The organism is Kitasatospora sp. NPDC004240 (genome assembly GCF_053603215.1).
The window spans coordinates 1-43,910 of record NZ_JBSGFD010000062.1 but is presented as its reverse complement, the minus strand read 5'-3'; the positions used below and the strand labels follow the sequence as shown (position 1 = coordinate 43,910).

The 43,910-nt window shown below is 72.7% G+C and carries 38 protein-coding genes and 1 tRNA gene; 24 read left to right on the top strand and 15 right to left on the bottom strand.

What is annotated here, in order from left to right; all coding sequences use genetic code 11:
• The 3 genes from ACWEQL_RS18850 to ACWEQL_RS18840 all read right to left on the bottom strand — a co-directional run.
• On the bottom strand, positions 1 to 1,244 hold a 1,244-nt coding region (locus tag ACWEQL_RS18850; RefSeq protein ID WP_452151379.1), incomplete at its 3' end, for a peptidoglycan-binding protein.
• Between the two features lie 85 nt (positions 1,245 to 1,329).
• A complete protein-coding gene (locus ACWEQL_RS18845; protein ID WP_452151378.1) occupies positions 1,330 to 2,259 on the bottom strand; it encodes a hypothetical protein in 930 nt (309 codons plus the stop codon).
• Positions 2,260 to 2,378: 119 nt separating this feature from the next.
• Entirely contained in the window at positions 2,379 to 2,738 is a 360-nt protein-coding gene (locus ACWEQL_RS18840; protein ID WP_452151377.1) for a beta/gamma crystallin domain-containing protein, read from the bottom strand.
• 369 nt (positions 2,739 to 3,107) lie between these two features.
• Here ACWEQL_RS18840 and ACWEQL_RS18835 point away from each other — a divergent pair, with 369 nt between their 5' ends.
• Positions 3,108 to 3,611 (top strand): helix-turn-helix domain-containing protein, encoded by a 504-nt coding sequence (locus ACWEQL_RS18835; RefSeq protein ID WP_452151376.1) that lies wholly within the window; start codon positions 3,108 to 3,110, stop codon positions 3,609 to 3,611.
• Between the two features lie 212 nt (positions 3,612 to 3,823).
• Positions 3,824 to 5,119 carry a M18 family aminopeptidase gene (locus ACWEQL_RS18830; RefSeq protein ID WP_452151375.1) on the top strand — a complete coding sequence of 432 codons (1,296 nt, stop codon included), beginning with the start codon at positions 3,824 to 3,826 and terminating at the stop codon, positions 5,117 to 5,119.
• A gap of 98 nt (positions 5,120 to 5,217) precedes the next feature.
• Here the strand turns inward: ACWEQL_RS18830 and ACWEQL_RS18825 are convergent, their stop codons facing one another.
• Genes ACWEQL_RS18825 through ACWEQL_RS18815 form a run of 3 tightly spaced genes read right to left on the bottom strand, consistent with a single transcriptional unit; the run spans position 5,218 to position 8,654 of the window.
• Positions 5,218 to 7,032 (bottom strand): NHL domain-containing thioredoxin family protein, encoded by a 1,815-nt coding sequence (locus ACWEQL_RS18825; RefSeq protein WP_452151374.1) that lies wholly within the window; start codon positions 7,030 to 7,032, stop codon positions 5,218 to 5,220.
• Between the two features lie 56 nt (positions 7,033 to 7,088).
• Complete coding sequence (locus ACWEQL_RS18820; protein WP_452151373.1) at positions 7,089 to 8,318, bottom strand: glutathionylspermidine synthase family protein; 1,230 nt, start codon at positions 8,316 to 8,318, stop codon at positions 7,089 to 7,091.
• Positions 8,319 to 8,324: 6 nt separating this feature from the next.
• Positions 8,325 to 8,654 (bottom strand): hypothetical protein, encoded by a 330-nt coding sequence (locus ACWEQL_RS18815; RefSeq protein WP_452151372.1) that lies wholly within the window; start codon positions 8,652 to 8,654, stop codon positions 8,325 to 8,327.
• A 124-nt stretch (positions 8,655 to 8,778) separates the two neighbouring features.
• Here ACWEQL_RS18815 and ACWEQL_RS18810 point away from each other — a divergent pair, with 124 nt between their 5' ends.
• Positions 8,779 to 9,201, top strand: coding sequence for a DUF350 domain-containing protein (locus ACWEQL_RS18810; protein WP_452151371.1), 423 nt, complete (start codon positions 8,779 to 8,781; stop codon positions 9,199 to 9,201).
• 109 nt (positions 9,202 to 9,310) lie between these two features.
• Here the strand turns inward: ACWEQL_RS18810 and ACWEQL_RS18805 are convergent, their stop codons facing one another.
• Positions 9,311 to 10,360 carry an aldo/keto reductase gene (locus tag ACWEQL_RS18805; RefSeq protein WP_452151370.1) on the bottom strand — a complete coding sequence of 350 codons (1,050 nt, stop codon included), beginning with the start codon at positions 10,358 to 10,360 and terminating at the stop codon, positions 9,311 to 9,313.
• 182 nt (positions 10,361 to 10,542) lie between these two features.
• On the opposite strand from ACWEQL_RS18805, the gene ACWEQL_RS18800 reads away from it, so the two are divergent.
• Positions 10,543 to 11,559, top strand: a complete 1,017-nt coding sequence (locus ACWEQL_RS18800) for a hypothetical protein (protein WP_452151369.1) — start codon at positions 10,543 to 10,545, stop codon at positions 11,557 to 11,559.
• Positions 11,560 to 11,695: 136 nt separating this feature from the next.
• Positions 11,696 to 13,417 (top strand): methionine--tRNA ligase, encoded by a 1,722-nt coding sequence (gene metG, locus ACWEQL_RS18795; protein ID WP_452151368.1) that lies wholly within the window; start codon positions 11,696 to 11,698, stop codon positions 13,415 to 13,417.
• Positions 13,418 to 13,496: 79 nt separating this feature from the next.
• Here the strand turns inward: metG and ACWEQL_RS18790 are convergent, their stop codons facing one another.
• Positions 13,497 to 13,838, bottom strand: a complete 342-nt coding sequence (locus ACWEQL_RS18790; protein ID WP_452151367.1) for a DoxX family protein — start codon at positions 13,836 to 13,838, stop codon at positions 13,497 to 13,499.
• 172 nt (positions 13,839 to 14,010) lie between these two features.
• Between ACWEQL_RS18790 and ACWEQL_RS18785 the strand changes: the two genes are divergently transcribed.
• On the top strand, positions 14,011 to 14,922 hold the full coding sequence (locus ACWEQL_RS18785; RefSeq protein ID WP_452151366.1) for an aldo/keto reductase: 912 nt from the start codon (positions 14,011 to 14,013) through the stop codon (positions 14,920 to 14,922).
• 42 nt (positions 14,923 to 14,964) lie between these two features.
• Here the strand turns inward: ACWEQL_RS18785 and ACWEQL_RS18780 are convergent, their stop codons facing one another.
• On the bottom strand, positions 14,965 to 15,567 hold the full coding sequence (locus ACWEQL_RS18780) for a GNAT family N-acetyltransferase (RefSeq protein WP_452151365.1): 603 nt from the start codon (positions 15,565 to 15,567) through the stop codon (positions 14,965 to 14,967).
• A gap of 205 nt (positions 15,568 to 15,772) precedes the next feature.
• The gene (locus tag ACWEQL_RS18775; protein WP_452151364.1) at positions 15,773 to 17,056 is read right to left on the bottom strand and encodes an adenylosuccinate synthase; all 1,284 of its coding nucleotides are present in this window, start codon (positions 17,054 to 17,056) and stop codon (positions 15,773 to 15,775) included.
• Positions 17,057 to 17,386: 330 nt separating this feature from the next.
• Here ACWEQL_RS18775 and ACWEQL_RS18770 point away from each other — a divergent pair, with 330 nt between their 5' ends.
• The 3 genes from ACWEQL_RS18770 (at position 17,387) to purM (ending at position 21,114) form a co-directional block, all read left to right on the top strand.
• Entirely contained in the window at positions 17,387 to 18,031 is a 645-nt protein-coding gene (locus ACWEQL_RS18770; protein ID WP_452151363.1) for a diacylglycerol kinase, read from the top strand.
• A 348-nt stretch (positions 18,032 to 18,379) separates the two neighbouring features.
• Positions 18,380 to 19,957 carry an amidophosphoribosyltransferase gene (gene purF / locus ACWEQL_RS18765; protein WP_452151362.1) on the top strand — a complete coding sequence of 526 codons (1,578 nt, stop codon included), beginning with the start codon at positions 18,380 to 18,382 and terminating at the stop codon, positions 19,955 to 19,957.
• Positions 19,958 to 20,028: 71 nt separating this feature from the next.
• The gene (gene purM, locus ACWEQL_RS18760; protein WP_452151361.1) at positions 20,029 to 21,114 is read left to right on the top strand and encodes a phosphoribosylformylglycinamidine cyclo-ligase; all 1,086 of its coding nucleotides are present in this window, start codon (positions 20,029 to 20,031) and stop codon (positions 21,112 to 21,114) included.
• Positions 21,115 to 21,306: 192 nt separating this feature from the next.
• Here purM and ACWEQL_RS18755 read toward each other — a convergent pair whose 3' ends face one another.
• Both ACWEQL_RS18755 and ACWEQL_RS18750 read right to left on the bottom strand, forming a co-directional pair.
• Complete coding sequence (locus ACWEQL_RS18755; RefSeq protein ID WP_452151360.1) at positions 21,307 to 21,570, bottom strand: DUF3073 domain-containing protein; 264 nt, start codon at positions 21,568 to 21,570, stop codon at positions 21,307 to 21,309.
• A 395-nt stretch (positions 21,571 to 21,965) separates the two neighbouring features.
• The gene (locus ACWEQL_RS18750; RefSeq protein ID WP_452151359.1) at positions 21,966 to 23,126 is read right to left on the bottom strand and encodes a Glu/Leu/Phe/Val dehydrogenase dimerization domain-containing protein; all 1,161 of its coding nucleotides are present in this window, start codon (positions 23,124 to 23,126) and stop codon (positions 21,966 to 21,968) included.
• A 163-nt stretch (positions 23,127 to 23,289) separates the two neighbouring features.
• On the opposite strand from ACWEQL_RS18750, the gene ACWEQL_RS18745 reads away from it, so the two are divergent.
• Both ACWEQL_RS18745 and bldC read left to right on the top strand, forming a co-directional pair.
• The gene (locus tag ACWEQL_RS18745) at positions 23,290 to 24,237 is read left to right on the top strand and encodes a hypothetical protein (protein ID WP_452151358.1); all 948 of its coding nucleotides are present in this window, start codon (positions 23,290 to 23,292) and stop codon (positions 24,235 to 24,237) included.
• A gap of 541 nt (positions 24,238 to 24,778) precedes the next feature.
• Positions 24,779 to 24,985: a developmental transcriptional regulator BldC gene (gene bldC, locus ACWEQL_RS18740; RefSeq protein WP_014137253.1), complete on the top strand. Its 207-nt coding sequence runs from the start codon at positions 24,779 to 24,781 to the stop codon at positions 24,983 to 24,985.
• 421 nt (positions 24,986 to 25,406) lie between these two features.
• Here bldC and ACWEQL_RS18735 read toward each other — a convergent pair.
• From ACWEQL_RS18735 to ACWEQL_RS18725, 3 genes are all read right to left on the bottom strand, one after another.
• Positions 25,407 to 25,480: transfer RNA gene (locus tag ACWEQL_RS18735), tRNA-Asp, on the bottom strand.
• Between the two features lie 119 nt (positions 25,481 to 25,599).
• Positions 25,600 to 29,580, bottom strand: a complete 3,981-nt coding sequence (gene hrpA, locus ACWEQL_RS18730) for an ATP-dependent RNA helicase HrpA (protein ID WP_452151357.1) — start codon at positions 29,578 to 29,580, stop codon at positions 25,600 to 25,602.
• Between the two features lie 250 nt (positions 29,581 to 29,830).
• A complete protein-coding gene (locus ACWEQL_RS18725) occupies positions 29,831 to 30,844 on the bottom strand; it encodes a LuxR C-terminal-related transcriptional regulator (RefSeq protein ID WP_452151356.1) in 1,014 nt (337 codons plus the stop codon).
• Positions 30,845 to 31,066: 222 nt separating this feature from the next.
• On the opposite strand from ACWEQL_RS18725, the gene ACWEQL_RS18720 reads away from it, so the two are divergent.
• From ACWEQL_RS18720 to ACWEQL_RS18660, 13 genes are all read left to right on the top strand, one after another.
• On the top strand, positions 31,067 to 31,231 hold the full coding sequence (locus tag ACWEQL_RS18720; RefSeq protein ID WP_452151355.1) for a hypothetical protein: 165 nt from the start codon (positions 31,067 to 31,069) through the stop codon (positions 31,229 to 31,231).
• Positions 31,232 to 31,339: 108 nt separating this feature from the next.
• Entirely contained in the window at positions 31,340 to 33,874 is a 2,535-nt protein-coding gene (locus ACWEQL_RS18715; protein ID WP_452151354.1) for a dCTP deaminase domain-containing protein, read from the top strand.
• Complete coding sequence (locus ACWEQL_RS18710; RefSeq protein ID WP_452151353.1) at positions 33,871 to 35,121, top strand: hypothetical protein; 1,251 nt, start codon at positions 33,871 to 33,873, stop codon at positions 35,119 to 35,121. The genes ACWEQL_RS18715 and ACWEQL_RS18710 overlap by 4 nt, the downstream gene beginning before the upstream one ends.
• Positions 35,121 to 35,951, top strand: a complete 831-nt coding sequence (locus ACWEQL_RS18705) for an HAD-IIA family hydrolase (RefSeq protein WP_452151352.1) — start codon at positions 35,121 to 35,123, stop codon at positions 35,949 to 35,951. The genes ACWEQL_RS18710 and ACWEQL_RS18705 overlap by 1 nt, the downstream gene beginning before the upstream one ends.
• The gene (locus tag ACWEQL_RS18700) at positions 35,948 to 37,597 is read left to right on the top strand and encodes an alkaline phosphatase family protein (protein ID WP_452151351.1); all 1,650 of its coding nucleotides are present in this window, start codon (positions 35,948 to 35,950) and stop codon (positions 37,595 to 37,597) included. Before ACWEQL_RS18705 ends, ACWEQL_RS18700 begins: the two co-directional genes overlap by 4 nt.
• 38 nt (positions 37,598 to 37,635) lie before the next feature.
• On the top strand, positions 37,636 to 38,754 hold the full coding sequence (locus ACWEQL_RS18695) for a DUF6001 family protein (protein ID WP_452151350.1): 1,119 nt from the start codon (positions 37,636 to 37,638) through the stop codon (positions 38,752 to 38,754).
• Positions 38,751 to 39,338 carry a DUF6031 family protein gene (locus ACWEQL_RS18690; RefSeq protein WP_452151349.1) on the top strand — a complete coding sequence of 196 codons (588 nt, stop codon included), beginning with the start codon at positions 38,751 to 38,753 and terminating at the stop codon, positions 39,336 to 39,338. The genes ACWEQL_RS18695 and ACWEQL_RS18690 overlap by 4 nt, the downstream gene beginning before the upstream one ends.
• A gap of 10 nt (positions 39,339 to 39,348) precedes the next feature.
• Positions 39,349 to 39,816: an SRPBCC family protein gene (locus ACWEQL_RS18685; protein WP_452151348.1), complete on the top strand. Its 468-nt coding sequence runs from the start codon at positions 39,349 to 39,351 to the stop codon at positions 39,814 to 39,816.
• Positions 39,813 to 40,901 (top strand): hypothetical protein, encoded by a 1,089-nt coding sequence (locus ACWEQL_RS18680; RefSeq protein ID WP_452151347.1) that lies wholly within the window; start codon positions 39,813 to 39,815, stop codon positions 40,899 to 40,901. Before ACWEQL_RS18685 ends, ACWEQL_RS18680 begins: the two co-directional genes overlap by 4 nt.
• The gene (locus ACWEQL_RS18675) at positions 40,898 to 41,458 is read left to right on the top strand and encodes an AAA family ATPase (protein WP_452151346.1); all 561 of its coding nucleotides are present in this window, start codon (positions 40,898 to 40,900) and stop codon (positions 41,456 to 41,458) included. Before ACWEQL_RS18680 ends, ACWEQL_RS18675 begins: the two co-directional genes overlap by 4 nt.
• Entirely contained in the window at positions 41,455 to 41,982 is a 528-nt protein-coding gene (locus ACWEQL_RS18670) for a dCTP deaminase (RefSeq protein ID WP_452151345.1), read from the top strand. Before ACWEQL_RS18675 ends, ACWEQL_RS18670 begins: the two co-directional genes overlap by 4 nt.
• The gene (locus ACWEQL_RS18665) at positions 41,969 to 43,309 is read left to right on the top strand and encodes a cation:proton antiporter (RefSeq protein ID WP_452151344.1); all 1,341 of its coding nucleotides are present in this window, start codon (positions 41,969 to 41,971) and stop codon (positions 43,307 to 43,309) included. The genes ACWEQL_RS18670 and ACWEQL_RS18665 overlap by 14 nt, the downstream gene beginning before the upstream one ends.
• A gap of 47 nt (positions 43,310 to 43,356) precedes the next feature.
• Positions 43,357 to 43,910 (top strand): CTP synthase (locus ACWEQL_RS18660; RefSeq protein ID WP_452151343.1); only part of this gene is annotated, 554 nt, incomplete at its 3' end.

Sequence of the window (43,910 nt, the reverse complement as noted above, 5' to 3'; positions counted from 1 at the left end):
GCGCCGCCGGTGCCGCCCGCGCCGGTGCCCGCCTGCCCGCCGCCCGCACCCCCCAGGGTGATGACCTTGCCGGCCGGCGGGGTGGTTGTGGGGGCGCCGAGCTCGCCGACGACGCCCTTCAGGGTCGCGCCGGTCTCCTCGACCAGGATCTCCACGGCCATGCCGGGCTTGACCCCGGCGGCCTGGGCCGGGGTCAGCCGGCCGGTGACGCTCAGGTCCCCGCTGGTGATCGACAGCAGGGTGCCGGTGGCGGCGGAGCCGACCTCGCCGTTGACCGCGGTCACCGTGGCGGGAAGTGTCGGCAGGAACACCACGTGGGCGGCCGGCACCATCGGGCCGTTCACCGCCTGGGCCTTGGCCAGGGCCGTCTGGTCGGCGGCCAGTTGCTTCCGGGCGGCGGCGAGCTGCTGGTCGAGGTCACCGGCGGGCGGCTGCTGGGCGGCGGGCCCGGCCGGTGTGGTGGGCCCGGCCGGTGTGGTGGGTCCGGCCGGTGTCGCGGGAGCCGGGCCGGCGGGGGCCGGGGTGCGGCCGGCGGCCTTCTTCTGGGCCGTCAGGGTGTCCACCGACTGCCGGGAGGCGTCCACCGCCTTCTGCGCGGCGTCGACGGCCTGCTGGGTGGCGGCGCCGGTGGTGGGCACCGGATGGCCGAGCCGGCGGTAGAACGCGGAGACGGCCTGCCCGGTGCCCGGGCCGAACGTCCCCTTCTCGTCGGACCCGTGGGAGTGCCCGAGCGCGGCCAGCGCCTCTTGGAGCTCGGCGACATCGGTCCCGGTGCTGCCCGGCTTGATGTCCCGGTAGGCGGGCACCGACCCGCGCAGCGCGAAGACCGGCTGCCCGGACACCTCGGCGAGCAGCTTGCCGCTGGTCACGGCCTCCCCCGTGCGGACGTGCAGCCCGGAGACGTAGAGCCGTGTGACGTCGGGGGAGACCGCGGCGGGAACGACGTCGTACTGGGCCGGCGGGTAGACCACCGCCCGCGCCGACACCGACCGGTTCAGCACCTGGCTGGTGACCGGTGCGGTGATCAGACTCCGGGGCGGGGGCGCCGTCCGGGCCGCCCGCTCCGCCGGCGACTTCACCAGTGTCGCGGCGCCGAGCCCCCCGGCCGAGACCAGCGCGGCCGCCAGCGCCACCGCCACCAGCACCCGCTTGCGCCGCCCCGTCCGGGACCGTCCGCCCGCCGGCGCGGCCCCGGCCCCGCTCCCGGAGGCGTCGTCCCCCGTCGTGTGATCGATCGTCAGCAATGCTTACTCCCAGGCGACTTCACTGTGCACCAGTGTGGCCGCCCGACTGTTTGCCGGGCGTAAGAGGAGGCGGGCCGGGACGCTCTCAGCCGCCGGAGACGAGCGCGGCGGCCTTGCGGACCTGCTCGTCGAGCTGCTGCCGGTAGGCGGCCAGCTTGCCCGCGTTCGCCTCCACGTACCTGCTCCCGTACGCGCTCTGCACCGCCACGATCACGCCGACGGTGTTGCCCGCGAGCTTGCAATCGACATCGGCGGTGGCGGCGGCGACCTGCTCCGGGCTCGCCGTCGGCACCTCGGACGGCTGGCGCCACCGGGCGTCCAGGTTGGCCTGCACCGGGTCCTGGTACCCGAAGCCCTTGCCCTTCATGCACGCCGACCACTTCGCGTGGGCCTCGACCACCCGGGGGTCGTTGACCGGCACCTTGGGTCCGCCCTCGGGCAGCGCCGCCTCGTCGATGACGGGCGTTTCGCCGACCTTGTCGCGCCCGACCTTCAGGCAGCCGCCTTCCGGCACGTCCCTGCCGTTGACCTTCCCGGCCGGCTGCCCCTCCACCGGGCGCGATCCGGTGAGTGCGGTCTGCTCGTCGGCCGAGGGCGGGGTGTTCCGGGTGCCCGGCGCCGTCTGGTCCGGGGACGCGGCCAGGTTGTCGTACCCCTTCGCCTGCCGCCCCGCCGTGTCGAAGTAGCCGTACAACGGGCTGTGCGTCAGCCGGCGCCGCGGGGCGTCGTCGAGGCCGACCAGGACGGTCGGGCGCGCGGTGAACCCGAAGTCGCGCATGCACGCCGCCGTCACCGCGTCCTGAGCCTGCACGATCTGACGGACCTGTGCGACGGTGGCCAGGTACCCGTCCGTGGGCAGGGTGATCTGGGCCGGGTCGGTGACGGTGGCCACCGGGCCGAGCGCGGGCGGTGGCGCCGACGCCGCCGGCCCGTCGTCACCGCAGGCCGACAGGGTGACGGACGCGACGGCCAGGACGGCGGCCGGCAGCAGGCGGAGCCTTCGGTGTGATGCCACGGTGGTTTCCTCGCGCTGGGTTCTCTGCGGGGGCCCGTCGGGGGTGGACGACGGACCCGGAGGTCCGCCGTCCACCCCCGACGGGGTGCCCGGCGCGGCCGCGCCGGGGTGTGGCCGGGTCAGCGGCCGATGATGCTGACCCAGGTCACCTTGACCTTGGGGTTGTAGGAGGACCAGCCGCCGTTGCCCAGGTAGGTCTGGTAGCTGCTGCCGGTCGCAGAGCTGTACCAGTTGTGGTACGAGCGGTTGTTGCCGGAGTCGACCTCGTAGACGTCGTAGATCGACACGCCGGTCGAGCCGTTGTCGGCGAAGCAGACCTTCGGCGGGTAGTTCCAGATGGTGAGGAAGTCGGACCGGCTGTTGCAGGTCGACTGGTCGACGCGGTGGATCGCGGCGGCCGGTCCGGCGGTCGCGACGGTGGCGGTGACGGCGGCGGCGCCGGCCAGGGCCAGGGCCGTCATGCGCTTGCGAAGTGCCATGATGGATGGAGCTCCTCTGTTCGTTCCACTGGGTGGCTGATGACTGCGCGGTGGTGCGACGGAGCGGGTACGCGGTGGCCCTGCCCGGCATGGCCGGGTCACCGCGGGCGGACACCGACGGAGCGGATTCGCTGAACTGATCCTCGGTCATGAACCCTTGCGGCAACAGGAAGTTGGGCCGGAATCTTCGCCCTCCCCGGCCCGTCGTCCGGCGCGCGTCTCACCCGGTGAGACATGAGCGGCCTGCTGTGTCCGCATTCGGGCCGGATGCGGACGTGATCCGCGCCACATCGATGGTGGGTACCCGCACCTCTCCCTATCGTGAGCGGAAACGGGGACGCATCCGGGGGGATGGGGATGTCTGTGGGGATGCCTGTACGGGGGAGACCGTTCGCGCACCTGCTGCGCAGTTGCCGGGAGGCCGCCGGGCTGACGCAGGAGGAACTGGCCGTCCGTTCGGGTCTCAGCGCCCGTGCCATCGGCAATCTGGAACGCGGCCGGGCCCAGCCGCGGACGGACTCGCTGCGCCGGATCGTCGAGGCGCTCGGTGCCCGGGGCCGGGACGGCGCGGAACTGGTCGAGGCGGCCCGCGTGCCGCAGCCCGGGCCCTGGGCGCCCGAGGCGCCGGGGGAGTGGACGGCGGGGCCCGCCGTGCCGGCCCGGCTGGCCGACGCCGAGGCGCTGCTGCTGTTCGAGGTGCTGACCGGGGTCGATCCGGCGGACTGGGAGCCGGACGTCAGGCTGGTGCTGCTGCGGGCCTGGTCGGGCTCGCCGGAGGCGGTCCGGCTGGCCGGGGTGGTGCTCGCCGCGCTGCCCGAACTCCCGGTCGACGAACTCGCGCGACGACTGGAGGTACTTCAGGCGGCGAACTGACGGAAGGCCTCCTGCGCCGCAGGTGAGGGCCGGGTGCGAACGGCGGGGCGGGCCGGGTGTCCGGCTTTCCGTCCATGCGTCAGTTCACGTTTCTGTCTGCGTTCTGCATCCGTTGGGACGTTCCGAGTGTCCTGTCCGTGTACGGGCATATGCTCAAGGTGCGAAGTCGACCCCCCATTCCGGCTTCGACCCTCCCTCTACTCAGGAGCAGCATGTCGACCGCCGCCCGTCAGGCCTTCTTCGACCGGACGCACACCGATGACCTCATCGCGTTCCTCGGTACCTCACCGTCGCCGTACCACGCGGTGGCCAGTGCCGCCGAGCGCCTGGAGAAGGTGGGCTTCCGGCAGGTCGCCGAGACGGACGCCTGGGACGCGACGGCGGGCGGGCGCTACGTCGTCCGGGGCGGTGCCCTGATCGCCTGGTACGTGCCGAAGGGCGCCGGCCCGGAGACGCCGTTCCGGGTGGTCGGCACCCACACCGACTCGCCGAACCTGAGGGTCAAGCCGGTGCCGGACACCGGCTCGGCGGGCTGGCGGCAGGTCGCGGTGGAGATCTACGGCGGCGTCCCGCTGAACACCTGGCTGGACCGCGACCTGGGCCTGTCCGGCCGGCTGGCGCTGCGCGACGGGAGCTCCCGCCTGGTCCAGCTCGACGAGGCGCTGCTGCGCGTGCCGCAGCTGGCCATCCACCTGGACCGCCAGGTCAACGACGGCCTCAAGCTCGACAAGCAGCGCCACCTCACCCCGATCTGGGGCCTCGGCCCGGTCGACGAGGGCTCGCTGATCTCGTACGTGGCGCAGCGGGCCGGCGTCGACGCCGCCGACGTGGCCGGCTGGGACCTGATGACCCACGACGTCCAGCCGGCCGCCTACCTGGGCCGCGACCGCGAGCTGCTGGCCGGCCCGCGCCTGGACAACCTGCTCTCGGTGCACGCCGCGACCGCCGCGCTGGCCGCCGTGGCCGGCGCCGACCTGCCGTACATCCCGGTGCTGGCCGCCTTCGACCACGAGGAGACCGGCAGCGAGTCGGACACCGGCGCGCAGAGCCCGCTGCTCGGCAATGTGCTGGAGCGCACGGTCTACGCGCGTGGGGGCGGCGCCGAGGACCGCGCCCGGGCGCTGGCCGGCACCATCTGCCTCTCCTCGGACATGGGCCACGCCGTCCACCCGAACTACAGCGAGCGGCACGAGCCCGGCCACCACCCGATGCCCAACGGCGGCCCGATCCTCAAGGTCAACGTCAACAACCGCTACGCGACCGACGGCGTCGGCCGGGCGGTCTTCGCGGCGGCCTGCGAGAAGGCCGGCGTGCCGTGGCAGACCTTCGTCTCCAACAACGCGATGCCCTGCGGCACCACGATCGGCCCGATCACCGCGGCCCGGCTCGGCATCACCACGGTGGACTGCGGCATCGCGGCCCTGTCCATGCACTCGGCGCGCGAGCTGTGCGGGGCGGAGGACCCGTACCTGCTGGCGAGCGCCATCAAGGCCTTCCTGGAGGGCTGACCCTCCGCGGTGCGGGGCCCGGCGACCATGGGGACCGCCGGGCCCCGCCGTGCTTCCGGGGCCCGGCGGGGCCGTCGGGAGGCGTGCCGCGCCGGCGGCTACTCCAGGCCGGCCAGGACCAGCGGCAGCCGGCTCGCGCCGCCCGCGACCAGCGTCACCGGCACCCCCCAGTCCTGCTGGTGGACGTGGCAGGCCGGGAACTCGATCTCCGGGTCGTCGTCGCAGGAGGCGGCCATCGCGGAGACGTGCAGCACCCCCTCGGTGACGTCCGCCGAGAGCACCAGCTCCCTGGAGAGCGCGGTGTCCGCGCCCGCGCCGGAGACCAGCAGCTCAGGCGGGGTCGAGCTGACCAGCAGCCGGGTGGACGGGCCGTAGCGCTCGTCCAGCTTCTGGCCGCTCGGCGCGGAGAACACCACGTCCAGCCGGAACGCGCCCGGCGCGACCTCGGTGGCCGCCCGCTGGGTGCGGTGCGCGACCGACTCCACCCGGACGGCCTCCTCGGGCAGCCGCAGCCGGGTCAGCCGGTGCCGGGCGGACTCGACCACCACGATGTCCCCGTCCACCAGGACGGCCCCGGAGGGCTCGCGCAGATCGGTGGCCAGCGTGCTGACCTCGCCGGTCGCCGGGTCGTAGCGGCGCAGCGCGTGGTTGTAGGTGTCGCTCACCGCGACCGAGCCGTCGGGCAGCACGGTGACGCCCAGCGGGTGCTGGAGGAGGGCCTGCGAGGCCTCGCCGTCGCGGTGGCCGAAGTCGAACAGGCCGGTGCCGACGGCGGATTCGACCCGCTTCGTTTCACGTGAAACCCACCGCAGCGCCGAGGTCTCCGAGTCGGCGACCCAGAGCCGCTCGCCGTCCGCCGAGACGGCGAGGCCGGACGGCTGGGCGAACCAGGCCTCCTCGGCGGGCCCGTCCACCAGGCCCTCGTTGGTGGTGCCGGCCGCGACCCCGACCGTCCCGGCGGCCGGGTCGTACGCCCAGAGCTGGTGCACGCCCGCCATCGCGATCCAGACCCGGCCGTCGAACCAGGCGACGTCCCACGGCGAGGAGAGGTCCACCTCGTGGGCCGGGCCCGAGGTGGCCGACCCCTGCCACCACTGCCGGCCCGTGCCGGCCAGCGTGGTGACGCTGCCGTCCGCCAGCCGTACGCCGCGCAGCGCGTGGTTGACCGTGTCGGCCACGACCACGTCGTACGGGTGGCCCTCCGGCAGCAGCGCGAGCCCCTGCGGCTCGCTGAACCGCGGCGCGGTGCCGTCCACCAGGCCGCGCACGCCGTCGCCGATCCTGCGGACCACGCGCTCGCCGTCCTCGGCCAGCTCGACCAGCGAGTGGTGGCCGGAGTCGGCGACCAGGAAGTGGCCGTTCGCCAGCCGCACCGCCTTGCCGGGGAACCTCAGGTCGCCCGCAGCCGGCTCCGGCGCCACGTACGGGCCGTCGCCGCGCCGCAGCGTGCCCTTGGCCTCGTGCTCGGCCTCCAGCTCCTCGACCAGCCGGGCGATCGCGTGCGCGTGTCCCTCGCCGGCGTGCTGGGCGACCACGTAGCCCTCGGGGTCGATCACCACCAGCGTCGGCCAGGCCCGCACCGCGTACTGCTTCCAGGTGGCCAGCGCCGGGTCGTCCAGCACCGGGTGGTGCACCTCGTACCGCTCGACCGCGTCCACCACGGCCCGGTGGTCGGCCTCGTGCACGAACTTGGGCGAGTGCACCCCGACGATCACCACGGTGTCGCGGTGCTTCTCCTCCAGCTCGCGCAGCTCGTCCAGGACGTGCAGGCAGTTGATGCAGCAGAAGGTCCAGAAGTCCAGGATGGTGATCTTGCCGCGGAAGTCCGCGAGGGTGAGTTCCTTGCCGCCGGTGTTCAGCCAGCCGCCTGCCCCGACCAGCTCGGGGGCGCGTACACGTGCACGGGTTGCCATGGGTCAATCAAACCCCACACCCGCCGCCCGCATTCCGGGCGCGGGACGTCACGCGGCTAGACGATCACGTGGGGGAGGAAGCGGGCGCCCTGGTGGGTGATGGGGCTGTCGTCGGTCTCGCGGATGCCCAGGCCCGCGGCCTCGCCGTCGACGACCCAGGTGCCGAGGACCGGGCGGTTGCCGTCGAAGTCGGGCAGCGGGTGCAGCTGCTGGTAGCAGTGGCCCTCGGCGCCGTAGCGGTCCGGGTCGCCGGCCCACGCGGCGAGCCGGGTCTCGGCGCCGCCCGGTTCGACGATCCGCACGCCGGCGCCCTCGCGGCCGAGCAGCGGTTTGGCGGCGTAGCCGGGGCCGTCCGGGGCGGCGAGTTCGCGCGGGCCGTCGAGGTAGGCGGGCAGCAGGTTGGGGTGGCCGGGGTACAGCTCCCAGAGCACGGCGAGCAGCGCCTTGTTGGAGAGCAGCATCTTCCAGGCCGGCTCGATCCACAGGGTGCTGCCGGTGGAGCCGCCGTGGTCGATGACGTCCAGCAGCTGCCCGCCGAACTCGTCGGAGGCCAGCCACTCCCAGGGGTAGAGCTTGAAGGCGGAGCGGATGAAGCGGTGCTCCAGGTCGACGAAGCGGCCGGAGAGGGGGTCCCAGCCGATGTCCTCCATCGCGAGGCCGACGGTCTCGATGCCGGCCTGCTCGGCGCACTCCTGGAGGTAGAGGGTGGTCATCCAGTCCTCGCCCTCGGTGTCGCCGCGGGAGTGGGCGAAGTGCACCGGGCCGGGCGGCAGCAGGTGCTTCTGCCGGGCCCAGGAGGCGACCAGGCGCTCGTGCAGGGAGTTCCACTGGTCGGCGCCGGGGAACCGCTCCTCCATCCAGAACCACTGCGGGCCGGCCGCCTCGATCAGCGAGGTCGGGGTGTCGGCGTTGTACTCGAAGAGCTTCGCCGGGCCCGTCCCGTCGTACGCGAGGTCGAAGCGCCCGTACAGGCTGGGCTGCTCCTCGCGCCGCCGCCAGGACTCGGCGACCGCGGCGGCCAGCCGGGGGTCGGTGATGCCGTAGTCGGCGAACCGGCCGGTGCGCACCACGTGGTCGGCGGCGGCCAGGCACATCCCGTGCAGCTCCTCGACGACCTCCTCCAGCGCCTCGACCTCGGGCAGCGAGAACTCGTAGTAGGCGCTCTCGTCCCAGTAGGCGTGCGGCCCGCCCTGGTTGCAGGGGTCGGAGCACATGGCGTAGATCAGGCCCTGGCCCTCCACGGTGGCCAGCCAGTCGGCGCGCGGGGTGATGGTGCGGCGGCGCACGGCGGATCAGCCCCCGCCCGAGCCGCTGGAGCCGGAGGGGCAGCCGAAGCCGCCGCGCTTGGTGGCGGCCTTGTCGAAGGTGCCGCCGCTCACGACGGCGGAGCCCGAGCCGCAGTAGTACCAGCGGCCGGCGCTCGCCCCGGCGGCGCCGCTGCAGGCGTGGTCGCCCAGCACCTTGAGGGTGTTCGGGTCGACGCAGCGGCTCGGCGGGTTGGAACTGCCGGAGGAGCACCCGGAGAGCGCCAGGGCGAGGGTGCCGACCATGCCGAGCGCCACGAAGCCGGAGCGTCGTCGGCCGCCGGTCTCACCGGCCGCGGAGGGAGGGGACTGCGTCATGGCGGACGATGGTACGCGTGGGGAGGCATCGTACGGGAGGGGCCCCGCACACCCTGTGCGTCCGGGGCCGGATGGGATATCTTTTGCCGATCCTTGACCGTTGCCCCGGGGGAGCACAGCGCGCATGAACGACATCGTGAACGGACTCGGCGCGGCCGCCGCCTTCGGTGGCGTCGGCGTGGTGCTGCTGCTCCTCGGCGTGGGCCTGGTCGACGTGCTGACCCCCGGCAGGCTCGGCCACCAGATCTGGGTGGAGCGCAACCGCAACGCGGCGCTGGTGCTCAGCTCGGCGCTGCTCGGGATCGGCGGGATCGTCTACACCGCGATCCGCTACACCTACGAGGACTTCGGCAAGGGCCTGGCCTCCACCGCCTGCTTCGGCCTGCTCGGGCTGCTGCTGATGGCGGTCGCGTTCTGGCTGGTGGACGTGGTGACGCCGGGCAAGCTCGGCGCGATCCTGGTCGACCCGGAGCCGCACCCGGCGGTCTGGGTCACCGCCAGCTGCAACCTCGCCGTCTCGGCGATCGTCGCGGCCTCGATCGCCTAGCCCTCCTTTTCAGGACTCGCTCCGCGCCGTCGTACGGCGCTCGCGCCCCCAGCCCCCGGCCGTCCCCCCGGCCGCCGTCCCCCCCGGCCGGCCCCCGTACGGCGCGGGCTCAGCCCGCCGAGCGCTCGCCGAGCGGACGGCGGCGGCGGGCCGGGTCGGTGAGGGCGGGCGGCTGCCAGACGCCGTCCGGGTGGTAGACGTTGGTGCCCGGCGGGACGATCTCGTCGATCCGGTCGAGGGTGGCGTCGTCCAGGACGAGGTCGGCGCCCTTGAGGGCCGCCTCCAGCTGCTCCATGGTGCGCGGGCCGATGATCACCGAGGTGACCGCGGGGTGGGCCAGCGGGAAGGCCAGGGCCAGTTCGGGCAGGGTGCGGCCGAGCCCGTCCGCCAGCTCGGTGAACCGCTCGACCGCCTCCAGCTTGGCCGCGGTGACCGGCAGCGCCGGGTCGAAGCGGGCCGGGGTCAGCGCGGGGCGGCCGCTGGTCATGTCGATCGGTCGGCCCTTGCGGTAGCGGCCGGTCAGGAAGCCGGAAGCCAGCGGGCTCCAGGTCAGCGCGCCCATCCCGAGCCGCCGGACCGTCGGCAGCACGTCCCGCTCGATGCCGCGGGCCAGCAGCGAGTACGGCGGCTGCTCGGTCCGGAAGCGCGGCAGGCCGCGGCGCTCGGAGACGTGGTGGGCCTCGACGATCTCCTCGGCGGGGAAGGTCGAGCAGCCGAAGGCGCGGATCTTGCCGGCCCGGACCAGGTCGCCGAGCGCGCCGAGGGTCTCCTCCAGGTCGGTGGTGTGGTCCGGCCGGTGCACCTGGTACAGGTCGATCCGGTCGGTGCCCAGGCGGCGCAGGCTCTCCTCCACCTCGTGGACGATCCAGCGCCGCGACAGCCCGCCGCGCGCCGGGCCCTCGCCCATCGGGAAGTACACCTTGGTGGCGAGCACGACGTCGTCGCGGCGGCCCTTGAGCGCCTTGCCGACGATCACCTCGGACTCGCCGGCCGAGTACATGTCGGCGGTGTCCACGAAGTTGACGCCGCGGTCGAGTGCGGCGTGGATGATCCGGACGCAGTCGTCGTGGTCGGGATTGCCGACCGCGCCGAACATCATCGTGCCCAGGCAGTGGGCGCTCACCTCGATGCCGGTGCCGCCGAGTACGCGGTAGCGCATGGTTGTCCCCTCCGGATGGCTGTGCGGTGCGGTGCGGCCGACTGTAGGAGTTGGAGTCCACTCAAGGGCAAGCCCCGGTGACGCGACACCCGCACCCGGCACCGGCGGATCCCCCGCCGAGGGGAGCCCCCTCGTCCGGGCGGTGGACGCCCGGCCGTCCCCGCCGCTGCGAGCGTGGAGCCATGGGACACATGCGCGAGGCGATCGGGAACGGCCGGGCCCTGCTCGGCTGGGGCGTGCTCCACGCGGCGGCCGGCGCCGCCGGTGCGCTGGGCGGCACCCCGCTGCTCGGCTTCGGTGACCTGGTGGGCCCGGCCTGGCTGGGCTGGCCGGTCGCCGCGCTGGGCGTCGCGGCCGCCTGGGCGGGCGCCGCGGCCGTTCGGGGACGGCCCTGGCCGCGCGGCCCGCTGTGGGCGCTGGCCGGACTGACCGCGGCGACGGCGTTCAGCCTGCTGATGGACGTGATCACGTTGGTGTTCGGCCAGGGCGTGGACAGTTGGCCCCGCGCCGGTGCCCGCGCGCTGGCCGCGGCCGGGACGCTGCTGCTGGCGGCCGCCGCCCGTACCGCGGGGCACGCCGGGGCGTCCGGGCCGGACGGCGGCGGTGCGCCGGCCGTGCCCTCGGCCGCGCCCGGGGTGGTGCAACTGGCCGCCGTGGCGGGCAGTCTGGCGTTCGTGCCGTACGCGGCGATGAAGACGCTGTGGGCGTTCGGCGGCACCTTCGCCGGGGTGAGCGGGGCGGAGGTCCGGGCGGCCTCCGAGCGCAACGGCGCCTCCGGGGTCTGGCTCGCCCTGGAGTCCTGGGGGCTGGACCCGACCGCGCTGCTGGCCGGGCTCGGGGTGTTCCTGCTCTGGGGCCTGGTCCGGCCGTGGGGGCAGCGGTTCCCCCGCTGGACCCTGCCGCTGGGTGGGCGCGCAGTCCCCCGCTGGCTGCCGCTGACCCCGGCGCTGCTGGGCGCGGCCACCCTCGCCCCGTACGGCCTGCTCGGCGTCTCGTACTGCGCGCTCGGCACGCTGGGGCTGGTGGAGGTGCGCACGGGCGACTTCCCCAGCCCCGGGGACGCGCTGCTGGTCTCCTGGGTCGGCATCGGTGCCTTCGCCGTGTACGGGGTGGCGCTGGCGGTCGCCGCCCGGTCGTACTGGCTGCGCACCCGTCGGCGGCCGGCCGGGTGGACCCCGGGGCCCGCCGCGAAAGGGTGAACCCGGCCCCGTCCGCGCGGCCGCCCCGGCCCGGCGCGCGATAACCGATGGGGCCGCGGGCCCCCGCTCGGTACGATGACGGACACCCAGCTCGCGGGCGCCCGGCCGCCCGCCGGACGCATTGGAGCCTCCCAGGATGACCCGGCAGTTGATCACCAGCGCGCTTCCCTACATCAACGGGATCAAGCACCTGGGCAACATGGTCGGGTCGATGCTCCCGGCGGACGTCTACTCCCGCTACCTGCGCCAGCGCGGTCACGAGGTGCTGTACATCTGCGCCACCGACGAGCACGGCACCCCCGCCGAGCTGGCCGCCCAGGAGGCCGGACTGCCGGTCGCCGAGTTCTGCGCCGAGGCGCACGAGCGGCAGCGGGCGATCTACGAGGGCTTCGAGCTCTCCTTCGACCACTTCGGCCGCAGCTCCTCCCCGCAGAACCGCGCGATCACCCAGGAGATCGCCCGGGAGCTGCACGCCAACGGCTTCATCGAGGAGCGGACCGTCCGCCAGGTGTACTCCAACACCGACGGACGCTTCCTGCCCGACCGCTACATCGTCGGCACCTGCCCGCACTGCGGCTACGACAAGGCCCGCGGCGACCAGTGCGAGAACTGCACCCGGGTGCTCGACCCGACCGACCTGCTGGAGCCGCGCTCGGCGATCAGCGGCAGCGCGGACCTGGAGGTCCGCGAGACCAAGCACCTCTTCCTGCTGCAGTCCCGGCTGACCGAGGAGGTGGAGGGGTGGATCGCCGCCCACGGCGACGGCTGGCCGGTGCTGGCCTCCTCCATCGCCCGCAAGTGGCTGACCGAGGGCCTGCAGGACCGCGCGATCACCCGCGACCTGGAGTGGGGCGTCCCGGTGCCGGCCGACGTCTGGCCGGAGCTGGCCGCCGAGGGCAAGGTCTTCTACGTCTGGTTCGACGCCCCGATCGAGTACATCGGCGCGACCAGGGAGTGGGCCGACGCGGCCCCGGCCGGTGAGGTCCGGGACTGGCGGTCCTGGTGGTACGAGGCGGACGAGACCGTCCGCTACACCGAGTTCATGGCGAAGGACAACGTCCCGTTCCACACGGTGATGTTCCCGGCCACCCTGCTCGGCTCCCGGCAGCCCTGGAAGAAGGTCGACTACGTCAAGGCCTTCAACTGGCTGACGTACTACGGCGGCAAGTTCTCCACCAGCCAGAAGGTGGGCGTCTTCACCGACGTCGCGCTGGAGCTGCTGCCCGCCGACTACTGGCGCTACTTCCTGATGGCGCACGCCCCCGAGTCGGACGACTCCAGCTTCACCTGGGACCTCTTCGCCTCGGTGGTCAACAAGGACCTCGCCGACACCCTGGGCAACTTCGTCAACCGGGTGCTCTCCTTCAGCCGCAAGCGCTTCGGCGACGCCGTCCCGGCCGGCGCGGCCCCCGGTGAGCCCGAGGAGCGGCTGGGCGCCACGGTGGCCGGACTGCTCGCCGAGTACGAGGCCAACCTGGACGCGCTCAACTTCCGCAAGGCGGCGCAGAGCCTGCGCGCGCTGTGGAGCGCGGGCAACTCCTACCTCGACGAGAAGGCGCCCTGGCTGCAGGCCAGAACGGACCTCGAAGGGGCCGCCCTGACCCTGCGGACCGCGATGAACCTCATCCAGCTGTACGGGGTGGTCTCGGAGCCCTTCGTCCCGGCGGCGGCCCGGGCGATCCGCGGCGCCTTCGACCTGCCCGGGGACACCCGGACCTGGGTGCGCGGCGACGAGGTGCTGGAGCTCGTCCCGGCCGGCACCCCGTTCACCGTCCCGCCGGTGCTGTTCGCCAAGATCACCGACGAGGACCTGGCCGCCTGGACCGTTCGCTTCGGCGGCGGCTCCGAGGCCGCCTGAGACACCGGGCCCTGGAGCGCGCCGCGCGGGACGTCGGCCGGACCGACGTCCCGCGCGGCCTCCACCGGTGGCGCCGGGTTCAGGCGCCCAGCACCAGGGCGGCGACCACCGGCGCCATGTACACCAGTGGGAACGGGGTGTGGGCGTACGCCCGGGCGCGCAGCACGGTGACGACGGCCAGGCCGTAGTAGAGGATCAGGCCCACCGCGGCGGCGACCCCGAGGGCGGGGACGGCGAGGCCGGCCAGCAGGCCGAGGGCGCCGGCGGCCTTGGCGGTGCCGAGCCAGGTCCACCAGGCGCGCGGGACGCCGTAGTCGGCGAGCGGCTTCACGGTCCACTCGGCCCCGAGGAAGACCGAGCCGGCCGAGAACCCGGTCATGACGGCGGCCAGGACGGTGACGACGACGGCGGTGGTGTTCATCGGGGGCTCCTGCGGTCCGGGGTGACGGTGCGACACCTCACTGACCCGGCGGACCGGACGGGTGTGACAGCCCGGCCCGGAATTTTCCCCCGGGGCGCCGGACGCCCCCTCAGGGCCACGCCTGCGCCTATTCGTTGGCGGTCGGAGCACCGCGCGGGTGATGATCACCGGCATGACCACAGAGACCATCACCGCATCCGCGTCGGGCACCTGGACCCTCGGGGACCTGGAGGTGAACCGGATCGGCTTCGGCACCATGCGCCTGCCCCAGTACGGCGAGGCGCTCATCCCGCACGCCGTCCCGCGCGACCGGGACGAGGCCGTCCGCGTCCTGCGACGGGCGGTCGAGCTCGGGGTGAACCACCTCGACACGGCGGCCTTCTACTTCTCGCCCCTGCGCTCCGCCAACGAGCTGATCAACCGCGCCCTCGCCCCGTACGCCGACGACCTCGTCATCGCCACCAAGGTCGGCCCCGCCCGCGGCCCGGACGGCGAGTGGACGGAGCACGTCCGGACCGCCAAGGGGCTGCGCGGGCAGGTGGAGGAGAACCTGCGTCAGCTCGGCCGGGACCACCTGGACGTGGTCAACCTGCGGATCCTCGGCACCGATTCGATAGCCGAGCGCTTCGGCGCCCTCGCCGAGCTGCGCGAGGCCGGCCTGATCCGTCATCTCGGCGTCTCCAACGTGACCCCGGCCCAGTTCGCCGAGGCCCGGGAGATCGCCCCGGTGGTCTGCGTGCAGAACCCGTACGGCATCGGATTCCGGCCCGAGCAGGACGAGTTCGTGCGCTTCTGCGGGGAGCAGGGCGTGGCGTTCGTCCCCTTCTACGCGATCGCCGCGTCCTCCGGCCAGGCCGGTGCCGTCGCCGGTGACCCCGAGGAGGTGCTCGCCGTCGCCCGCGCCCACGGGGTCACCCCCGCGCAGGTCCGCCTCGCCTGGACGCTGCACCGCGGCCCGCACGTCCTGGCGATCCCCGGCACCGGCGACCCCGGCCACCTGGAGGCCAATGTGGCGGCCGGTGCGCTGCGGCTGACCGACGAGGACCTCGCCCTGCTGGAGACGGCCCACCACCGTTCGGCCTGATCCCGCGTCGGCCGCCGGCACCGGGCCGGCACGGCGGCGGTGTCAGCCGCGGGCCAGCCGCTCGGTCAGCCGGTCCCGGGCGGCGGGCCACTCGTCGGCGAGCATCGAGAAGTACGCGGTGTCCCGCCAGAGGCCGTTGGCGCGGAGCTTCTCCCGGCGGTGGACGCCCTCGTACTGCGCGCCGAGGCGCTGGATGGCGTTGCGGGAGCGCTCGTTGAGGGCGTCGGTCTTCCAGAAGACCCGGCCCATGCCGAGGTCCTCGAAGGCGTGGGTCATCAGCAGCAGCTTGGCCTCGGTGTTGACCGCGGAGCGCCAGACCGAGCGGGCGTACCAGGTGCCGCCGATCTCCACGAGCTCGTCCTGCGCGCTGAAGGCGTAGTAGCCGGTCACCCCGACGGTCCGGCCGGTGGCGAGCTCGACGACGGCGAACTTCACGGCCCGGCCGGCCGCCATCTCCTCGATCCGGCGGTCGAGGAGGACGCCGAGCTCCTCCTCGGTCCGCGGCGGCAGGTCGGGGACCCAGCGCCACACCTCGGGGTCGTGCCCGACGGAGGCCCACAGCCCGGGGACGTGGTGGCGGGTCAGCGGCTCCAGGCGGACGTGGCGGCCGGTGAGGGTGACGGGGGCGGGAAGCTTCGCGGTCATGACGATCACGGTAGCGCCGCTCTGCACTAGGTGCAATTGATTTCTGTATTAGTGCAAAGCATCCGACTCATGCGGAAGGGCCCTGCGGAATCGATTCCGCAGGGCCCTTCCGCGCCGTGCCCGTCCCGTCAGCGCCCGTCCTGTCAGCGCCCGTCCTGTCAGCGCCCGGGGCGGCGGCGCCCGGACCGGACCGGCCGTGCTCGGATCAGATGAACGAGTTGATCTGGATCGTCTCGTCGCGGCCCGGGCCGACGCCGATCGCCGAGATCGGCGCGCCGGACATCTCCTCCAGGGCCTTCACGTACGCCTGGGCGTTCTTCGGCAGCTCGGCGAAGGTCTTCGCCTTGCTGAGGTCCTCGCTCCAGCCGGGCAGCGTCTCGTAGACCGGCTTGGCGTGGTGGAAGTCCGACTGGTTGTACGGCAGCTCCTCGACCCGGCGCCCGTCGATCTCGTACGCGACGCAGACCGGGATCTGCTCCCAGCCGGTCAGCACGTCGAGCTTGGTCAGGAAGAAGTCGGTCAGGCCGTTGACCCGGGTCGCGTAGCGGGCGATCACCGCGTCGAACCAGCCGCAGCGGCGGTCACGGCCGGTGGTCACACCGCGCTCGCCGCCGATCCGGCGCAGCGCGTCGCCGTCGGCGTCCAGCAGCTCGGTCGGGAACGGGCCCGAGCCGACGCGGGTGGTGTACGCCTTCAGGATGCCGATGACGCGGTCGATCTTGGTGGGGCCGATGCCGGCGCCGGTGCAGGCGCCGCCCGCGGTCGGGTTCGACGAGGTCACGAAGGGGTACGTGCCGTGGTCGACGTCCAGCAGGGTGCCCTGGCCGCCCTCCAGCAGGACGACCTTGTTCGCCTTCAGGGCCTCGTCCAGCACCAGGGTGGTGTCGGCGAGGAAGGGCTTGATCTTGTCCGCGTAGCCCAGGTATTCCTGGAGCACCAGCTCGGCGGGGATGGCGCGCCGGTTGTAGAGCTTCACCAGCAGCTGGTTCTTGTCGTGCAGGGCGGCTTCGATCTTCTGCTGGAGGATCGACTCGTCGAAGAGGTCCTGCACCCGGATGCCGACGCGGTTGATCTTGTCCGCGTAGGTCGGGCCGATGCCGCGGCCGGTGGTGCCGATCCGGCGCTTGCCGAGGAAGCGCTCGGTGACCTTGTCCAGGGTGCGGTGGTACGGCGTGATCAGGTGGGCGTTGCCCGAGATCAGCAGCTTGGAGGTGTCGATGCCGCGCTCGTTGAGACCGTTGAGCTCGGAGAGCAGCACGCCCGGGTCGATGACGACGCCGTTACCGATCACCGGCGTCACATTCGGGCTGAGGATGCCGGAAGGCAGCAGATGCAGTGCATACTTCTGGTCGCCGATGACCACCGTGTGACCGGCGTTGTTGCCGCCCTGGTAGCGGACGACGTAGTCGACGGAGCCACCGAGGAGGTCCGTCGCCTTCCCCTTGCCCTCGTCTCCCCACTGAGCGCCAACGAGCACGAGTGCCGGCACAGGCGTACACCCCTTCCGGTTGGGGCATCCTGCGTAGGCCGCAGTCTGCCCCGAGATAGACGAAGCCCCTGGCGCAATAGCGCAAGGGGCTCTTGCACCGAGAGATTACCTGAGGAAGGACCGGTCGTGTCGTCCCTGTCCACGCCTGCGAACGGCGGCCCCGAGCCGCTTCTGCTGCTCCTCGACCCGGCGGCCCGGCAGACCGACGGCGAGTCCGTGCGGATCGCGAAGGACGTCCTCTGCGGAGGGGCGGACGTCAAGGTGGCCTATCCGGAGAGTCCGTCCGAACTCGATCGTGTGCTTTCGCATCGCGGTCGTCGGCGACCTGTCGTGATCGGTTCTGATCTCGCCCTCCAGCGGGTGCTCCAGGCCCTGCACCGCCAGCGTGAGCTGGGCGCGGACCCGGTCGGCCTGGTGCCGGTGGGGCGGGCCCACGAGCTGACGGCGGCGCGGGCGCTGGGGGTGCCGGGGAAGCCGGTGCCGGCGGCGCGCGCGGTGCTCACGGGGGTCGCGCGCAAGCTTGACCTGCTGGTGGACGACGGTGGCGGGGTGGCGCTGGGCGGGGTGCGGATCTCGGGGAGCGGCGCCCGCCGCGCGGTGGGCCGTACAGGCGGCTGGCGTTCGCTATGGGCGAAACTGGCTGCGGCCGAGCAGGCGACCTCACTCACCTCGGGCGAATCCGGCGAGCACAGCTCCCGGCTCCGGGTCGAGGCGGACGGCAAGCTGATCGCCGACGTCCACCGGGTGGTCAAGGTGGTCGAGATCTGCCTGCCGACCGGGGACGCGGTCGGCGAGGGCGTCGCGGAGGTGCTGGTCCGCGCGCCGGGCACGCTGATCAGGGCCCGGGCGGCGAGCGTCTCGGTCACCGGGCGCGGCTTCGGGTACGAGGCGGACGGCCACCCGGTGGGCCCGGTCCGCTCGCGCACCTGGGCGGTGCACGCGGGCGCCTGGGGGCTGCTGCTCCCCGCGGGCTGACCCTCCCGGCCGTACGGCGCCGGCCGCCCCGGCGTGCCCCGGCCGACGGGCGGGCCCCCGCACACCCGGGTGAACGGCCGGCGCCGCCCGGGTGGACCCGTCCGGGCGCCCGGGTGAGCAGGCTCACGTCGCGTCCCTCCGGTGGCCCCGCCCACCGCCGCACCGTCGGCACACGAAAGACCCCAACGGGCGCGAACCGCAAGGCCAGGCGCCCGTTCCCGGTCGGGGCGCGCCCCGAATCCCCTTTCCGGTAAGGGGTTTTGTCTACGCGCGTTACCGGGTGATCGCCCGGCGATCGGCCTCTCCCCGGTTCCGGAAGCCTGTGCCAACTGCCCTAGACTCGAAGACGTGCCACGTGGTGACGGAAGACTCAACCACGATCTTCTTCCCGGCGAGAAAGGCCCCCAGGACGCATGCGGCGTCTTCGGTGTCTGGGCTCCCGGCGAGGAGGTCGCCAAGCTCACGTTCTTCGGCCTTTACGCCCTGCAGCACCGCGGTCAGGAATCCGCGGGCATCGCAGTGAGCAACGGCTCCCAGATTCTCGTCTTCAAGGACATGGGGCTCGTCTCCCAGGTCTTCGACGAGGCCTCGCTGGGGTCGTTGCACGGGCATATCGCCGTCGGACACGCCCGCTACTCGACCACCGGTTCCTCGGTCTGGGAGAACGCCCAGCCGACCTTCCGGGCGACCGTTCACGGTTCGCTGGCCCTCGGGCACAACGGAAACCTGGTGAACACCGCCGAACTGGCGGCCATGGTCGCCGAACTGCCCGGCGAGGAGCACGTCTCGCGCTCCGGCCGGACCGCCGCGACCAACGACACCGACCTGGTGACCGCCCTGCTCGCGGGCCACCCGGACCTCTCCATCGAGGAGACGGCCAAGGTCGTGCTGCCCAAGGTCAAGGGCGCGTTCTCGCTCGTCTTCATGGACGAGCACACGCTCTACGCCGCCCGCGACCCGCAGGGCATCCGCCCGCTGGTGCTCGGCCGGCTGGAGCGCGGCTGGGTGGTCGCCTCGGAGACCGCGGCGCTGGACATCTGCGGCGCCTCGTTCATCCGCGAGGTCGAACCCGGCGAGCTCATCGCCATCGACGAGAACGGCATCCGCACCTCGCGGTTCGCCGAGGCCAAGCCCAAGGGCTGCGTCTTCGAGTACGTCTACCTGGCCCGCCCCGACACCTCCATCGCCGGCCGCAACGTGCACCTCTCCCGCGTGGAGATGGGCCGCAAGCTGGCCGCCGAGGCGCCCGTCGAGGCCGACCTGGTGATAGCGACGCCCGAGTCCGGGACCCCGGCCGCCATCGGCTACGCCGAGGCCAGCGGCATCCCGTACGGCTCCGGCCTGGTGAAGAACGCCTACGTGGGCCGCACCTTCATCCAGCCCAGCCAGACCATCCGCCAGCTCGGCATCCGGCTCAAGCTGAACCCGCTGCGCGAGGTCATCGCCGGCAAGCGCCTGGTCGTCGTCGACGACTCGATCGTGCGCGGCAACACCCAGCGCGCGCTGGTGAAGATGCTCCGCGAGGCGGGCGCCGCCGAGGTCCACATCCGGATCTCCTCGCCGCCGGTCAAGTGGCCCTGCTTCTTCGGCATCGACTTCGCCACCCGCGCGGAGCTGATCGCCAACGGCATGACCATCGAGGAGATCGGGCGCACGCTGGGCGCGGACTCGCTGGCGTACATCTCGATCGACGGCATGATCGAGGCCACCACGCAGCCCAAGGACAAGCTCTGCCGGGCCTGCTTCGACGGTGAGTACCCGATGGAGCTGCCCGATCCGGCGCTGCTCGGCAAGCTCCTGCTGGAGGCCGAGATCAAGGGGGGCCAGCAGCCCCCGGCCGTCCGCGGCAAGCCGACCGGCGACCTGGACGGCGTCCAGTCGCTGCTCGGCGGGGCGGGCGCCGCCGACGCCCTGCGCCGCCCGTAGTACCTCACGGTGGGGTCCCGGAACCCGGGACCCCACCGCTGTTCCATCCCCAGAGACCCGAAAGGGCCGCAGTGACCAGCAACCAGAACGGCGCCACCTACGCCGCCGCAGGAGTCGACATCGAGGCGGGCGACCGCGCCGTCGAGCTCATGAAGCAGTGGGTGAAGAAGGCCAACCGCCCCGAGGTGGTCGGCGGCCTCGGCGGCTTCGCCGGGCTCTTCGACGCCTCCGCCTTCAAGCGCTACGAGCGGCCGCTGCTGGCCTCGGCCACCGACGGCGTCGGCACCAAGGTCGCCATCGCCGCCGCCATGGACAAGCACGACACCATCGGCCACGACCTGGTCGGCATGGTCGTCGACGACCTGGTGGTCTGCGGCGCCGAGCCGCTGTTCATGACCGACTACATCTGCGTCGGCAAGGTCGTCCCGGAGCGGGTCGCCTCGATCGTCAAGGGCATCGCGGAGGGCTGCGCGCTGGCCGGCTGCGCCCTGGTCGGCGGCGAGACCGCCGAGCACCCGGGCCTGCTCGGCCCCGACGAGTACGACGTCGCGGGCGCCGGCACCGGTGTCGTGGAGGCCGACGCGCTGCTGGGCGCCGAGCGCGTCCGGGCCGGCGACGTGGTGATCGCGATGGCCGCCTCCGGCCTGCACTCCAACGGCTACTCGCTGGTCCGCCACGTGCTGCTGAACCAGGCCGGCTGGAAGCTGGACCGCAAGGTCGAGGAGTTCGGCCGCACCCTCGGCGAGGAGCTGCTGGAGCCGACCCGGATCTACTCGCTGGACTGCCTGGCGCTGACCCGGGCCACCGAGGTCCACGCCTTCTCGCACGTCACCGGCGGCGGCCTCGCGGCCAACCTGGCCCGGGTCATCCCGGACGGCCTGCACGCCCGCCTGGACCGTGGCACCTGGACCCCGCTGCCGGTCTTCCGGACCGTCGCCGAGGTCGGCAACATGGCCACCCTGGAGATCGAGAAGACGCTCAACATGGGCGTCGGCATGGTCGCGGTCGTCCCGCCGCACTCGGTCGACGCGGTGCTCTCCATCCTGGAGGACCGCGGCGTCGAGGCCTGGCTGCTGGGCGACATCGTCGAGCGCACCGACGAGCACGACGGCGGCGCGGCGCTCTACAACGCGTACGAGGGCTTCACCGCGGGCTGAGTCCGGCCCGATGCGGAAACGGCCCCTCCGGACCCGCCGGAGGGGCCGTTCGCCGTCCTGGGCGCCCCTCCGGTGCGGCGCCTGCGGGCCACGACTCCGGGCCGCGGAACGCGCGGGACGGTGTCCTTGCGGGGGAACGCCGAAAACCGGCCCGGCGCTCTGGGCGTCCGGGCCGGTCAGGCCAGACTGTGACTACGCGCGGCGGCGGGCCTGGGAGTGCCCGGTGCCCGACTCGGCCTCGTCGTCCTCGTCGTCGTCGGCGGCGCCGTAGCGAGCCGCCAGCTCCGCGTAGGGGTCGTCGTCCTCCTCCTCCTCGATCGGCTCAGGCTCGATCGAAGCGGTGGAGGGCGATACGCCCAGCTCGTTGGACAGACGGTGAGCGTCGAAGCCGCCGCTGTTGTACTTCAGCTGGCGGGCGACCTTCGTCTGCTTGGCCTTGGCCCGGCCGCGCCCCATGGGTCGACCCCCTCAACGGTGGGGCTCACGGCCCCGAGTCTGACACGTGTTCATGTTCAGGATCGGCCTGCCCGAAGTGGAGAAGCCGTCCCTTGGAGCATTAACGGTACCTGTTTCCGCCGCCGGACGGTACGTCGTCGGTGTGACGTGGCGCGCACTACCTGCACCCGGGACCGGGTCTTCCCAGGTCAAGGGAGGTTTTGCGGCCTTTTGCCCGCCGTTCGGAGGTGTCTCGGTTCCGTCGTTCCCGGATCGATTATCCCCCCAAGGGGGACCTCGGATCACCTGATCGGGTGCAGAAGTGAGAATCCGGTTCCACATCGTGATGCGCGGGGGGCGGCATGGTGACCACCCCCCGCGCACCGGGGACGGATGTGCGGGCGGACCGCTGGGGATCAGGCCCGGCGGGCACCCGGCAGCAGGACCGAGCGCAGCGCGCTGATCTCCCGCATGCGCTTCTCGGCGAGGCGGTCCGCGGCCACGGCCGGCGGGACGCCGTCGGTGGTGGCCCGGGTGAAGATCTCCAGGGTGGTGTCGAAGATCTTGGTGGCCTTGTTCTTGGCCCGCTCGAAGTTGAAGCCCTCGATCTCGTCGGCGACCTGGATGACACCGCCGGAGTTCACCAGGTAGTCCGGGGCGTAGAGGATGCCGCGGTCGGCGAGGTCCTTCTCGACGCCCGGGTGCGACAGCTGGTTGTTGGCCGCGCCGCAGACGATGGAGGTGCCGAACTCGCCCAGGGCCGCCACCGAGTCGTCGGTGAGGGCGCCGCCGAGCGCGCAGGGGGCGTAGACGTCCAGCTTGGCCTGGAGCAGGGCCGCGGTGTCGGCGACGACCTCCACCTCCGGGTGGGCGGCGCGCACGCGGTTGAGGGCGGTCTCGGAGACGTCGGTGATGACGACCGTGGCGCCGTCCGCGACCAGGTGGCCGACCAGGTAGTGGCCGACCTTGCCGACGCCGGCCACGCCGACGCGCTTGCCGCGCAGGGTCGGCTGGCCCCAGCGGGCCTGGGCGGAGGCGCGCATGCCCTGGAACACGCCGAAGGCGGTCAGGATGGACGAGTCGCCGGCGCCGCCGTTCTCGGGGGAGCGGCCGGTGACGAACTGGGTCTCGCGGGCGACGACGTCCATGTCCTGGACGTAGGTGCCCACGTCGCAGGCGGTGATGTAGCGGCCGCGCAGCGACTCGACGAAGCGGCCGTACGCGCGGAGCATCGCCTCGTTCTTGTCCTTGTTCGGGTCGCCGATGATGACGGCCTTGCCGCCACCGAGGTCGAGCCCGGCCAGCGCGTTCTTGTAGCTCATGCCGCGCGAGAGGTTGAGCGCGTCCTCCAGCGCCGCCTCCTCGGAGGCGTACGGGAAGAAGCGGGTGCCGCCGAGGGCCGGGCCCAGGGCGGTGGAGTGGATGGCGATGATGGCCTTCAGGCCCGAGCTGCGGTCGTGGCAGAGCACGACCTGCTCGTGGCCGTCGCCGGGGACGCCGTCCTGCTCGGTACGGAAGATCCTGCTCAGCACACCGGGTGCGGGGTACGTGGCGGATGCGGTCTGTACGTCGGTCACTGTGGTGACTCCAGTATCGAAGGCCCGCTGCTGTGGTGCGGGCGCCTAGGGCGAAGAGTAGTCGCGTCGGCCCCGGCGATCTGCCCTCTTGTACGAGCTTGTTCCTCTTGTCCGAGGGGTGAGACGCGCGCGCCCTCCCGGGCCGGGGGTGGTGCGTGCGACGATGCAGAACGTGACCGCCGTGCGTACGTCCGTCCTGCCGCCCTACGCCGCCCACCTGCGGGTCTACGAGCCCCTGGCCGCCTATCCGGAGCCCGATCGGGCGCACTGGCAGGCGTACGCCGCGGAGCACGGCCCGGACGCCGCCGAGGCCGGGCAGCCGGTGGCCAGGGCGGCCCTGGAGGAGCAGCGGGCGGCCCTGGCGGAGCTGGTGGGGCGCACCCCGCGGCCGCTGCCCGAGCGGGAGAGCGGACGGGCCTTCGTACGGGCCGTGGACGGGGTGCTGTACGTCTGCCCGTGGGCCACCCGGCTGCGCAGCTGGCAGGCGCTGGAGGAGCTGCGGGAGCAGGGGCCGGTGGCGCTGGTGGACACCGCGCTGCCGCCGGCCACCCGGGCGGCGGCGGAGGCGGACCGCGAGCGCTGGCTGGCGGAGCACCCGGACGCCCGGCCGTGGATCCTGACCACCCGCTGGGAGGTGCCGGTGGCGTGGTTCCTGCCGTTCGGCGAGGAGGACCGCTGCTTCGTGCCGGGGCCCTCGGCCGGCTCCGCGGAGGAGGGGGCCGTCGAAGGGGTCGAGGGCGCCCCGGCGGGGGAGAAGGAGGGGCGGGCGCCGGCGCTGTTCTACCTGACGCCGATGGCGCAGGCGCGGCGGCGGGTGGCCCGGGCCTACCGGGCGCTGCGGGCGGAGGTGCCGCAGGGGGAGCTGGTGCGGGGTGCGGAGCGGGTGGGGCGGTGGCTGGAGGAGTTCCATCCGCGCTCGCTGGTGGAACTGGACTACGGGGGGCTGGTGCACCTGCTGGGGCCGGCCCGGCTGGCGGCGGACCGGTCGGCGGGGGAATTGGAGGAGGGGGTGCGGGCGCTGCGGGAGGGGGACTCGGCGGAGGCGCTGCGGGCGTACCGGGAGCTGGCGGAGCGTTGGCGGCGGGTGCAGGAGCTCCGGTACGCGAACTGAGGGGCGCGCAGGGCCGCCGGGGGTGGTGTGAGCGCCCGTCAGCGCTGGCCGCGGCCGGTGTCGGTGGTACTTGTAAGACTGGGGAGTCCTTGGGCCCGGTTGTCATGACCAAGGTCCCGGTTCGGGTCAATAGCTGTCGAACGTGACACTACTCACCGTTGACGCGAACTCACCCCTATGTGCAAAAATGGGACAACCAGCCCAACTACACATGAGCGTGCCCACTTTTGGGTGGTTCTGGAGCCGATGCCTGCTTTGCCGGGAAACGAAGGGTCTGGTCCTCTCGTAACCGGATGTCACTATAACGTGACTGCCCGTTATGGGGTGGTCCATCGCCATCCGTCGGCCTTGAACCCGTGAGGGGTCAATTTTGGCGGTTTGGTCGATAGGGCTGGACGGATGGTGTAGTTGTAGACACCAGGACAAGCCGTTCGTCCTATAACCGACTCGGCCCGTCTATGCCATTTCGGGCATCGCGGGCCAAGGTGCAGAATTTGAAGGATAGAACCGCCCTGGTTCGGTTCTCCCGAGGAGGCCGCTCATGACCGCTCGTACCCCTGACGCCGAGCCGCTGCTCACGCCGGCGGAGGTCGCCACCATGTTCCGCGTGGACCCGAAGACGGTGACCCGTTGGGCCAAGGCAGGCAAGCTCACGTCGATCCGCACGCTCGGCGGACACCGTCGTTACCGCGAGGCGGAGGTGCGCGCTCTGCTGGCCGGGATTCCGGCCCAGCGCACCGAGGCCTGATCGAGGTCTTCGATAGCGACAAAGGCTCTTTCAAAGGGGCCGCTTACCGGACTCCGCCGGGTCCGGTAAGCGGCCCCTTTGCATGCCCCGGAGCGTCCGGGGCGTCGGAGGGTTGAACTCCGGATAACGATTCGATGTTCACATTACGGGGGGGATTTACAGTGAATGGCTGTACAATTTTACATATTAAATTAGAGGGTCTCCCGGAGGTGCTCGCGGGGGTGGGTTTCCGTGAAAGTCGAGTGACGACCGTCACAGGGGGCATCACTTGTGGTCTAGACCAACTGTGCGATAGCTGTGAGGGCCCTCCGGGGCGGCCGCCTGCCGCGCGGAACCCGGACCCGGCGCCGGCTCCGACGCCGGCCGGAGCGGAAAACCGAGAGGCCCGGAACCTGACCGGTTCCGGGCCTCTCGCCTACGGCGATCCCGACGGGACTTGAACCCGCGACCTCCACCTTGACAGGGTGGCGAGCTAACCAACTGCTCCACGGGACCAGAGATTTCTGATCTCGTTCACTCGCTTGCGCGCTGCGAACAAGACAGATCGTAGCCCATGGTGGGCCCCCAGGTCGAACCGGCACCTGAGGGCCCTCCCAGCTCAGCGGGGCCCCGGCTCAGAGCGCGGCCCGCGCCGCCTCCATCGCCTTCATGATCCGCTTCTCCGAGACCGGTGACGGGGTGCCCAGCGACTGGGCGAAGAAGCTGACCCGCAGCTCCTCGATCATCCACCGGATCGCCAGCACCTCCGGGGAGGGCCGCAGACCGGCCGGGACGGCCGCCAGCAGCTCCCCGTAGGCCTGCTGCACCTGCTGGACCTTCAGCAGCTGCTGGGCGTCGCGCTGGGGGTGCTCCGGCAGCGCCTCCAGCCGGCGGTCCACCGCCAGCAGATAGCGCTTCAGGTCCGCCAGCCGCTGCCAGCCGGTCGCCGTGACGAAGCCCGGGTACACCAGCGAGGCCAGGTGCAGCCGGATGTCGTTCACCGCGTTCAGCAGCACCGGGCTGCTCACCGACTTCAGCCGCGTCGACGCCTTGTGGAAGGCGATCAGCGCGGTCGCCGTCCGCAGCGTGGTGTCCGCCGACAGGTCGTACAGGTCGGCCCGCACCTTGTCGTGCAGCTTGCCGTACGCCGCCTCGTCCCAGGCCGGGCCGCCGGCCGCGGTCATCAGCCGGTCGGTGGCGCAGGCCACCACGTCCTCGAACAGCGCCGGGATCGAGCCGTGCGGGTTGTACGAGAGCGCCAGCTTCGCCTGGTTGCCCAGCCGGCCCTGGATCGACTTGGCGGGCGAGGTGGTGGTCAGCGTCAGCAGCCGCCGGGTGCCCTCCCACATCGCCTGCTCCTGGGCCTGCGGGGAGTCGAACAGCCTGATGCCCACCGAGGCGCCCTCGTCGACCAGCGCCGGGTACGCGCGCAGCGAGTGGCCGCGCGAGCGCTGCTCGAAGGTGCGCTGCAGCACCGGCAGCGAGGCGGGCCAGCCGGTCAGCCCGCTCTGCTCGATGCCCTGGCCGGAGGCCGCCGAGGAGAGGGTCTCGCTGAGCTTGGGCTTCAGCCGCAGCCGCAGCTCCTCCAGGTCCTTGGACTCGGCGAGCCGGCGCTTGCCGTCCACCACCCGGAAGGTCACCTTCAGGTGGTCCGGCACCCGCTCGTCGTCCCAGGCCTCCGGCGGGATGGTGATCGCGGTCAGCCGCTTGAGGATGTGCTCCAGGGTGGGCAGCAGCGGCTCCTGGCGGTTCCTCACCCGGGCGAGCGCGGCCCGGGCGAAGTCCGGGGCGGGCACGAAGTTGCGCCGGATGGCCTTGGGCAGCGCCCGGATGTAGGCGGTGACCAGCTCCTCGCGCAGGCCCGGGATCTGCCAGTCGAAGCCCTCGGCGGTGACCTGGTTGAGCACCGGCAGCGGGATGTGGACGGTCACGCCGTCCGCGTCGCTGCCGGGCTCGAACTGGTAGGTCAGCCTGAACCGGAGCTTGCCCTGCTGCCAGTGGTCCGGGTAGTCGGCCTCGGTGACGCCGTCCGCGGCGTCGTTGATGAGCATCGACTTCTCGAAGTTGAGCAGGTCCGGCTGCTCCTGCCGGGCCTTCTTCCACCAGGAGTCGAAGTGCCGGGTGGAGACCACGTCCTGCGGCAGCCGGGCGTCGTAGAAGTCGAACAGGGTCTGGTCGTCCACCAGGATGTCCCGGCGGCGGGCCCGGTTCTCCAGCTCCTCGACCTCGCTGAGCAGCTTGCGGTTCTCGGCGAAGAAGCGGTGGTGGGTCTCCCAGTCGCCCTCGACCAGCGCGTTGCGGATGAACAGTTCGCGGCAGAGCTCGGGGTCGATCCGGCCGTAGTTGACCTTGCGCTGCGCGACGACCGGCATCCCGTACAGGGTCACCTTCTCGTACGCGAGGACCGCGCCGGCCTTCTTCTCCCAGTGCGGCTCGCTGTAGCTCCGCTTGGTCAGGTGGCCGGCCAGCGGCTCGACCCACTCCGGTTCGATCTTGGCGTTGATCCGGGCCCAGAGCCGCGAGGTCTCCACCAGCTCCGCCGACATCACCCAGCGCGGCGGCTTCTTGAACAGCCCCGAGCCCGGGAAGACCGCGAAGCGGGCGCCGCGCGCACCGCCGTACTCGCGCTTCTCCGCGTCGAACAGGCCGATGTGGGAGAGCAGGCCGGCCAGCAGCGACTGGTGGATCCGGTCGGCGTCCGGCTCGGCGTCCTCGTGCGGCTCCTCGATGGTGACCCCGAGCTGCTTGGCGACCGTGCGCAGCTGGGAGTAGATGTCCTGCCACTCCCGTATCCGCAGGTAGTTGAGGAACTCGGACTTGCACATCCGGCGGAACGCGGAGGAGGAGAGCTCCTTCTGCTGCTCCCTGACGTAGCGCCACATGGCCAGGTAGGAGAGGAAGTCGGAGGTCTCCGAGGTGAAGCGGCGGTGGCGGTCGTCGGCGGCCTGGCGCTTCTCGGCGGGGCGCTCGCGCGGGTCCTGGATGGAGAGCGCGGCGGCGATCACCATGACGTCGCGCACGCAGCCGTTCTTGTCGGCCTCCAGCACCATCCGGGCCATCCGGGGGTCGACCGGCAGCTGGGCGAGCTGGCGGCCGAGCGGGGTGAGGCGCTTGCGGACGTCCTTCTCGTCGGGGTCGAGGGCGCCGAGCTCGTGCAGGAGGTTGACGCCGTCCTTGATGTTGCGCGAGTCCGGCGGGTCGAGGAAGGGGAAGGCGGCGATGTCGCCGAGCCCGGCGGCGGTCATCTGGAGGATGACCGAGGCCAGGTTGGTGCGCAGGATCTCGGCGTCGGTGAACTCGGGTCGGGCGAGGAAGTCCTCCTCCGAGTACAGCCGGATGCAGATGCCGTCCGAGGTGCGGCCGCAGCGGCCCTTGCGCTGGTTGGCGCTGGCCTGGCTGACCGCCTCGATCGGCAGCCGCTGGACCTTGGTGCGGTGGCTGTAGCGGGAGATCCGGGCGGTGCCGGGGTCGATCACGTACTTGATGCCGGGGACGGTCAGCGAGGTCTCGGCGACGTTGGTGGCGAGCACGATCCGGCGGCTGCTGGAGCGCTGGAACACCCGGTGCTGCTCGGCGGAGCTCAGCCGGGCGTAGAGCGGCAGGACCTCGGTGAACTTGAGCTTCATGCGGTTGAGCGCGTCGGCGGTGTCGCGGATCTCCCGCTCGCCGGAGAGGAAGACCAGGATGTCGCCGGGGCCCTCGGCCTGGAGCTCCTCGGCGGCGTCGCAGATCGCCTGGATCTGGTCCCGGTCGCGGTCGGCCTCGTCGCCGTCCTCCTCGGTGTCCTCGACCAGCGGGCGGTAGCGGACCTCGACCGGGTACGTCCGGCCGGAGACCTCGATGATCGGGGCGTCGCCGAAGTGCCGGGCGAAGCGTTCGGGGTCGATGGTCGCCGAGGTGATGACGACCTTGAGGTCGGGGCGGCGGGGCAGCAGCTGTTTGACGTACCCGAGGATGAAGTCGATGTTGAGGCTGCGCTCGTGGGCCTCGTCGATGATCAGGGTGTCGTACTGGCGCAGCTCGCGGTCGGTCTGGATCTCCGCGAGCAGGATGCCGTCGGTCATCAGCTTGACCAGGGTGTCCTGGCCGACCTGGTCGGTGAAGCGGACCTTCCAGCCGACCGCCTCGCCCAGCGGGGTGCGCAGCTCCTCGGCGACGCGCTCGGCGACCGTGCGGGCGGCGATCCGGCGGGGCTGGGTGTGGCCGACCAGGCCGCGCACGCCCCGGCCGAGCTCCAGGCAGATCTTGGGGATCTGGGTGGTCTTGCCGGAGCCGGTCTCGCCCGCCACGATCACCACCTGGTGGTCGCGGATCGCGGCGAGGATCTCGTCCTTCTTCTGGCTGACCGGGAGCTCCGCCGGGTACGTGATCGGCGGTACGGCCGAGCGGCGGCGCTCGACCAGACGCTCGGCCTTCTCGATGTCGCCGGCGATCTCGGCGGCGATCTTCTGCCGGGCCTCCGGCTTGCGGACCCTGCGGGCCCCGTCCAGACGCCGCCCGATCCGCACCTGGTCGCGCAGGGTCAGCTCGGTCAGGCGGGCGGCCAGCTCGCCGATGCCGGGGCCCTCGGCGGGCGCGTCGGCGGACTGGACTGCGGGAGAAGTCACTGCGGGCATCCCTCTAGGTTCGCAAGGAGGTGCGGCGGTGCGCACCTCGGTTTCCGAGCCCCTCCAGTGTCACAGCCGCCCGCGGGCGGGCGCGAACCCCCGCCGCACCCGCGCGCGGGCGGCGAATTCCCGTTACCGGCCGGTCACCCGCCCGCCATGAAATGTATGTACATGCCGAATTCGATCACCCTTCGGATCGGGGACGGGACCTGCGGTAATCCCTCACCCTTCGGATTCGCCGCGGGACCTGCGGTAATCCTCACCCTTCGGAATCGGCGCGGAACCCGCCGTGATCCCGATTCATCGAGGCGAGGGTGTATCCGGCCTGAAAGCGGCTCTGCGCGTTGAGTTCGGTCATGAGATCCGCGATATGCCGGCGGCAGGTGCGCACGGACATGCCCAGCCGGGCGGCGATGGAGGCGTCCGTCATGCCCTCGGACAGCAGTCGGACGATCGCGCCGCGCAGGTCGTCCTCGACCCGCTCGCGGGTCCCGAGGCCGGTGGTGAAGGGCTGCGCGGCCAGCCACAGGCGCTGGTAGGTGTCGACGATGAAGGCGACCACGTTCGGCTCCCGGACCACGGCGGCGGCCTGCGAGTTGCCGGGCACCTCGATGACGGCGGTCTGCCGGTCGAACACCAGCAGCCGGGTGAAGTGGTCGTCCAGGGTGCGCACCTGGGCGCCCAGCCGGGCCACCCGCTCCACGTAGACGTTGGTGCCCTGGCTGAACCGCGCGGTGTGCTGGTACAGCACGTGCATCCGCACCCCGCGCTCCAGCATGGCCTCGTCCCGGTGGACGGCCTCCTCCAGGACGGTCTCCTCGCGGGCGCCGCCGGGCTGCGCGGTGAGCACCTCCTCCCGGCAGCCGGCGGTCAGGTCGGCGATCACGGAGAGGACCTCGCCGAGGTCCTCGATCACCTCGAACCGGCTGGGGTGGCGGCGGTGGGCCAGGCTGGCCTCGAAGGCCGGCATGAAGGACATCAGCTCGCGGCGGGTGCGCTCGACCCGCGAGCGCTGCGCCCGCATCTCCCGTTCGAGCGGGTCGACCACCCGGGTCACGGCCTCGTCGGGGGCCACCGCGGTCAGGGCGCCGTCCGCGCCGCGGCGCAGCAGCCCCATCCCCAGCAGCCGTTCCACGGCCTCCGCGGCCCGTTCGGGGGTGATCCCGGCGCGGGCGGCGAGGCCCGTGATGTGCCCGGTCTGCTCCGGATCCCCGGTCAGCGCATATCCATACAGCCGCCGGAGCGCCTCCAGGTCGTTCGCCAGCCTGTCCATATGTCCGGGTTCCCTCCCCTTCCGGCAGATTTGGAAGGCCTGAAACTTGCTGCCATGCAACAAGATGCGAGGCCCGTCGAATGGATCCTAATCCGGATTCTGGCAGGGTGATCCACATAGACCCCCTTCACCACAAGGGACTTCTCCGGACGGGACGCTTAACAAATGCGAAACAGTGCAGCAGCAGCACGGCGCAACCGCTTTACCCGACGGTTTTCGGCGGTGGTTTGTCCGCTGGCCCTCCTGCTCGGCCTCGCCGTGACGACGGCGGCCGCGCCCAAGGACACCGGCTGGGGCTCGCCCCGCCCGCAGGTGGTCGCCCTCCACGCGGACGCGGCCCCCGCGACCGCCCTGACCGCCGACAACGCGGGCGCCGTCCGCCGGTAGCGGCCCCCGCCCGGGCTCCCTTCCACGGGCCCGGGCGCGGTGCGGCCGCAGGTTCCTCCCACCCCTCTGACGGCGCCCCGGGAACGCGGGCAAGGCGAATGGGTAACCATGATTCTCACGGGTAACGAGATCGCGCGCGAACGCGCCAACGGTCGCATCACCATCGAACCGTTCACACCCGAACAGGTCAATCCGAACAGCTACAACTTCCGGCTCGGGAAAACCCTCCGGGTCTACCAGCAGATGCCGCTGGACGCTCGGCAGACGAATGATTTCGAGGAAATCGAGATCCCGGACGACGGATATGTCCTGGAGCCGGGCAGACTGTATCTCGCGCACACCATCGAGGTGCTCGGCAGCGAGCATTACGCGCCGACCTTCGCGGCGCGCTCCTCGGTGGCCCGGCTCGGCCTGTTCATCAACCTCTCGGCGAGCCTCGGCGACATCGGCTACACCGGGCAGTGGACCCTCCAGCTCTACTCGATGAACCGGGTCCGGGTGTACCCCGGCATCAACATCGGCCAGATGATGTGGTGGCGGCCGCAGGGCGAGATCGTCCTGTACGACGGCAAGTACCAGGGCTCGGTCGGGCCGCGCTCCAGCGACATCCACGTCGACTTCGACAAGCAGTTCGCCCGCCAGCGCTTCCCCGGACTCGGCGCCAGCGTCGAGGAGGCCGAGGTCGGCCCCAAGTTCGCCCAACTGGCCCGCTCCAGCCACGACTTCCGGGTGCCGGCCGCCTTCGTGGTGCCGGCCGGGGAGTTCGCCGACTCGCTCACCGACGAGCAGCGCGGCGGCCTCGCCGAGGCCTTCGGCGACCTCAAGGCCACCGTCGGCGCGTTCTTCACCGACACCGTCGAGCGGATCCAGAAGACCGGCGCCGAGGTCCGGCTGACCGAGCACGCCCGCAAGCTGCTCACCGCCCGCCTCGGCGAGGTCTTCAAGGACCTCGACGGCGTCGAGCTGGCGGTGCGCTCCTCCGGCCTCGACGAGGACACCGAGGGCTCCAGCCAGGCCGGCATCCACCAGACGATCCTGGGCGTGCGCGGCGCCGAGGAGGCCGTCGCCGCCGTCGAGCGGTGCTGGCACTCCTACTACGAGGCCCCGGCCGTCGCCGCCCGCATCCGGGCCGGCGACTTCGACCCGGAGCCCCGCCTGGCCGTGATCGTGCAGCGCCTGGTCCGGCCGCGGCTGGCCGGCGTGGCCTTCACCGGCCTGGACGGCGCCACCGACGACAAGGTCACCGTCGAGTACGTCGAGGGCCTGGCCGACGAGCTGGTCGCCGGGGTCGCCGTACCGCGGCGCACCGACTCCGAGGAGCTCGCGAACACCGCCGGGGCCGACCACGAGGCGCTCACGGGGGCGGACCACGAGGCGCTCGCCGGGGTGGTCGCGATGGTCCGCGAGCTGCGCGAGCGGCGCGAGCAGGACGTCGACGTCGAGTGGGCGGTCGACGAGGAGGGCGTGCACCTGATCCAGGTCCGTCCGCTCACCGCCGCCCGCGACCAGGAGCAGAGCTCCGCCGAGCCGGTCGCCGAGTCGTACCGGCTGTACTTCGACGAGCTGCCGGCCGGCTTCCAGCTGGGCGAGGTGGCCGCCGTCCACGCCGGCTACACCGCCAAGCGCGGCCCGGCCCACCGGATGGCGCACTCCTGCGGGGTCAGCGTCGGCGCCGGCTGGGTGCTGCGCTTCAACGGCCGCGGCCTGCACGACCAGGCGGCCGCCGGAGCGCTCCGGGAGGCCCTCGCGGGTGGCTCCGAGGAGTGCGTGCTGGACTTCGGCGACACCCTGCGCCAGATCGTGGTGCCCAAGGAGGAGGTTCTCGGCCAGCTGGCCGTGACCACCGGGGCCGGCGCCGAGGCGACCGCCCTGCACGCCGTCGTGGTCCGCGACTTCATCCGCGGCGACCTCGGCGTCATCTCCCGCAAGGCCGGCGAGGGCCTGGTCGTCGAGTTCACCGACGAGGGCCTGATGGCGCTCAACCGGGGCACCGCCGGCGGCGAGACCGTCGTGGTCGAGGACGTCCGGCTGGGCTTCGACGCGCCGGGCAACGTCACCGCCGCCGAGGGCGGCGCGGCGCTGCACGGGCACCTCGACGAGATCGCCCGCTTCACCGGCGCCATGCACGACAAGTACGGCCCGGTGACCATCGAGTGGGTCCTCGACGGCGGCACCCTGTACTTCGTCGACTACTCCGTCCTGGACGGCGACGACGCGGTCGTGGTCTCCCAGGGGGAGGTGTGCATCTCCCGCGGCACCGCCCGCGGCCCGCTGCTGCGGCTGGACGACGACGCGCTGCTGCGCCGGCTCTCCATCGGCCCGGCGGTCAGCATCAACAAGTCGCAGGACGTCAGCGAGCACGACGGTCTGGCGCGGATCCTCGACGCGGTCAAGGCGTACGACGAGAAGCCGATCATCGTGGCCGCCCGGCCCTACGCCGTGCTGTCGGTGCTGATCGAGCACGTGGCCGGCTTCGTCTTCGACCAGGGCTCGGCCCTCGGCCACCTGGCGATCCTGCTGCGCGAGGCGGGCGTGCCCGCGGTCGCGGCGGCCGGGATCTCCGGCACCGAGGCAGTGATCAGCGACGGCACCGTCGCCACCACCGGCCGCGGCGCCGGCGACGACGGCGAGAAGGGAGCATGAGCGTGAACGACACCACCCCCGCCGCCGGCGGGACCCGCGCGGCCTGGCTCGTCCTCGGCGGGCTCCACCTGCTGAACGGGACCGCCCCGCTCGCGGACACCGACCCGCTGGTCGTGGTCCCGCTGGACGGCCCGCCGGAGCGGGAGTTCCCGGCCAACACCGTCGTGCTGGACTGGGCCCGGCTGGGCACCGTCGAGCTGCGCGCCCGCGATCTGGCGGGCACCCGTACGCACACCTCGAAGGCCGCGGGCACCGAGCTCTTCCCCGGCATGCTGCCGGGCGCCCCGCTGCTCGCGGCGGTCGCCGCGGTCGGGGAGGAGGGCCGCGCGCCCGGGCCGCTGGTGCCGCTGTTCTACGTGAGCGCCGAGGACGGGCGCGCGCACGTCCACAGCCAGATCCGCTTCCTGGCCGAGGACGCCTGCTTCATCCGGATCACCGAGGAGCCCGTCCCGGCGGACGGCGTCGAGGGGCTCGGCTGGCTCGCCGGGGCGCTGGAGCGGCACGCCGAGCGGTTCCTGTTCCTCAACAACCACCAGCGCTACTACCGCAAGTGCTTCTCCGGCAAGGAGCTGGAGTACAAGTACACGCTGACCCCGCCGGTGGACTCCTGGACGCTGACCCTGGAGCTGTACCGCGAGGTGCGCGAGGGCGCGCTGCCCGGCTACCTGATGGAGTACCGGGACGAGTTCCAGGCCTGGGACTACCTCAACCACCTCTTCGAGGTCACCGGCCCCGGCGAGGAGGAGCGCGGCTACGCCTCGTTCATCCCCACCACCGACGGCAAGCACCTGCTGAAGCGCAAGTGGTACGCCGAGGACGCCTTCGAGCGCCGCGAGAGCCACACCTACGGGCTGGGCCTCGCCGACGACGGCGGCTTCGAGCGGTACGTCACCGAGGAGCTCGGGGTCGAGGCCGTGCGGCTGCCCTCGTTCCGCAGGGTGCGCTACGACATCAACTTCGAGTCGGCGCGCACCGGGCACGTGTACGGGATCTTCTTCGACCACTGCAGCCTGGTGGACGCCCGCGAGGTGACGCTCAACCAGTGCGAGCTGGAGTACCTGCGCAGCCGTACCGCGGTGGAGCCCGACGAGGCCGACGTGCTGGCCGAGATGGCCGACATCGCGCGCTGGCTGGAGGGCTTCCTGGCGGAGCGCGGCCTGGCGACCGAGCGGGGCGTCTACTCCAAGCGCACCTTCCTCAAGGACGCGGTCGCCGCGCGCCCCGAGCTGGCGAGGCCGGTGGTCTGATGTCCGACGGCCAGACGACCGACAGCCGGATGACCGGCGGCCCGGCGGCCGGTGGGGCGCCGCGCGCCGTCCTGCTCGACCTGGAGGGCACGCTGTACGCCCGGGGACGGGTGATCGAGGGCGCGGCGGCGGCGGTCGAGGAGCTGCGCGGGCTCGGCGTGGGCCTGCGCTTCCTGACCAACACCGACTCCAAGCCGGCCGCGGTGATCCGCGAGGAGCTGGCCGGGTACGGGCTGGCGGTCCCGGCCGAGGAACTGTTCACCCCCGTCGTGGCGGCCCAGCAGCTGCTGGCCGCCGCGCCGGGCGCGCGGGCCTACCCGCTGGTGTCGAAGGCCCTGCTCGGCGAACTGCCGGGCCTGGCCCAGGAGCCGCCGTACACCCATGTGCTGATCGGCGACTGCCGGGACGTCCTGGACTACCCGGCGCTGGACGGCGCGTTCCGCGCGGTGCGCGACGGGGCCGAACTGCTGGCCCTGCAGCGCGGCCGCTACTTCAAGCGGGCCGACGGCGACCACCTGGACACCGGCGCGGTCGTCGCGGCCGTGGAGTACGCGGCCGGGGCCACCGCGCGGGTGCTGGGCAAGCCGGCCACCGACTTCTTCGAGCTGGCGGCCCGCTCGCTCGGGGTCCCGGTGGGGGCCTGCCTGGTGGTGGGCGACGACGCGAGCACCGACGTCGCGGGCGGCGAGGCGGCCGGACTGCGCACCGTGCAGGTGCGCACCGGCAAGTACGCCGACCAGCGGGCCGAGGGCCTGACCGGCCGGGCCGACCACGAGATCGACTCGGTCGCCGCCCTGCCCGCCCTGGTCGCGGGGCTGATGGCCCGATGACGGTCTACTGGGTGGTCTGGGACGCCGCCGCGCACTGGGTGGTCGACCGGCTGGAACGGGAGGGCGCGCTGCCGGCCGTCACCCGGATGCGGGCCGGCGGCACCGTGGCGGCGGCCCGCCCGGCCCGTCCCAACTGCCAGACCCCGCCGTCGCTGGCGACCCTGTTCACCGGCACCTGGCCGGCCGAGCACGGGGTCACCGGGTACACCGTGCCCGGGGCCGGCGACGGGCTCGCCGACCACGTCAGCGGCTTCGCGCCGCGCTTCCCGGCGGTCCCCCCGGTGTGGGAGAGCGCCTCGGAGAACGACCTGCGCAGCGCCTTCGTGCACGCCCCCTGGGTGTTCGACGAGCAGAGCGCGGTCGGCCAGTACGTGGACGGCGCGGTGGAGGCGTACAGCCGCCGGCTCACCCGGCACGCCGTCCTGGAGCTCACCCCCGGCGGGGGCCCGCGGCACTGGGACGTCGGCGGCCACCTGGTCGAGGTGGAGACCGGCGCCGGCGGTGAGGTCCGGCTGGCCACCGCCGGGGCCGAGCTGGTGGCCGGCCCCGACGGGCGCTGGCGCCCGCTGGCGCTGGACGCCGACGGGCTCGGCACCTGGGTGGCCTGCGTCCGGACGCCGGAGCGGCTGCTGCTGGCGCACACCGGCGTCTGGGTGCCGCGCACCGGCGGCCGCAACCGGCGCCTGGTGCGGCGGCTGCGCGACTGCCCGCCGTTCGCCGGCGAGGGCGTGGGCCCGCTCTACCGGGCCGGGGTCTTCGGGCCCCGGCTCGCCGAGGGCGGCGACGGCTCGGCCGAGGAGGTCTTCCTCTCCTCGGTGGAGTGCGCCACCCGGGCCTTCGGCGCGGCCGCCGACGCGGTGCTCGCCGAGCACGCCGCCGACCTGGTGGTGGTCTACCTGCCGATGACCGACGACGTCGGCCACGAACTGCTGGGCTTCTGCGACGAGAAGAGCGCCGCGCACCGTCCGGACATCGCCGACCGGGTCTGGTCGTACCTGGAGCGCTGCTACCGGGGCTCGGACGCGATCCTCGGCCGGGTGCTGGACCGGGCCGGGCCGGAGGACACCGTCGTCCTCGGCGCCGACCACGGCATGGTCGGCTCCACCCACCTGGTGCACGTCAACGACCACCTGGTGCGCGCCGGGCTGGCGGCGGTGGCCACCGCCGGCGCCCTGGACGTGGCGCGCTCCCGGGTGATCTACCACCCGGCCAACAACGGCTCGCTCTGGGCCACCGAGCAGGACGACCCGGTGCGCGCGGGCGCGGCGATGGCCCGCGCGCTGGCCGCGCTGCGCACGCTCACCGACCCGGCGGACGGCCGGCCGGTGGTGCGCGGATTCCTCGACGCCGACGGGTGCCCGCTGGCCGACGAGGACGCCCCGCCGCCGGTGGCGTTCCTGGTGCTGGACGACGACTACCAGCCCTCCTCGCTGCTCACCGGCGACGGCGGCGTGGTGCGGCCGTGCGCCAAGAGCGGCGCGCACGTCGTCTACACCGGCGACCCGCGACTGCACGCGATCCACGCGGCGACCGGCCCCGGTATCCCGGCCGGTACGGACCTGGACACCGTCGACAACACCCTGCCCGCCCGGCTCGTGCTGCGGCAGCTCGGGGTGGGGACGGCCCCGGCGCCCGCGTACCCCTGACCCGACCGACGGACCCGACCGAAGGAAGTTGACCTCCGATGGGCGTACCCACCGGTTTTCCCCATGCCCTGTCACCACAGGACTTGACCGCACACCGTCATGAGCAGGTCGCGGCATTCCTCGCCACCCGCGCGCTGGAGCCCGAGTGGCTCGGCTCGCTGATGCGCGAGCGGGTCGGCGAGGGCCGGCTGCTGCTCACCAGCTCCCCGGTGCACGGCCTCGCCAACGCGACCAGCGACCTGGACTTCATCCGGATCCAGGACGCCGCGATCGACGGCCCGCGGATCTCCACCAAGATCTTCGAGGACGGCCACCACCTGGAGGTCGTCTCCTTCTCCCGGGCCGAACTCGCCGACAACCTCGCCGAGCTGGAGCGCCTCGCCGCCGCGGCCCCCGGGGAGACCGTGGCCGGCTTCCGCGCCTGGGACAAGACCCGCGAGCCCCGCCGCAAGCAGACCGAACGGATCGTCAACGGCATCGCCCTGGACGGCACCGCGCCCTACCTGGACGCCCTCCCGGCCCTCGCCACCGTGTGGTCCAGGGCCGCCCTGCACACCGCCCTGGAGCAGGCCGTCCACACCGTGCTCGCCGAGAGCGCCGGGGAGACCCGCGGCCGCGTCGGCTACGCGTACAACGTGCTGCTGCACGCGATGGACGCGCTGCTCTCGTACCACGGCGACGTCTACACCACCCGCAAGTGGTACGCGCTGCGCTGGACCCGGCTGGTGGCCGCGGACGTCTGGCGCGACGGGCGGGTCCGCGCGGTCGCCGGCGAGCTGGAACGGCTGCGCCGCCGGATCGCCGACGCCCTCGACCCCTCGGCCGCCGGGCAGCCGCTCGCCGAGGAGTACACCGCGCTGGTCCTGGACTGCCTGCGGGCCACCGGCACCGCCGACACGGTCACCGTCCGGCTCGACGTCACCGGCACCGTCCAGCCCTACCTGCCCGGCGCCGCCCTGCTGGTCGCCCCCGGCGGCTCGGTGGTGCTGCCCGGCGCCGACCGCGACCTGCCGCTGTCGGTCGACCCGGTCGGCCTGGAGGAGCTCGCCAAGCTCGACGCCCGGGACGCCGCCACCGTGCTGCGCGCCCTGCGCTCCGGCGCCGCCCGGCTCGACCTGCGGTACCGCCACGACCGCGACCAGGAGGCGGCGGCATGACCCAGGACCTCACGCAGGAGCAGCAGATGACCGAGTCCACCACCGGCGTCGCCGGCCGGCTCACCGCGTTCCCCTCGGTGCGCGGCGGGCACGCGATGCCCGGCCCGCAGGCCGTCGAGGCCTGGGTGCAGGCCGCCTGGCTGATGCTCGCCGAGGGCCGCGCCTACGTCGAGGACCTGGTCGGCGGCGCCGACCAGCCGCAGATGCAGCAGGCCGCCAAGCTGCGCTTCCTGGAGCAGCTGCTGGACGTCGACCAGCGCCTGGCCGGCCGCGCGCCGGTCGACGACGCCCACTGCCTCGCGGTGGCGCTGGAGTACGGCATGCGCGAGGTGGTCGACGCCACCGGGCCGCAGCTGATCGAGGTCTTCGGCCTCGACGAGGAGTTCGGCGGCGACAGCTGCCGGGTCGAGCAGATCCACGTGCTGTGGGAGCGGCTGCTGGAGGCCTTCCCCGGCGAACTGCCGGACCGGCTGGTCGCCGAGGGGCAGCGGGACATGCTGCGCACCCTGCGCGTCTGGGCCGGCCTGGCCCGGGCCGCCGGCCTCGACATCGGATTCCTGGCCCCCTTCATGAAGGCCGCCTGAGCAGAGAGGTGTGATCAAGTTGCCCGAGATCCACGCGGTGGCACAGATCGACGGACGGTCCGCGGACGAGCTGTGGGCCGTGGTCAAGGACTGCCTCGCCTTCGCCCCCCGGGCCGAGCACGTGCTCGGCGTCCGGGTCCTGCCGACCGGGGACAAGCGGCGCCGCTCGACCGAGTGGACCGTCCTGCTGAACGGCAGCGAGGTGACCTGGGTCCAGGAGGAGACCGCCCGGCCCGGCCCGCTGCTCGGCTTCGAGCAGACCGCCGGCGACCTCGAACGCCTCACCGGCGAGTGGACGGTCGAGACCACCCCCACCGGCGCGAAGGTCGGCCTCGGCATCGCCTTCGACCTGGGCGTCGACGGACTCGCCCCCCTGCTGGACCCGATCTGGGCCCAGTCGCTCCAGGCCCACGCCGACGCCCTGCTGCGGGCCGTGGCCGCCACCCCGCCGACCGAGAACGGAACCGACCGGACGTGATCCAGTACCTCAACTTCCTGCACACCACGGTGCGGTTCGACGTCGCCGAGGACGCGGAGCAGGCCTTCGCCCCCGTGCGGCGCTTCTTCCGGCACCTGATCTCCGGGCAGGGGGCGCACGAGCCCACCTTCGCGATCGAGGTCCACGGCTACCGGCCGGACGCGGACGTCGAGCCCGCCGTCTGGGAGCTGCCGCAGTCCGTCATCCGGCGCAGCAACGCCGCCGAGTTCAACTTCGACGCGCACGTCGTCGACCGCGGCGGCCGCCGGCTGTACGTCAACCGCGCCACCTACCTGGACGCCCCCGTCGACGCCCGCAAGGACGGCACCTTCCTGCTGCGGATCACCGAGGCGTCCACCGTCCAGGTCCTCGACTTCGTCCGCGACCTGGTCATCCGCCACGAGGAGGACCTCGGCACCGTCGTGCTGCACGCCTCCGGCCTGCAGCGCGGCGACGAGGCCGTGGTCGTCGCCGGCCCCAAGGGCGCCGGCAAGACCACCACCCTGCTCTCCGCGCTGCGCCGCCCCGGCTGGAGCTACTTCACCGGCGACAAGCTGTTCTGCACCCTCGACGGCCAGGGCGGCATCACGGTGCACCCGTGGCGCGACTACCCGTACGTCGGGGTCGGCACCATCCGGGCCGACGCCCGGCTGGAGACGCTGGTGCGCGAGCAGGTCGACCCGGAGCTCGACTCGTACGGGCCGGGCCACAAGATCCTGATGGACCCGGACGTCTTCGAGTCCTGGCTGGGCGCCGAGTTCTCCGCCGAGCCCCGGCGGCTGGCCGCGATCCTGCTGCCCGAGGTGCGGCCGGGCGAGCCGCTGGCGGTGCGTCACCTCACCGACGACAACGAGCGCTGGGCCCACCTCAACAAGATCATCGACCGCCAGGTGGACACCACCTTCTTCACCTGGCAGTCCCACCTGGTGCCCGACTACACGCGCTTCTACGGCTCGCTGGCCGAACTGCGCACCGTCCTGGACTCGGTGGCCATGGTCCGCCTGACCGGCACCCTCGACGTCGACCCCGACGCCGTCCTGGCCCGTACGCCCGCCCCCTCCACCACCTCCCAGGAGACGACGTGACCACCAGCAAGCCCGACTCCCTGCGCGTCTGCGTGGTCGGCCTGGCCGGCGTCGGCAAGTCCACCAGCGCCACGCTGATCGAGGAGTTCGCCCGCGCCAAGGGCCTCACCCATGCCCGGGTCAAGCTCGCCAAGCCGCTGTACGACCTCCAGGAGCAGGTCTACCGCGCGGCCGGCGCCACGCTGCGCGCCGACGCCCAGGACCAGGTCCTGATGGAGGCGCTCGCCGACGCGATGCGCCGCATCAACCCCGCCTCGCTCGCCGACGACTTCACCCGCCGGCTCGCCGCCACCGACGCCGACATCGTCGTCAACGACGACCTGCGCGACCCGCACGTGGACGCCCGCGCCCTGCGCGCCCAGGGCTTCCGGGTGCTGCGGATCACCTGCGACGAGGAACTGCGCCAGAGCCGGCTCGACGGGCGCGACGACCCGACCCGCGCCGACCGCTCCACCCGGGAGATCGACCTGATCGAGCCGGACGCCGTCATCGTCAACGGGGCGGGCCTCGACGAGTACCGCACCGCCGTCCACGAGCTGCTGGGGAGCTGGCTGTGATCCTGAGCGGAGCCGAGATCCTGTCCGAGGTCCGGGCCGGACGCATCCACATCGACGACTTCGACCCGGAGCGGATCGAGCCCAACAGCTACGGCTTCCGGCTCGCCGACGACATCCTCTGGTACGAGCAGGACGTCATCGACTGCTTCGAGCCCCCGCAGGCCCAGCACGTCAAGATGGGCCCCGAGGGCATGGTCCTGGAGCCGGGCCGCTTCTACCTCGGCGGCACCATGGAGGCGATGGGCAGCCCGCACTACGCGGCCACCCTCTACGCCTGCCGCTCGGCCTCCACCCTGGGCATCTGGATCCAGTTCTCCGCGCCGCTCGGCCACAGCGGGGCGGTGTTCCCCTGGACGCTGGAGATGAAGGTCGCCCACCCCGTCCGGGTCTACCCCGGCATGATGATCGGGAAGCTCGCCTTCTGGTCCATGCAGGGCGAGGCGGTCGGCTACGACGGCAAGTACACCGGCTCGCGGTCGGCGGTGGCCTCCCGCTTCAGTCTGGACAGCCGTGTCACAGGCTGACCTGTTCCGGCTCCTCACCGCGCTGGTGCTGCTGCTCCTGTCGGCCCACCTGACGGGCCGGCTGTTCGGGCGGCTGCGCCAGCCCCCGGTGATCGGCGAGATCCTCGGCGGACTCCTCCTCGGGCCCACCCTGCTGGGGCAGTTGCTCCCGGACGTCCAGAAATGGATCTTTCCCAAGCAGGGGCCGGTCTTCACCGGACTGGAACTCGTCTACCAGCTCGGCATGCTGCTGCTGATGTTCCTGGCCGGCGTCGAGATGCGGGCGGTCTTCTCCCGCCGGGACGGCCGCACCGTCGGGGTGATCTCGGTGGTGGGCATGGTGATCCCGTTCGCCTTCGGCCTGCTGGTCGCCGGGGTGGTGGACACCTCCGAGCTGGTCGGCCCGGCGGGCAACGGCACCGCGCTCACCCTGGTGATCGCCTGCAGCATCGCGATCACCAGCATCCCGGTGATCTCCCGGATCATGCTGGACCTCGGCATCATCCGGACCGCCTTCGCCCGGGTGGTGCTCTCCGTGGCCGTCCTGGAGGACATCGTCCTCAACGTGCTGGTCTCGGTCGCCGTCGGCCTGGTCGCCGGCGGCAAGAAGGGCGGCTTCGGCCTCGCCCCCGAACTGGGCATCACCTCGCCCAACGCCTCGGCGCTCTACCACTCCGTCGCCTCGGTGGCCTTCCTCGGCCTGGTCGCCGCGCTCGGCCTGCTGCTGCGCCGCTTCGCCGGCCGCGCCCAGGGCACCGGCCCGCTGGGCCAGGTGGCCGTCCGGGTCTCCGCGGTGCTGGCCGCCGCGGCCGCCTGCCTCTACCTGGGCGTCGCCCCGATGTACGGCGCCTTCGTCGTCGGGCTGATGTCCGGCCTCGGCGGCGCGGCCTCCTCGGACGGGCCGATCGCGGCGGTGCGCGGCTTCGCCACCGGCTTCTTCATCCCGGTCTACTTCGCGGTCGTCGGGCTCAAGCTGAACCTCGTCCACGACTTCGACCCGCTGTTCACGGCCGGCTTCCTGGCCGTGGCCTGCCTGGTCAAGGCGGTCAGCGTGTACGCCGGCGCCCGGCTGACCCGGCGCCCGGCCACCGAGTCGGTGCACCTCGCGGTCGCCATGAACGCCCGCGGCGGCCCCGGCATCGTCGTGGCCACCGTCGCCCTGGACGCGGGGATCATCAACGCCTCCGTGTTCACCACCCTGGTGCTCACCGCCGTGCTCACCTCCCTGCTGGCCGGCTGGTGGCTCGAACGGGCCATCGCCCGGGGCACCTTGAGCACCGCGGACGAGCCGGAGCCGGCCGCCGTGCCGCAGCCGGGGCCGGCCCCCGAACCGGTGCCCGTCCGCTGACCCCACCCACCCCACCATCCGTCCGCCCGCCACCACGGAGTCTTCCCTTGGCCAAGCCGACTCGCTCGAACCCGACGGTCAAGCACCTCTTCGTCACCGGGGGTGTCGCCTCTTCGCTCGGCAAGGGCCTCACCGCCTCCAGCCTCGGCGCGCTGTTGAAGGCCCGTGGTCTGCGGGTGACGATGCAGAAGCTCGACCCGTACCTGAACGTGGACCCGGGCACGATGAACCCGTTCCAGCACGGGGAGGTGTTCGTCACCGACGACGGTGCGGAGACGGACCTGGACATCGGTCACTACGAGCGGTTCCTGGACACGAATCTGCACGGGTCGGCGAACGTGACGACCGGGCAGGTGTACTCGACCGTGATCGCCAAGGAGCGGCGCGGGGAGTACCTGGGTGACACGGTGCAGGTGATCCCGCACATCACCAACGAGATCAAGTCCCGGATCCGGCGGATGGCCACCGAGGACGTCGACGTGGTGATCACCGAGGTCGGCGGCACCGTCGGCGACATCGAGTCGCTGCCGTTCCTGGAGGCCGTGCGCCAGGTGCGCCACGAGGTCGGCCGGGACAACGTGTTCTTCGTCCACGTCTCGCT

Bases quoted from the DNA above. Each gene is read 5' to 3' on its own strand.
- ACWEQL_RS18790 (WP_452151367.1), bottom strand. From the start codon at position 13,838: ATGAACACCACCGCCGTCGTCGTCACCGTCCTGGCCGCCGTCATGACC.
- ACWEQL_RS18715 (WP_452151354.1), top strand. From the start codon at position 31,340: ATGATTCTCACGGGTAACGAGATCGCGCGCGAACGCGCCAACGGTCGC.
- ACWEQL_RS18700 (WP_452151351.1), top strand. From the start codon at position 35,948: ATGACGGTCTACTGGGTGGTCTGGGACGCCGCCGCGCACTGGGTGGTC.
- ACWEQL_RS18835 (WP_452151376.1), top strand. From the start codon at position 3,108: ATGCCTGTACGGGGGAGACCGTTCGCGCACCTGCTGCGCAGTTGCCGG.
- ACWEQL_RS18800 (WP_452151369.1), top strand. From the start codon at position 10,543: ATGGGACACATGCGCGAGGCGATCGGGAACGGCCGGGCCCTGCTCGGC.
- ACWEQL_RS18805 (WP_452151370.1), bottom strand. From the start codon at position 10,360: ATGCGCTACCGCGTACTCGGCGGCACCGGCATCGAGGTGAGCGCCCAC.
- ACWEQL_RS18815 (WP_452151372.1), bottom strand. From the start codon at position 8,654: ATGACGCAGTCCCCTCCCTCCGCGGCCGGTGAGACCGGCGGCCGACGA.
- ACWEQL_RS18785 (WP_452151366.1), top strand. From the start codon at position 14,011: ATGACCACAGAGACCATCACCGCATCCGCGTCGGGCACCTGGACCCTC.
- ACWEQL_RS18725 (WP_452151356.1), bottom strand. From the start codon at position 30,844: ATGGACAGGCTGGCGAACGACCTGGAGGCGCTCCGGCGGCTGTATGGA.
- metG (WP_452151368.1), top strand. From the start codon at position 11,696: ATGACCCGGCAGTTGATCACCAGCGCGCTTCCCTACATCAACGGGATC.
- ACWEQL_RS18745 (WP_452151358.1), top strand. From the start codon at position 23,290: ATGCAGAACGTGACCGCCGTGCGTACGTCCGTCCTGCCGCCCTACGCC.
- ACWEQL_RS18690 (WP_452151349.1), top strand. From the start codon at position 38,751: ATGACCCAGGACCTCACGCAGGAGCAGCAGATGACCGAGTCCACCACC.
- ACWEQL_RS18840 (WP_452151377.1), bottom strand. From the start codon at position 2,738: ATGGCACTTCGCAAGCGCATGACGGCCCTGGCCCTGGCCGGCGCCGCC.
- ACWEQL_RS18825 (WP_452151374.1), bottom strand. From the start codon at position 7,032: ATGGCAACCCGTGCACGTGTACGCGCCCCCGAGCTGGTCGGGGCAGGC.
- ACWEQL_RS18705 (WP_452151352.1), top strand. From the start codon at position 35,121: ATGTCCGACGGCCAGACGACCGACAGCCGGATGACCGGCGGCCCGGCG.
- ACWEQL_RS18830 (WP_452151375.1), top strand. From the start codon at position 3,824: ATGTCGACCGCCGCCCGTCAGGCCTTCTTCGACCGGACGCACACCGAT.
- ACWEQL_RS18695 (WP_452151350.1), top strand. From the start codon at position 37,636: ATGGGCGTACCCACCGGTTTTCCCCATGCCCTGTCACCACAGGACTTG.
- bldC (WP_014137253.1), top strand. From the start codon at position 24,779: ATGACCGCTCGTACCCCTGACGCCGAGCCGCTGCTCACGCCGGCGGAG.
- ACWEQL_RS18755 (WP_452151360.1), bottom strand. From the start codon at position 21,570: ATGGGGCGCGGCCGGGCCAAGGCCAAGCAGACGAAGGTCGCCCGCCAG.
- ACWEQL_RS18710 (WP_452151353.1), top strand. From the start codon at position 33,871: ATGAGCGTGAACGACACCACCCCCGCCGCCGGCGGGACCCGCGCGGCC.
- hrpA (WP_452151357.1), bottom strand. From the start codon at position 29,580: ATGCCCGCAGTGACTTCTCCCGCAGTCCAGTCCGCCGACGCGCCCGCC.
- ACWEQL_RS18780 (WP_452151365.1), bottom strand. From the start codon at position 15,567: ATGACCGCGAAGCTTCCCGCCCCCGTCACCCTCACCGGCCGCCACGTC.
- ACWEQL_RS18810 (WP_452151371.1), top strand. From the start codon at position 8,779: ATGAACGACATCGTGAACGGACTCGGCGCGGCCGCCGCCTTCGGTGGC.